Genomic DNA, 57,671 nt, shown 5'->3' with positions numbered 1-57,671 from the left:
AAGCTGATCCTAAAAATGGACGGCGGCTGCGCGGGTTTCTTTACCGATAAAGAACTGGCCGATGGCAAAGGAGTGATCCGCACCGAGGCCGAAATTAAGCTGCGCGAGCAAGCACAAATTGCACTGGCCAATGAATATGCCCGAAACGGCAATAGGCCACGCTTCACGCCGCTACTTAACTGCGCGCAAACGGCCTTTAGCTACGGCCAAATCCATCGCCTACTGAGCGCCGACATTGGCGGCTGTTTCGGCGGTGAACATGCGGCCCATCAGGCGAAGTTTGGTCTCCAGCCATCACTGTGCTTCGCCTCGGAAAAATTCCTGATGATCGAGCAAGTCAGTAAACTCGAAGTGCATGGCGGCGCTTGGGGCTTAGGCTTGATTGAAGGTCACAAGCAATTAGCCCCCGACCATTGGTATTTCCCCTGCCATTTCAAGGGCGACCAAGTGATGGCTGGTTCCCTCATGGCCGAAGGTTGTGGCCAGTTACTGCAATTCTTTATGCTGCATATTGGTATGCACCTAGGTGTCACTAACGGTCGTTTCCAACCCCTTGAAAACGCATCGCAAAAAGTGCGCTGCCGCGGTCAGGTATTGCCACAATTTGGCACGCTCACCTATCGTATGGAAGTCAACGAAATTGGCATGAGCCCTCGCCCCTATGCCAAGGCGAATATCGATATTCTGCTCAATGGCAAAGTGGTGGTGGATTTCCAAAACCTCGGGGTGATGATTAAAGAAGAGGCGGATTGCACCCGCTATTCGCACAGCGGTTCTTCGCAAAGCCATTCTTCGCAAAGTAATGATGCCCAAGCAGCAAATATCGACAACCAAGCGGAACAAGCGCCACTGATGGCGCAAATCCCAGATGTTTCAGCTCCCGTGAATAAAGGCGTTGTGCCGCTTAAGCATGTAAGTGCGCCGATTGCGCCAGCAGGCTCTAAGTACGCCAACCGCGTGCCCGACACCCTGCCGTTTACGCCCTACCATTTGTTTGAGTTTGCCACCGGCGATATTGAAAACTGCTTCGGCCCCGATTTTAGTATTTACCGTGGCTTAATCCCACCGCGCACGCCCTGCGGCGATCTGCAACTCACCACCCGAGTGGTGGCCATTGAGGGCAAACGTGGCGAGCTGAAAAAGCCATCCTCCTGTATTGCCGAGTATGAAGTGCCCAGCAACGCGTGGTATTACGCTAAAAACAGTCACCCGAGCGTGATGCCTTACTCAGTGCTGATGGAAATCTCCCTACAGCCCAATGGCTTTATCTCGGGTTATATGGGCACGACCTTAGGTTTCCCGGGGCAGGAGTTATTCTTCCGCAACCTCGACGGCAGTGGCAAATTACTGCGCGAAGTGGATTTACGCGGTAAGACCATAGTCAATGATTCGCGCCTGCTGTCCACCGTGATTGCTGGCAGCAATATCATTCAAAACTTTAGCTTTGAGCTGAGCTGCGATGGCGAGCCTTTCTACCGTGGCAATGCGGTTTTCGGTTACTTTAAGGCCGATGCGCTTAAAAACCAGTTGGGTATCGACAATGGTAAAATTACCCAAGCGTGGCACATTGAGCGCGGTATCAAAGCCGACAACCAAATCAATCTGTTAGATAAAAACGGCCGCAGTTTTGTAGCGCCGCAGGGCAAGCCACACTACCGCCTCGCGGGTGGGCAGCTGAACTTTATCGACAAGGCCGAAATTGTAAAAACTGGCGGTAAGAAGGGGCTCGGATACTTATACGCCGAGCGCACCATTGACCCGAGCGATTGGTTCTTCCAGTTCCATTTCCATCAGGACCCTGTAATGCCAGGCTCCCTCGGCGTCGAGGCGATTATCGAATTACTGCAAACCTATGCCATAGACCAAGACCTAGGCGCAGGCTTCAATAATCCGAAATTTGGCCAAATTCTGTCAGAAATTAAATGGAAGTATCGCGGTCAAATTAATCCATTAAACAAACAGATGTCGCTGGATGTGCATATCACCAGCATTGAAGATAAAAACGGAAAACGCATCATCAAGGGCGATGCCAACCTGAGTAAGGATGGCCTGCGTATTTATGAGGTAACCGATATCGTAATCTGCATCGAAGAGGCATAGCGCGAGCGCCTAACTTGCGGCATTAGCCAAAGTTAGCTTAAACAGTACACAACAGCCGCAGTGCAAGGGAATAACCCCTCTGCGGCAAACAAATTCAGGCCCCAAACACCTAAAAGTGAATAGCCCAAATGACGAATACCACACTCGATAATAACACTCTCGATAATAATAAGCTCAGTCCTTGGCCGTGGCAGGTTGATGAAGCCGCCATCAGTTTCGATATCGATTCTCTTGGCAAAAAACTTAAAGATCTCAATCAAGCCTGTTACTTAGTCAATCATGCCGAAAAAGGCCTAGGCATTGCCCAAAGCGCCGAGGTGGTCGGTCTTGCAGAAGCTCAACCCTGCAATGGTTTACACAAAAGCAATGGTTTGCATCCGGTGAGTGCCTTCGCCCCTGCCCTTGGCACCCAAAGCTTGGGCGACAGTAATTTTCGCCGCGTGCATGGGGTAAAATACGCCTACTACGCGGGCGCCATGGCTAACGGTATCGCCTCGGAAGAGTTAGTTATCGCCTTAGGTCAAGCGGGCATTCTGTGCTCCTTTGGCGCGGCGGGGTTAATTCCATCGCGCGTGGAAGCCGCGATTAAACGCATTCAAACGGCATTGCCCAATGGCCCCTACGCCTTTAACCTCATTCACAGCCCGAGCGAGCCAGCGCTTGAGCGTGGCAGTGTCGAACTCTTCCTTAAGCATCAAGTGCGCACGGTTGAGGCCTCGGCCTTCTTGGGCTTAACACCGCAAATCGTCTATTACCGCGCAGCAGGCCTGAGTCGCGACGCCAACGGCGAGATTGTGATTGGCAACAAAGTGATAGCTAAAATCAGCCGCACCGAGGTGGCGACCAAGTTTATGGAGCCCGCCCCCGTTAAGATGCTGCAACAATTAGTGAACGAAGGGCTTATCAGCGAAGACCAAATGCTAATGGCGCAATCTGTGCCCATGGCCGATGACATTACCGCCGAAGCCGACTCTGGCGGCCACACCGACAACCGCCCTCTGGTCACGCTATTGCCGACCATTTTGGCACTCAAAGATACTATTCAAGCCAAGTACCAATACAAAACGCCGATCCGAGTGGGCGCAGGTGGTGGTATCGGCACGCCCGATGCGGCGCTGGCGACCTTCAATATGGGTGCGGCCTATATTGTCACCGGCTCAATTAACCAAGCCTGTGTTGAGGCGGGAGCCAGCGAACATACCCGTAAATTACTCACCACCACCGAAATGGCCGATGTAACTATGGCGCCCGCCGCCGATATGTTTGAAATGGGCGTTAAGTTACAAGTGGTTAAGCGCGGCACCCTATTCCCTATGCGCGCTAACAAACTCTACGAGATTTACACCCGCTACGACTCGATTGAGGCGATTCCAACAGAGGAAAGGCAAAAGCTGGAAGAGCAAGTATTTCGCGCCTCATTAGATGAGATTTGGGCAGGCACTGTGGCGCACTTTAATGAGCGCGATCCTAAACAAATTGAGCGTGCACTGGATAACCCAAAACGTAAAATGGCATTGATTTTCCGCTGGTATTTGGGTCTTTCGAGCCGCTGGTCAAACACGGGCGAAGTCGGCCGCGAAATGGATTATCAGATTTGGGCAGGCCCCGCCCTCGGCGCCTTTAATGCTTGGGCTAAAGGCAGTTATTTAGATGATTACCGCGAGCGCAATGCGGTGGATTTGGCGAAACATTTAATGCAGGGCGCCGCCTACCAAGCACGGATTAACCTGTTGTTATCCCAAGGGGTAAGTATTCCGGTCAGCCTGCAACGCTGGAAACCACTGCAACGCTGCTAATTCGCTTTGCTAAATCGTATTGAGCGGGTTAAGTGAAAACTAAACCTGCTTTTTTACATTCATTTTTGGGCTTAAAACCGATTGGAGTTCCGTTTCCGCTCTGCATTGTCACTTCAGTGGCACGCCGTAAACCCATCCTAGGGGCTCATCGGAAAAATCCATTTTTCCGATGAGCCCACTCTGTCACAGAACGTAGCGCGACAATCCTCGCCTGCAAGCTATGGCGTTTAATGGAGCTAAATCGATATGAAATAAATCTATCTGTCATATCATTATGAATAACATCAAGCCTAGCTTTTTGTTAAGTGCCTAAGCTTTTTATGAATTAGAATCCTAAAAAACTTAATTACATAACCCCATATACTCATAAGTCAGATCTTGCACCTCGTTTTTATCTGTGAAGCATCCATATCCTGAATAGCCACGTATAGGCGTCCGCAAGCGACAAATTTCCCCACCGCCCTCATCTAGAACACCTGCCCAATGGCCATATATTTCATCATTAGACAGAGGAGTTTGTGTAGTGGCTTGAGTTTTGTTTAGTTCAAAAAATTGCACTAGGCATGGATCAACCTTATCCCCATAAAATCGCACTGAATTATCACTACCTGATGGTGTGAAAAGGTCACTAATTGAAACACCTCCAGCATAAGAAAGATCTGGCTCTAATTCAAAATTAAAACTTATATTTTTATTCCCTTCCCTATAATATTCACCTACATATGATACACTAAAAGTTAGTCTATTATCTGGAGCAACACGGTAATCATTTTTGTCATAAATCACATGCACAAATATTTTTCTCGCATTACTATGATTAAAAATAATATCAACATCAGTAAGCTCTAGATTCAGCCCTGTCAGATCTGTATCCTTAAAGCCACCAACAAACTGCGTCCAAGTTAGATCCTTTAAACTTGCCTTCATTAAAGCACCAAGCTCATTCAACACTCGTTGTTTATAATCTTTTGATGTAAAAAAATCAGTTGGGAAAGATGACATACTACACTGGGCATTTTTATTATAATCAAGCTTTTGATCAAACTTTGCAGATGGCACTTTCTTATTTAAATTGCTGTTATCATATTCTCCAGCATAAGCCACAATTGATTTCGAACTAAGTTGACCAAATGAATTATCAATTTGATAAAATATGTCTAAATCATTCTTCTCACCTTGTGTTAATGGTAATGACTTTATCTCACTGCCACCCAATTTCCCCGTGGATTGGACAATAAACTTGCTTGCAATTTTTGAAGTGGGATTTACTACAATCATTTTTTCATTTTGATTATAACAACCCTTTTCGTCTTGAGAAGTCTCTCCTTTTGATGTTGTAAACTTACAGTTATTCGAAAGAGCCTCTTTTTTCACTAAGCTAATAAAATCCGCATTGCTACAATTATGACATACGTATACTGCAGTCTTTGAGGTTGTGGAACCATATGAAAAAAAGCTGATAAGCGGAAAAATTAAAAAAACACCATGAAAAAACTTTAACATCCTCATTTACAATTTCGTCCAAACTCTATTAAAGATATAATATTGCCATGTAGCCTTAGTACATAAAATACATCATTAGTATAAAAATCACGACCACTGTGAAGATGAAAAATTATCTTTTAAAAAATAAATGTAGAATCTTTAATTCACCTACAAATTGCTCTTGCTTTAAATGACTTGAATGAGAGCTATCAGAACGCGAGACAGTATCCAAGGCAATAAATTGAGTTAATTTAATTCAAGAATGGCATGTTTCGGACGAGATAAGTCATCCCGTAGTGCTTGGGTGGTACTCAGCAGTGATAGTTTTCGAACCAACACCAATAAGTAGCTATCAGCTAAGGTGAAAATTCTGGACAGAAAATATTACTACCCATTCTAAACCAACAACATCATACCCTCTCGGACTCCTCCAAAGCCATTATGCTGTTTCTCACAATTTTCTAATGGCAACTCTTACCGAATCGCAGGTAAAAATTGCCTATCTCGCTTATATCAGCCAATACTCCCGCCAATACGACATTTAAAAATTACATTAATAATCAGTAAATTAGTCAATAATTTCAAAGTTGGCATTAAGCTCGCAATATCCCCTTTGTGAGTTTATTGCGGGATTGAGTGATAACGGTATGTAAGACGCAACTTAGCACATTCAACTTACTTCACTAGCTCTCAACAACGAACTCCACTAGCTCACTCGACGTAAACATGCAAAGTGAAAGAAGACAGAAAAACCGAAATAAGACAAAGGAGGTGGCTATGTTAGGTTGGACCTTAATGTTTCTGGTTGTGGCCATTATCGCCGGACTGTTTGGATTTACGGGGATCGCTGGCGCCGCAGCGGGGATCGCAAAGATTATTTTCTTCCTATTTATTGTATTACTTGTGATTTCCCTGCTGGTCAATGCCCTTAAGGGCAAGGCACCACGCGCTTAAATTGGATAAAAGGAGAATCAATATGAAACCTATGACCATAATTACCACTGCATTTTTAGCCTTATTATTAACCTTTGGATTGTCAGCCTGTAGCGACAACCACGCCGAGGATGCAGGCGAAAAAATCGATGAAGCCATCACTGATACCGGCAATGCAATTGAAGATGCCTGTGAAGAACTGAAAGAAGGCGTTAAAGCGAAAGATACGCGCTGCTAAAACGGATGACAGCGAGTAGTGAGTCCCACAAACGAGCCTATCAGGATAACCACAGTTCAATTGAGTACCACCGAGCCACTTTATCGCGACAGTCATTGGTTACGATAAAGTGGGTTTCCCTGAGGCTCGCCGTTTATCGATGGAGGAGATGCCAATGCTGAGTAGGATCCACATTAAGTATTTCTACCTGTTCGGAGCGCTGTTATTTGGCTATTTCGCCGTAACGGGGCACTCCCCTATCCTCACCTTTATTTGGGCATGGAGCAGCCTATCCCTCGCCCTTGTCGGCTCGGCCTATTGGTTTAATCTCGCCAGTATTTTTAGAAAACGTCAGGATGGTTCCATCCCTTGGTATATTCGTTGGGGCTTTATTCCATTTTTACTAGGATGCCGACTCTATAATCTCTGGGCGCGGCGCCGTGATAGCGTGCCTTCAATGCAAGCCATTGATAAATATCTGTACTTGGGTAGCCGCTTAAGCGCTGCCGATTTACCTAAACTAAATCGTTATGGCATTACCGCCATTTTAGATGTCACCGCCGAATTTGACGGCCTCGATGTGTCCCTGTATGAGGATCATATCGACTATCTGAATATCCCTATTCTTGACCACAGTGTGCCGACTAGCGCCCAATTAAATCAGGCGATTAACTGGTTACACCGTCAAGTACGCGCCCAAAAGCGGGTATTAATCCACTGTGCGCTCGGCCGCGGGCGATCCGTAATGGTGCTGGCCGCTTATCTTGTGTGCCGCCGCCCCGAGCTCAGCTTTGCCGAGGTGCTGCAACAGATTAAAAGCATTCGTAAAACCGCAGGGTTAAATCGCTGGCAACTTAAAGCGCTGGAGCAGATGTACACTCAAGGGGAAATCAAACTGCATAAGCGAGCCTGGATTATCGCCAATCCCGTCTCTGGCGCGGGTAAATGGCAGACCCATGGCGAACAAATTTGTACTGAACTGAAACGCTATTTTGAGGTGCAGTTAGCGCTCACCACGCCAGAGATTAGCGCCCAAACCCAAGCGAAAAAAGCCCGGCTTCAGGGCGCCGATATCATCATCGCTTGCGGGGGCGATGGCACAGTCACTGAGGTCGCTGCGGAGATTATCGACACCGATATCACCTTAGGCATTATCCCGTTAGGCACCACCAATGCCCTGTCACACGCCCTCTTTGGTTTAAGCAGTAAGCTGAATGCTGTCTCCCAAGCCCTTGATAATATTATCCAAGGCCAGACACAGACCATAGACACGGCGCGTTGCAATGAGCGACTGGTGTTGCTGCTGGTCGGCATTGGGTTTGAGCAGCAAATGATTGAGTCGGCGAGCCGCGAGCGTAAAAATGCTCTCGGCCAACTCGCCTACCTCGATGGTTTGTGGCGCGCGGTGAACACCAACACCAACCTCGAGTTGCAGCTAACTTTAGATGACCAAGCCCCAATGACAGTGCAAACCCACAGCCTAGTGGTTGCCAATGCCGCGCCTTTTACCAGCTTACTCGCCCAAGGTAAGGGCAAACCCAATATGACCGACGGCTTGTTGGATATCACTTGGTTAGATTCAAATAATGAGCCGAATGAACAGCTTATCAGTTTGGCTGAACTGGCTTTTACCGGCTGGATTAAAGAGGCCGCCAATAGCGACTCTGGAACCTCGGCCAACACAGGCAAAGTGAAACATGCCCACGCGAAAAAGGTGAAGATCAGCAGTCAGCCCCAATGCAAGTATGTGATTGATGGCGAGATTTGTGAGCCGGAGGAACTCAATATTGATATCCTGCCCGCCTCTTTGAAGGTGTTTGTGCCTTATCAAGAATCGACTGAAAATGCTATCGACCCAAAAATCACGTAAATGACACTATCGCGATGTTTATTAAGATAAAAACAGCAAGCGCAATAAGCACTCGCATAAAATTAAATTCACTCACTTTGGGGTGGGATTTTTGAGGACTATTGCTAAAATCCTGAAACTTACAGCCTATCGCTTGCGCGCATTGCTGCAAAACTTGCTGTAATTCCTGCTTGTCAGTGCTGTTAGCCAATTTCAATTGACTCCCTTTAGGCTGCTGCACTTGTAAATAGGCGAGATAGTGATCGACCGTATCTTCCGCTTGGCGGTTACGGTCGAGCTGGTGCCAATGGGTTGTTTGTAGCAGATAGAGTTGCACAGCATTAATATCTGAAAAGGCATAGGCGCGCCAACGCCACAATCCAGGCGACTTCCCATTGAATACACCTTTACCGAGCCACAATTGCTGTCGCTCGGTATCTAACCAAGATTGTTGCCGAACTAACGCTAGCGGCAGTACAGGGAACAACAGAAAAAATGCCACCCAACCAAGCACAAGCCGTAACACGGGCTCGGGTTGTAACCAGGCCGCCCTCGCACAAAGCAATCCAAGCACTAACAAGGCAACGGCAAAAAACCACAGTAGAGGTCGGTACTGGGTACTCAACGCCTTGAGATAAAGCGCACTCTTAGGAGGTTGATTAAGTGTCACTGAACTTGTTCCTTGTTCCTTGTTCCTTGTTCCTTGTTCCAAAAATTATCTCACCATCTCAAATTGACCTGTGCTAGTAACAATATGAGGCATTGATAGTTTACACAATCAACACCTAACTTATTTTTAGATCCTTTCGAGTTAAACCAACGACTCACATCAATGGAAATAACCGTTGCGATATCGCTCATACTGCAACGAAAAGCTGCAACTTTGCAGTTGCAGCTAAGGTGTTATTGACCCGCAGCGGTATCCTCACCAGTCCAGAGTCGCATGATGCGATAAGGTGGTTTGGCTGTTTCAGCTTCGCCATTAAAGGCTTTTGCTTTATGCAATTGATTCACTGAAATATATAACCAGCCCGTTTCACCAAATTGCACACTATCGGGAAAATCCAGTAGTGGAGAACTGACCGCTGTTGATAGCGTACCGTTGTTATCTAGCATAGATATGGCATTGTGGTTCAAATTGGTGAAGTAATGATTACCTTGTTTGGACGTTGCAGCGCCATCTGACACTGGCTTAGCTCCGACTAATTTTACAGTCGCGATAATTTTATCATTACTGCCTGTTTGTAAAGCCGCAGTTGATAACTGATACCAGTGAGTGCCATTCATTGCACCATAATAGAGTGTACTTCCATCGGCAGATAAACTGATGGGATTGACCGCGACACTGGCGACCTTGCCATTAAACAATGTTGTTTTGTTATCTATGTTCATTACTGCATCCGCTTCGGCCTGCAGCGAGCAATGACCTGAAAAACGTACGGTATGACCATCGTCGATACGCACTGCTAAGAGGCCTGGGTTGGCGATATCGGCTAAATAAATCCAGCCTTTTTGTGAATCGACAACCAAATCCTGCATAAAGCTGCCTTTGGGCGCGAGTGCTTGTGGTAGGACAATTTGTTTATATAGACTGCCATCCTTAATGTTGAATCCCCAAATCCTCGTCTGACCTAATTCTAACCCCATATCTGCGGTCCAGAGGTGTCCAGCTTTGTCCTGAGCAATCCCTAATAAGGTATCAAATTGAGTCATATTGGCAGTCGAAGCTTTTTGTAAATCCATTGAAGGCCAAGCTTTGTAAGCATTGGTTTCACGATTAACTTCAATCAGTTGTAAACCTGACGGCGTATCAAGTGGATGTACAGTGGCAAAAATCCGACCTTGTGCAGTGACGCTGACATTGCCAGGTCGTATTGGCAATTCAGCGACTGTTTCAAGACTTCCTACCGCTGGGGTAGCGTTTACAAAACTACTGGCAGTCAAAGAAAGCCATAATGCTGTAGTAAATAAGTGTTTCATATTCTATCTCCGCTTTTCTGTTTAAGGGCTGTAGAATAGGAGTTATTATTTACAAAAAAAATAGTGTAAAAATCGGTTATGTTTCAATATTAATTTGATAATCAGCACTATTCCGCCGTCGGCTCACCCGCTTCGACTTGTTGCTCGTACTTGCTGAGCTTGTTGTAGAGGGTTTTTACACTGATCCCCAGTTGCTCGGCAGTGTCGGTTTTGTTGCCCTGACTCGTTTCAAGCGCTTGGTAAATGGCGATTTTTTCTAGCTCCTCAAGGCGCATACCTTGGGGGATCACCACATTTTCCTCCGCAGCCGCCTCCTTATCCAAGCTGGGCGTAAGCTGTAAATGCTCAGGGGTAATCTCATGGTCCGCCAGAATATAAGCGCGCTCGATAGCATGTTTTAACTCGCGCACATTCCCCGGCCAAGCGTGGGCCGCAATCGCCTCTAAACTTGAGGGCGAGAACACTTTGCTCTGTTTTTCCGCCGCATTGCGATAGGCCAGAAAATGCTTCGCAAGTCCGACTATATCTTCCCCGCGCTCCCGCAATGGCGGCACTTGAATAGGGAAATGCGCTAAGCGAAAGTACAAATCTTCCCGCAGTTGTCCTTGCTCAATCGCCACTAAAGGATCGCGGTTTGTCGCCGCCACAATACGCACATTGGCCTTGAGCACCTTAGGGCTGCCGACGGGACGATATTCATTATTTTCGAGCACTCTTAATAGCTTAACTTGATGCTCGATGGGCATTTCGGTGACTTCATCGAGGAATAAGGTGCCGCCTTCGGCCTGCTCAAATACCCCTTGGTGATCGCGAGTCGCGCCGGTGAAGGCGCCTTTAATATGGCCGAAGAGTTCACTATCGACCAATTCTGGGCTCAAGGCGCCACAGTTAATCGCAATATAGGGCTTATTCACCCGCGGGCTGGCTAAATGAATGGTATTGGCGACCAGTTCTTTACCCGCACCACTCTCACCGATAATCAACACATTGCTCTCGGCGGCCGACACGCGGCGGATAGTGCAGTACAAACGGTGCATAGGTAACGAGGAACCCACCAGCAAACCATATTGGTCTAACTCGCTAGCATAGGGACGAATGCGCGTCGAGGTATTGGCAACCAGATGCTGGGCAAAATCGGCTAAGGTTTCGCACAGCAAGGACATATCGATGGGCTTACGGAAATGGTAGCCCGCGTATTTGGACAAGAGTGTATCGAGGTGAGGATTCGGCAGGCCATCGGAGAGAAAAATAAACTCCACATCCGCAATGGCGCTGGACTCGAGTAAGGCTAAGTAATCTTCACGGCTAAGACGGGGCAGCTCAATGATCGCCACATCGATACGATTGGCCTCCAGCTGACTAATCCAAGATAAATCATCGCTACTGCGTAGCTTGTTGTAGGTCTGTGCGCCTTCGAGCTTCACTAATGCCTGCTCGGTTTCGACGTCCTGTAGATGATAGAAAAGCGTTGGTCGGATCATCTTGTGCTACTCCCTGTGAATAAGGAATCACTGTATGCCAGCTGTGAAACTTTAACAATCTTAACGGTAAGAGTTGCCGACAATAGTCGGCCTACTGGCGACAATGGATAAATATCATCAGTTAAATCAAACCATTAACTTATCATTAAAAAGTGAACGAAATATGCATAGAAGCTGAATGAAACTGATATTTCCATGAAAATGTGGGCAATCCGTGTCGGCGGAGCTGCCCAAACTACCACAGGAGGTCGTTATGACGTCTAATGTTGCGCAACATCAGACCGATCTGAGCGCCGATATTAAGCTGGTTAATGAGTTAATCGAGCTGACGCAAACCGGCGTGGATTTTTATACTCGGGCCAATACCACTGTCGATGACTACAGCCTAAAACGCATTTTTATTGCCCAAATCAACACATACCAAGGGATGCTGGCGCGATTTAGGCAACTGCTCGCCCAATCATTACAGTACATAGGCCCGCACTCGGTGCCGCCGTCGCAGACTCGGCCCGATGCCGATGTCGATGCTTTACTTATTAAACAACAACTCGCCGATGCCCTCGTCGTACTCTGTGAGCTTGAGCGTCAGCGCCTTAACCACCTCAAACAGTTAATTAAAAAAGCCAATCACCCAAGGTTAATCAGCCAATTGGCCGAGGATATTGCTTGGCTACAAATCCATTTGGATACCTTACACCTGCGTAGCCAAGCCCTGTAAGGCAGCAATGCCAGCCAATAACGCGGCCAACTGAGCCGCGTTTTTGTTGCCTGCGATCTGGCGATTCTTAACGCCTATCTTGCTTAAGCCCAATCGCTTTATCACCCTCGGTAATATTTACATTTTGTCGGTAAAAAGCGCCGAGCTTGCTTTTGGATTAAACAGTCGAAACGAGCCGAAAATAAAAATAATCAACTTAAAATCAATCAGATAAGAATATTGGCACGATTCACGCTTTAGTCCCTTCGAGATAACAACGGAGGATATCATTATGAAAAACACGACAACTTTAGCCTTAACCACCTTACTTGTCGGTTCTATCAGCTTAAATGTGACCGCCGCACAGGATTGGAAAGACGATGCCAAAGATGCTTGGCTCGATGGCAAGGCCGAAACGACTTTGTTGCTTAATACTAACCTCAACTCCTTTGACATTATGACCGACGTGAAAAACGGCCATGTTACCTTAACCGGTAAAGTGGAAAGCAGTGTCGATAAGGCGCTCGCAGCGGAGCTGATCAAAAGCTTGGACGGGGTAAAAGGGGTTGAAAACAAATTAACCGTGATGAATGAAAACGAGAGCACCAGTGAGGTAGTGAAGACCTTAACCGACTCTAAGGTCGCAACTGTGGTGAAAACCCGCCTGTTGTTCTCGACCGACGTTTCTGGCACCCAAATTAATGTAGATGTTGCCGATGGCGTAGTGACCTTACAGGGTGAAGTGGCCAGCGATGCCGAGCGTCAATTAGCACTGACCATTGCCAAAAATACCGATGATGTGAAAAAGGTCGTCGATAAGATCAAAGTCAAAACCTCATAATGGTCCTGACATTCCGCCCTTGCTAATTCAACCCTTGATAACTCAGCTGTTGGTATTAGTCACTCGGGCAAAAACCACAAAACCAGCTTCGGCTGGTTTTGTTTTATCGGCGCGATGTTATGTTAATCATGCCTTAGGCTTCCTGTTCAAAGCAGAAGCTAAATTCATAAAAATGTTGACCGTTTTCAATGCTTATCGCCATAGTACCGTAGAGCCCTGTGAGTTCACCCGCGCCAGAATGGGGAACGACCTCAAGGTGTAAGCGGTTTTGCCCATCGGTCATAATGCCAAAATGTTGCAGCACAAAACTGCCCTGTCTGCCGCACAGTTTACCCACGACTTGTTCAATCGCCACATAACCAGCAGAGCCTTTTACCGCGGTCATGGCACTGAGCATTTCGCCTTGGCTGCGGGCCTCTAGCTCACCATAAAAGGTTTTATCTAAAGTCATTCTGCCCAAGTTCACACCGCCCACACCTGTGGCATAGGCATTCTCGGGATTGAGCTTAACATCAAATTTGCCTGTGACTTTGGTCATTTCCATAACACGCTCCTTGTTTTAATTTTATGTTTTATGCCAAAACCTTCGCTTTCCGGCCGCTAGATGAAATAAATACCTCAGCCGCAGCTGAGGTAAAATTAACTTAGCATAAGCCCCGCTCTAAACCTAATGTAGCGCTTTGATTTCTGATTCACTGACACCGATTTCAAGGGTTTTAATTACAGTTGGCGGTGTTGTCATGGGTTGATCAGCCGCCCTCTCACGGTAAGTAACAGCTACTTTAAATGGGGCTTCAAAGGGATAAACAGGTTCAATATTATCGACCTCAATACGATCGCCAATAAATACACTGCCTAAGTGCTGCACACGATTTTGGCCATAATCTAGGCTAAACAAGCCCAGATACCAGAACACACCTGAACCTTGGTTAGTCATAATAAATGGCGCCACAAAGGGCATGGTTTGCTGCTGTGGATCATCCTGTAATGGCGCATCACTTTGGGTATCAGGCTCTAAAGCGGGGTCAAAATTAAGCGGAGTAACTCGTAAATAATCTAATAACACTCGGCCTTTAGCCTCGCCATCCTGATAATCCCCAATAGCAAACTCCGTTTGTTTAACGTTAATAAAGTGGGTTAACACTACGGCTTTGTGGCTGTCCGGTAAGCTCACTTCAAATTTATTAGCGGTATTTAAACTAAACAGCTTAAGCATCACTTCCGAGGCATTAGCAACGGGCTTGACTTCACTGGGTACCACAGATTCAAGCGCATCTTCACTGCTTAATAATTTGGCTTCTTGGGCTTTTGCCTTAGCATCAGCCTGCGCCATGGCCTCATCGTATTGCAACACTTGGCCATCTTCCATGACCATGTAAATATCATCATTGGTCATGTTAAAGCGATAAACTCCCACGGCAAGAATACTCAGCACTAGGACTGTCGCCGCGATGGTGACTTTAACAAACATACTCATTTTCTCCCCCAATAGCCTAAGTGCTGTATCATTTGCGCTGATGGCAAAACCAGCCTTGCTGATAGCAGCAAAAAATCGCTCTTTCTACAAGGCCAAAATCGCATATTTTTGCTTTAGTCAGCACAAGTTCAGCAAGTGAACCCATGCTGGCATATATATGATTCAGCCTTTTCATTAATGTTCGCAATCGGGCTATAATTCCTTGGCTTAAACGACACCAGCAGTCTTAAACAACGATCGAGTATTAAGGATTTAATTGCCAATGACCAATGCCTCTACTAGCCCATTTGCCGTGTTAAACCAAACCACGGCACACTCGTTTAATGAACAAAAAAACTTAATTAAGCGCGTCTTTAAGGGCAAACCAGTGCAATGTCCAAGCTGCAATCAAACCCTCAAAGTCATCTTGCCCGAGACCGCCAAAGCCGAGCAAGCCGCAGGCATTTTCTGCCCTAAGGGGTGTACTGATATCGAACTCGATATGGAAGCCGTGACGGGGATTTAATCGACAGCTTTCGCATTACCATGGGGTTAATTTCTCGCGAAAATAATGGCGATAATATCCCACTAAATTGCTGCCAATAAACAACATTTCCATTAAGACCGCCACTGGCGAGCCTACTAAGATATTGTGGACTAACCAAAAACTGGTGCCAACTATCATCAGTAGCCGCAAGTCTTTATCACGCTGACAAAATGCCGCACGGGTTTGAAATAGTGTACCGATACAACTGATCACACTCACAAGCCCGCTGAAGGTCAAGCTACTCATCAGTACCGCTGCCCCACTAAAACCCCACATGGCCTTTTTAGACGTGGTAAAAATACTGGTGAGGTAACGCACTGTGGCAATCCCCATCAATCCCGCCGCAGTCCATTGTGCTAACAAGCAAAAGTGGATTGAAATCAAGATCCCCGACATAAATAAGCAAGCGACAATGCGTTCGCGCGCTTTAAATTGAAACGATATCACGTCAAATACGATGGCAATGGCCACCAACAATTGCGACAGAGTAAAAGCATCCACAATAAGCTCCTTAAAAGTTCGGTATAGGCTTAGACGTCGCCCAACAACAAACGGATTTGCTTGGATTAGCAATCGCTAAGGAGCATGAAGTGAATCACTTTTAGGCGCATTAACTTAAGTTAATTGGCAGGCAATTTTACGGCGAATCTTGTAAACGTTTACGGATACGCGACAAGCTAATGGCGGTAATACCAATATAATTAGCCAGTTGGGCATGGGTTAAGCGCTCAACCCAGAGGGGAAAATATTCGAGTAAATGTAAGTAACGCTGCTCTGGCGTATTGAGGAGTAAAAAGGCTTCTTTTTGTTCTTTATACAATAACTGTTGTTTAAGTAGCGCAAGTTGTACCTGTTGCATAAATGGCTCATTTAGCACAGCAAGTGGTATTTGCACTAACCTGCAAGCACCGACGGTTTCTAACTGATAGGGCGCAACATCCTGCTTTAGCCAGCTGCTATATAAGAAACAAAGCTCTCCTTCGAAGTAAAACTCCTTGCAGCGCTCACTCCCCTCTTGGGTATAGTGGCAAGCACGCACTATGCCATCCACCACAAAGTAGGCAAAGGTTTGGTGCTCGCCTTGGGCTAATAAGCACTCCCCAGGCTGACATGAAAGCGCTCTTGCTTGGGTGAGCAGCGCTAAGTGATCAGGCTCGGCCCCTAAAGCGAGCAAATATTGCCAAAGGGGTTTGATTGCCTGCTCAGTTGCCTTAAGCGTATCTGGTGATAGCGTCGTCATTGCTGATTACTGGCTTTGCCATTCATATTCGACCAAGGGCGCTTGGTGTGACGCATCCTTTAATCCTAAGGTCACCTTAAAGACGCGATTCGGTGGAATGATGCCGACGCCTTTTGGGGTGCCCGTCATCACAATGTCGCCATCTTCTAAACGAGTAAAGCGTTGCAACTCAGACAAAATGGTTTGCGGCGGATAGATCATTAAATCAATATCGCCTTCTTGGGTTAACACCCCATCAATACTTAAGCTAAATTGAAATTGCGCGCTCGGATCATCAATCGCAACAAAAGGGCTAAAAAGCGCTGCACCATCAAAGGCTTTGGCTTTTTCCCACGGTAATCCCTTGGCCTTAAGTTTGCTTTGTAGTTCCCGCTTAGTCAGATCCAGCCCCACGCCCACATGGCTAAAGCGCCCCTGCTGATACAAAAAACACAGCTCGGTTTCATAGTGCAGCGTCTCACCAAGATGCTGAGAATATAATTGAGTACTGATGGCCGAATTAGGCTTAAAAAACACCACCATATCATCGGGGATTTCATTGCCAAGCTCATGGATATGGTCAACATAATTACGCCCAATACAAAGGATTTTGCTGGGAGCAATAGCCTTATTTTCTAACATCACCGTTTTCATTAACGCTCCTTTAAACATCAGCGGGACAACATAATTATCCAAGCCTTCTTCGTTAAGACTTTACTCTGACAACTCTCTGCTACACTTATTTTTATACCCCAATAAAAACAAGCAACTAAGTACTTGTACTACGGCGTATTCTTCCCTTGTCCACGCGATGTTATCGCCTTATTTGGCTGACATCATAGACGAAAAGGTCGATGACTCAATGTTAACACTCAGTATCAAGCAAAAAATGCTCTTAAGCTTCAGTGCAATTGGTATCCTGCTCTTAGCTGGTAATAGCTTCTTCTACTATTCGCTCTATCAAGTTCAAATCAGTTATAGCAATATCGAGACACTCGCCATACCGGTTCAAAAGCAAAGCAATAACTTACAACTTGTGCTCGTTAAAATGTCGCGCCTTGCAACTTTAGCCCATAGCCAAAATGACACCGCAGAGCTAATGCAAAGCCAAAAAGGATTCAATGCGCTAGAGCATAAATATCAAAGTATTGAAAACGAGCTGAAACAGATGGTTAGCGACCAACCCCAGATGCAAGCATCACTGAATGAAGCTCAAAAACGCTACCAAGCCTACCAGCAACAAAGCCAAGATATGTTTAGCGCTAAGCTCGCGAACGAACAAGCAAAACAACATTATCAAACACTTTTTAATCAGTTTATTGAGGCAAAAACGCAAGCAAGTAATGCAATGATCGATTTAGAAACGATCTCATTGCCCGATAATCCGGCACTTTTGGAGGAGATAATCGGAACAGGAACCCGCATTGACGATATGCTTTACACATTAACCAACACAATGTCAGAGCTAACGCATGCTCAGGATTCTCATTCTATAAACTCGCATAAACAGGATATAGCCCTATTGCTAGGGAATCTAAGTACTAACTTTACCTTTTTAAAACAACAAGCTTCGGGGATAAACACCCTAGGGTTACTGGAGATTTTTGAGCAACAAGCCACCATATTCAATCGGTTACTTTCAACCCCAGGCGAGCTATATCTGGCACAACAGCAAGTGGTTGATAATCACACTCAAGCAGAACAGCATTTTAAAAATACGGAACAAGAATTTAATGCCAATACCCTTGCGTTAGATAAATTATTAGCCCTAGCTGACAGACGTTTTAGTCTGTTGCAAAACATTGCAAATGACGATATTCAACGCGGTCAAACATTGGCCATTGTACTAGCGGCCATGTTTGTGTTTATGGTCAGTTCAATATCCTTCTTTACCCTAAGGGCCATGTTAGTACCACTCACCTTGGCAAATAGTGCGCTAGCAAATATTGCGAGGGGAGACTTATCCAAGAGAATACCTAAACGTCACAATGATGAATTTGGGGTACTTATTGATAATATGAATACTCTTTGTGATGATCTGGCAAAATTATTAACCCATATCAGCAATGACGCCCACTCTTTAGATAATTCAGCCACACAAACACATCAGCAAGGTCAAGGCATCGCTAATGCAGCTACCGCACAAATTGAGCGCATCAATGGCACGAAAGCCTTAACAGAACAAATGTTTACCAGCTCTAACCTTGTTGCAGAACAAGCCAGTAGTTCGGCAACAGAAATCACCCAAGCATCGAAACATAGCCAACAAGCACAGCTTATTGCCGCCGATAATCAAGCCAAAATAGCGGAGTTAAGCACAAAGCTAAGTGATTCTGTCGCTATCATGTCGCGCCTTAGTGCACACAGCCACAATATTGGTGGGATTCTCACCACCATTAGTAGCATTGCAGAACAAACTAACCTACTCGCCCTCAATGCCGCCATCGAAGCCGCAAGGGCTGGCGAACATGGTCGAGGTTTTGCGGTCGTTGCCGATGAAGTACGCTCATTAGCCTCAAGGACACAAGCCTCAACCGCCGAAATCCAACAGATGATCTTAGCGTTACAGCAGGAAACTACCACGGCCTCAACGGCCATAAGCTCAGGGCAAACACAAGCCAACGACTGTGTGGAGCAAAGTAAAACACTACACCATGCCATAGCACAGATTGAAGTCACACTCAGTGCCATTAATGAGATGAGTTTACAAATTACCCAAGCAGCCCACCAACAACTCGATTACAGCCGACATATTGAGTCCAGTATGGGGGAGGTCGCCTTCGCGGCAGATCAAAATGCCCATGAGGCAATGGATATGGCAAAACGCAGTGACCAAGTGACTCAGTTAGCCCACTCGCTCACCCGCTCTGTCGAACGCTTTACACTGTAGCAATAAGTGCATTGATACTTATATGGCTAAATGTATCAGAGCCGAGATAACCACATAAAAACAACAGCCATCAGTAAACTGATGGCTGCTTTTTTAGCAAACACTGGCAGAATAACAGCCTAAGCATATTCCATTAAAAACTCATCGAGTTGCTCGTTAGCAATTTCGATCTCATCGCCTTCGAACTGCGCAATATGAAACATTCCCTCGCCTTCATTCGTCACAGGAATATTACTGATCCCGATGATAATGCCATCGGTTGGCGCGCGGATCGCCACACTATCACCGCCATGCGGACTGACAATATGGGCAATAATATAGCCCTTATTAACCCGTTGACCGAGTTTGAGCTTCATATTGACTAAGCCATCGGACTCACTGCGGATCCAATAGCTGCGTATCGCACTGACACTCGCAATCTTGTTACTGACTCGCCCCTTGAGCATACCAAGGCTACGCATCACATTGAGCACGCCCTTTAGACCCGACTTAATAGCCAGTTCACTAAAGCGCAGCGCCTCGCCCGCCTCATACAAAATACAGGGAATGCCCTGCTGATTCGCATAGCCGCGCATCGACACGCTACGCGCCTTAGAGTGCATAATAAGCGGTGCGCCAAAGGCATTAGCCATGGCTAACATAGTTTCATCACCGGTATCGCAACGGATTTGCGGTAAGTTATCTCTATGGATAGCCCCCGTATGTAAATCAATCACATGGGTTGCATGGACTAATAACTGAGTAGCAAACAGGTTGGCTAACCGGCTTGCCAACGCCCCTTTACTGGAGCCTGGGAAGCAACGGTTGAGATCGCGCCTATCGGGTAAATAACGGGATTGTTGAATAAAACCAAACACATTGACTATGGGCACCACAATCAGGGTGCCAGCTAAATTTTTAGGGCTAACCCGTCCAAGTAATCGCCGACAGATCTCAATACCATTGAGCTCATCGCCATGGATAGCAGCACAGACTAAGAGTGTCGGCCCAGGTTTGAGGCCGTGAAAGACTTCGACATGAATATCGAGTTGGGTATCGGTATAAAGCTTGGCAGCGGGTAATTTAATCCCCATTTGCGTACCCGCAATCACTCGTTTGCCTTCAATCTCAAACGCTTCGCGTTTTTTAACCATGGTCACTCCCTGATCTGCATTGAGCTGTATGTGATAACTCTAGTATTAAGCCTTAACACGCCCACGCTATTATTCGCCTTCAAACTGGGTTAACCAGTGTTTTAAAATTTGCTGCAATGCCACACGCTCAGCAGTCGGGACCCCCGATAATAGCGCGCTCTGACATTGGATATGTTTGGGGAGCGCAGCCTCAATCAGTGATTTACCTGCCGAAGTAAGCGAAACATGCACGGCGCGGCGATCTTCCTTACAGTGCTCACGGGCAATCAAGCCTTTATTTTCCAGCCGGTCTAAACGACTGGTCATGGCGCCTGAACTTAACATCATGCTTTGATACAGCTGCGAAGGCGATAAAGTATAAGGCTTACCTGAGCGTCTGAGTGTCGCGAGCACATCAAACTCCCCCTGACCTAAGCCAAATTCGCCGTGGCATAAGGCGATAGCGTTTTCCATATATTTGGTCAGCCTTGCGATGCGCCCTAACACCGCCATGGGGACTAAATCCTCTGTCACCCCTTCAGCCCGCCACTGGCCGAGGATTTTATCTAATCCATCTTCAACTGAAGCCGACATTTGCTTTGCGTCGAGTAGTTGCGAGTCGTTTGCCATAGGTTTATCTCTATATAAAGATTCTTCACATGCTAACCATTTTATCGCCTAATTTAATGATTTGTATATGTGGCTACTTTTAGTGGGTAGATAAGAGTAAATTCTGCATAAAAAAACCGCCCAATTGATACAAATTGGGCGGTTTTACGTTCAAGCAAGTTTAAGCGAAATGACTTAAGACTTTTTCACAAAGCAGGTCAGGATCACGATGCGAGTGCCATTCACACGGCCTTCGATATGCTCTGGATTGTTGGTTAACGAAATATTGCGTACTGCGGTGCCACGTTTTGCCACAAAGCTGGTACCTTTGACGTTAAGATCTTTAATGATGACCACGGTATCGCCGGCGTTAAGCACTGCACCGTTGCTGTCTAAAGTCGGTGGCGTATCATCACTGGCGGCAGCGGCTTCGGCATCGCCCCAAGCGCGTAAATCCTCTTCCAGATACAGCATATCCAGTAAATCCTGCGCCCAGCTTTCACCGCTTAAGCGTTTCAGCATGCGATATGACATCACTTGAACCGCAGGGACTTGGCTCCACATGCTGTCGTTCAGACAACGCCAGTGGTTCATGTCCATAGTATCCGGCGCTGCAATTTGGCTGCTGCAATTTTCACAAATCATAATCTCGTTTTCATGACCATCGGAAGCCGGTAAGTCATAAATAGAGAGTTCGACGTCACTTGCGCAGAGTTCACATTTGCCGCCACAGCGAGTTAGCAATTCATTTTCAGTCATTTTTTCTGTCTACATGCGTAATAAAACGCGGATTATGCCATAAATTGGCTTTTCACGGCAGGGGGGAAGGCAAGATAACCCTAATTTTTATATGAGTTATCTATTTCTTCACCCTTGGAATTGCCATTTAATCCTTAAAATTCATAAGCTAAACTGAGTCTGATATCTCGCCCCGGCGCGGGAATGCCATCCGACAGAAACGGCGTCACCTGCTGATTTGTGAGATTTTTTGCCATTAAGCGCACGCTGAGCCCTTTCAGTGTTTCTTGAGGCTCGTAGGCTAAATATATATTTTGTAAGAAGTAATTCTCACTTGGGGATTCTGCATTAAAAATATCACCTTCAGGCACATTATCCTGTGCATCATACCAAGTCCCCTGCCAAGCAACTGAAATGGAATCAGTAATATACATACCCACACGCAGACGAATATCCAGCGGCGCGATATTCGCAAGGTATTCATCCTCGCCTTGGCTGTCTCTGAGTGATCCCCTGTGCTCCCCCTCTAACCAAGAAACGGCTAAGTCACTGAAGAAATCCTGATAACGATATTGGGACTCGAGATCGGCGCCGTAGATCTCATAGCCGTCAAGATTGGTATAACCACTTTGAATCGCTTGATTTGGGTCGGACTTTGCACCGCGGCGCTGGGCAATATCGTCCCGTCCCAAGTTGGCAAATAGGGTCACTTGAGTTGAAAGCGTATCTTGGGCGGCAAAAAGACTCGTTTGCTGCGTCATTAAGCCCAGTTTAAAGGCGTGCAGACGCTCCACATCGATATCTCGACTCGTGCCAGTAATGCTCGCCTTGGCGTATTGCACTGCATAGATTTCATCGACCACTGGCGCCTGTAAGCTGTAGGCGTAATCGAAATTCACTCGAGTATTCGCTGTTAACTGGTAGTCGATACCCAATCGCGGTGAAAAGCCCGAATGGTGAGTCGAACTGTAGTCGTGCCCTGCCTTGATATCGTTGTAATCAGGGGCAATGTTGGGGCGACCAATGCTGTAGATAAAGTCATACCGTAGCGAAGGAGTGATGATCAGCTCATCCGTCACACTAATCGCATCGCGCAAATAGACTGCATAGGTATCCTGTCGCCCTTCGGGCTGATAGTAAGGAGTGTACCAACCGTAGTTTTTCTCGGGATTTTTCTCATAACTTTTGTTAAAGACCATTGAATCCCTATCGAGACTGCGGAACTGCAATCCAGTGGTGATTTCATGATTACCAACAATACTTAAGTTGTTGATGTCAATGTAGTCACGCTTGTAATCCAACCAAGATTCATGGCCGAAGTTGCCGACGGAGACTGTCATCTTTTCCCACGCGATTGGCGGCCTGACCCAATGGCGTGCATTGGCAGAATGGGAAACCACAATTTGGGTATCAATTAAAGGATTACTTGGGGAATAGCGATAATTCGCCGACCAGGTATTGTCTTCATAGGTGTTGTAGGCCGTGGTGGCATAGAGTGCCAGTTCATAGGAGCCATATTTACGGATGTTATAATCAGAAATCGCGGGCATAGGACCGCGGCGATTGGCCCAAGGCTTTCGGCCTTCGTCGAGATAATGGGTCAGGCTCAACATGAGTTGATGGTCACCTTGCTCATAATCTAGTTTGCCAAGGTAATTATTTTGCTCATAACCTGAGTATTCAAATGCTTCACTATTGGCGAGCGTCACATCCCCCGCATCGCGGCGGGTGACATGCAATAAACCTGAAAGTTGTTGATTCGCTCGTCCATAAACCGTTCCCGTGTAGCTTTTGGCGTCGTTATTACTGGCGTAACTGGCTTTGACTCGGGCGCCAAGGTTTTGATTGTAATTTAAAAAATCATCAGCAGATTTAGTCACAACATACATGGAGCCGCCAAAGCCGCCGTTACCTGAGCGGACATCGTGGGCCCCTTTAATCACTTCGACTCGCTTGATTAAATCGGGATCTAAGAAGAACGACCCATAGCGATACTGCTCAAATCCCACGGGGGCGTTATCGACATAAATGTTGAAATCTTCGGTTTCGCCAAATCCCCATACGTTAATGCGCTCGCCGCCACTGCGAGTACCACCATCAACATGGGCACCGGCCATATCATCGATAACTTCAGCAAATGTGGTCGCTTGCATCTCTTCAATTTGCTCCATCGAGATGATCGCCTCGCCCGGCTTAGTCATAGTGGTCGCTCGGCGGTATTGCTGGCCATGTACTTGTAATATCTCAATTGGCTCGACCTTAGGCGCTCCTAATACTTCCTTGGCATTGAGTGGCAACGCGGGCAATACGCTTAAGCCCAAACAGCCCATGATTGCTTTTGATATCGTGCTCTTAGGTTGATATCCCATCTCCCCATCCCCTGTTACATAGTGTAAAAAATAGGGCGGCATTATAGGCATCAATGTCAAAGATGAGAATAATTCTCACCTAGCTTTACATGTAAATCACAACCTGATGGTCACTACAGGGAAATACTCGAAGAATTTGCAATATCCACACACATTTGTTCAACTCGCACTAACCTGTTTTGACTAACAGTCGGAATCTCAGTCTCAAGCACCTCAAAGGTTTTATGGGTATGACTAAGCTCACCGCACAACCTCAAACCGAGTTGGCATTTACCGCTGCCAGCTTAGATTTTCTCAAACGGCTTTCGCTCAATAATTCCCGCGACTGGTTTAAAGCCCATCAGGATGAATATGAAGATAACGTCAGAACGCCCGCACTGCGTTTTATTGAACAAATTCAGCCTCATATAATTGCGATTTCGCCGAGACTGACCGCGGTTGCCAAAAAAGTCGGTGGCAGCTTAATGCGCCCACAGCGCGATAGCCGTTTTAGCAATGATAAGACACCCTACAAAACCAATGTGGGGATCCAGTTTCGACATTTTCAGGGCAAAGATGTGCATGCGCCGGGGCTGTATTTACACATTGCCGAAGACGGTTGTTTTATTGCCGCCGGTATTTGGCATCCCGAATCCAAGGTACTGAATGCGATTCGAACTTGTATCGATGAAAACCCCAACGGCTATAAAAAGGCGCTGCAGACATTAACCGGTCAAGGATTTGTGATGGATGGTGATAGTTTAACTCGCCCGCCAAAGGGATTCGATAAGCATCACTCAATGCTAACCGAGCTCAAACGTAAGGACTTTATCGCGCTAAAGCCCATTCCCTTTGAAAGGCTCTGCCAAGCCGATGCCGCCCGCTACTGCGCCGAACAATTCGCCCACTGTAGCCAATTAATGGCCTACTTGTGCTTTGCCCTCGAGTTGGACTTTTAGTTTTTGCATCAGTTTTGCAGTTCACGAGGCCAAGCATGCGCTTGGTCTCATGCTTATCGGTTTAACCTACGCCCTATTTCACATCGACGGGCTTAAGTGGCGTCAGCGCGAGACTCTTAAGATATTCGCTTAATACCGTAAATGCGTTATCCAACAGGGCGTATTCCTTCGCCTTACCTAACACTCTAATCCCTTGTAATTGAAGCACTAAAAAAGCCGCTAGCGACTCAGGCTGAACCGATTGAGATAACTCACCCTGTAGCTGACTGTAGCGTAATACACCGGTAAAGTTAGTCTGCAACTGGGCAAACAAGCGCTGGCACTCTTGCTGCACGCAGTCATCATCGAGACATTTTTCTAATACTGCATTCTGCATAAAGCAGCCATACTCTTGCTCGCGCTGCAAGGCCACAAATCGCGCTAAATAGGTCAAGATCTCATTCAATCCCGCCCGTGCATGCAGGATTTTCTCCTTCGCCCCGAAGGAATAGTGGTCGAGATAAAAACGTAAACATTCACGATATAAACTCTGTTTATCACCAAAACTGTTATACAAGCTGAAGCGATTAATCCCTAAGTGTTCGACCAGATCGGCAATCGATGTCTCGGCAAATCCCTTCTGCCAAAATAGCTCCATCGCCTGAATGAGCTTTTCTTGTCTATCAAAATTACAACTGCGTGCCATGGTTCAAACCTACATTGATGCCTGTATTAAACGGAGTGCTATATGGCAAAAACATTCTTGACTGACCGTTTAGATATGGCGTAAATTTTATCCTAACCGATCGTTCCGTTAAAGCTCTATTTAGCCAAACTTAAAGATAAACAGAAGGAAAGAGCATGAAGCTTTATGAATTAGCCCCTACGCCAAGCGCAAGACGCGTGAGCATTTTCCTCGCCGAAAAAGGCATCGATATCCCACGTGTGAATGTTGATATTCGCGGCGGTGAAAATCTCAGCCCTGAATTTAAAGCCAAAAGCTTAAACGGACGCATTCCACTGCTCGAACTCGATGATGGTAGCTACCTATGTGAATCCGTGGCTATTTGCCGCTATTTAGAAGAAATCTATCCCAGTGAAACGTCCTTATTTGGCAACAGTCCACTAGAGCGTGCCAAAGTAGAAATGTGGCAACGCATCATTGAATTACAAGGTCTGATGGTCGGCTTTCAAGCCTTTAGAAACCTAACGGGTATTTATAAAGATAGAGAAAATTGCGTCGAAGACTGGGGCGCAGAATCACGCCAACGGGTCATTGACTTCCTGCCGACCTTAGACCAACAATTAGCCAAATCAAGCTATATTGCGAGCGATAGCTTTACGATTGCCGACATTTCTGCATACGTTTTTATTAGCTTTATTAAAAACTTAGATATTCTGGTGGATGACACCCTGCCCCACATTCAGGCATGGTTTGCGACAGTGGCCCAGCGCCCCGCGATAGTGTCGCTTACCCCAAAAAACTAGCAGCGATGCCCTATTGGGCACCCAAGTTAAGCATTAACCAGTTAAGACTTAAGGGATAACTATGATTGATTTATATACCGCCGCGACCCCGAACGGTTTTAAAATTTCCATCGCGCTTGAAGAAATGGGTCTCGACTATCGAGTGCATAAATTAGATTTCAATACCAACGAACAGAAGCAGCCTGAGTTTCTCGCCATTAACCCTAATGGCCGTATTCCAGCCATTATCGACAGAGATAACGATGACTTTGTGGTGTTCGAGTCCGGCGCAATTCTTCTGTATCTGGCTGAAAAAACCGGTAAGTTTTTGCCTGCCGATCCTAAAAAACGCTCGCAGGTCATTCAATGGCTCATGTTCCAGATGAGTGGTGTTGGCCCGATGATGGGTCAAGCTAACGTGTTTTATCGTTACTTCCCCGAAAAAATCCCCGCGGCTATTGAACGTTACCAGAAAGAAGGTCGACGTTTGTTTGAGGTAATGAATACCCAGTTAGCCAAACATGCATATTTAGCGGGTGATGAGTACACCATTGCGGATATCGCGACTTGGCCTTGGGTGCGCATCCATGAATGGAGCGGTATCAATATGGAAGGACTCACTCACCTACAACGTTGGCTAGACGAGTTAGCCCTAAGACCCGCTTGCCAAAAAGGCATAGTGACACCTCCGCCCTCAGTATTGAGTGATGAAGAGCGTGCTAAGCAAATCCAGGAGATGGTGACTAAGTAGGCTATCATTTCCTCGCGCGCATTCGTTTTTCTCCATCAAGCCCCAACTCAGCATTGGGGCTTTTTTACTGCTAGCGATGCGCAAAACTGCTACACTCTGCGCCACTTATTGATTTGCTTGGCCATATTCATCCCATCGGATGGATGTCACTCGGCCGAGCCACTTTTCAGGCTAACTTTATGGGCAATCCAAACGGCTTATCATCTACCACTATTCACTCTGCATTTAATATCGAACCGCAAACGCCCGCACAAAAACGCGCGAAGAGCTATGCCAATACCATTAAGTTATTGTTCGATGAGATTTTAAATACCAAGCAACCCGCCGACCGAGTGCTCGCGAACTACTTTAGGGAACATAAAAAGCACGGCTCTAAGGATCGCAAGGTCATCCGCGAATCCTTATTTAGCCTGTTCCGTTGGTGGGGCTGGTTTAAAGCCACGGCCGATCATCAACAGGCGCCACAATTTTTTGCCATGCTCAGCGCGAGCGCCCTAATCGAAGCCCATCCATGGCAAGATATCGCCCAAGCCTGGCATGAGCTCGCCCAATCGCCAGCTGATTATCAACAGCTTCAATCCCTTAGCGTTAATAGCTTAGCGGATAAATTGGCACTGGTACGGCGCCAATTTCCCGAAGTGTCCTTCGAACTCGCGGATTTATTGCCTGAATGGTTTTGGCAGGTCTGCCCAATTGCCCCAGAGCTGCGCCCAAATCTCATCGAAGCCATGTCTAGCCGGCCACCGATTTGGGGACGTGCACAGGGAATCAACAGCCAAACAGCTGTTAAGCAACTACAAGCGCTAGAGATTGATGCGAGTCTCAGCCCCTATTTTGAAGATGCCATAAACCTTGGCACTAAGAGCATGAATCTCAATGAAATATCACTCTATAAAGAGGGCAAAATTGAGATCCAGGATTTAGCCTCACAAGTGATAGGTCAAATTTGTGCACCAGAGCCTTGGCAACACTGGTGGGATGCCTGCAGCGGCGCAGGCGGAAAAACCCTGCAATTGCGCACACTGATGCAAACTGCCGCAGCTAAGCAGCACAGTCCATTTGTCGGCTCAATTGTGTCATCAGATATTCGCGCCCACGCCTTAGAAGAACTCAGCAAACGCGCACAACGGGCAAAGTTTGACGGCATCAGCATTGCTCGCTGGCGCAGTGATGCACTGCCGGTCGATGCTAACCATTTTGACGGGGTATTAGTCGACGCCCCCTGTAGCTGCACGGGCACGTGGCGACGTAACCCAGATATGCGTTGGCTCGACAGCCTCGATGCCGTCACAGATAAAGCAGCACTGCAACTGGATATCTTAAGCCGCAGCAGTGAGGCGGTAAAACGGGGCGGAAGCTTAGTCTACGCCACTTGCTCACTGTCACCAGTTGAAAATGAGCAAGTAGTTTCCGCCTTTTTACAACAACATCCCGAGTTCAGCTTAGTGCCGATCCGCCACCCCTTTACAGGCGAACAAACAGAAATGTTGACCGTGTGGCCCTTCGAAGCCAACACAGATGGAATGTTTGTGGCGCGTATGCAGCGCAAGCAGTAGCACTAACTCCTTATTTTTTATCAGAACTTGGCACTCTTTCCCTGAGTGCCTTTTATATATTTCTTAATAAGGTTTGTCGCTCGCAAAGTTTATTCATAGAACAATCATTAAGATAAGTCATAAATACCCTAATAAAATGCCTAAAAGCCATACTTGCATCACTCGCCCCCGTTCTTGGACAAAACTTTTCACCATCAGTGATTAAATATTTCGCTTTAGCTTAATCTCACCTTTGGGTAAAAAGATCGGGTGCTGAAAATGGCACAGGTATTTTTGGAATTTTGACCATGTCACACTCCTATGAATTTGACGACGATGATGCGCCATGGGGCGAAAACGTCAAAGGTAAGCAAAAAAACAAACGCGTAAAACAACGTCGCAGGGATACTAAGCGCCGTTATTCTGATGATGCAGAGGTGGATTTCTATCAGCATAAATCGAAGTAACTGAACTACGACCCGTTTGCCTTAGCAAATTCGAGCTTTATAAGCAGTCAAATCCCAGCAAGTTGGAGTTAATCCAACTTGCTAGTTAATCTAAGTTTTTCCCTCTATTCATCTTTTAATTCAATTGTAAAATCAATAGGCTAATAAGCTGATTTGCCCTATGCTCTTTATGGTTTACTCATGCCTTAGTCGGCAAAACTACCTTACACATCTTTACGGGTTTAAAGGATGATCCCATGGAAAAACAACGCCCCGATTTTATCTATCCCCCAGGCAGTATGTTGATGCACTCACCCTTAGTGTTGAATAAAGCCGATATGTACGGTTTTTTTCTCAAGGGAAAACTTGCCAACCTACAGCGCTCTATCGATAAAACCCTCAATCAAGTGGCCGGTAGTGCCATGTACTTTAAAGTGCTATCGCCCTACGTACTGACAACTTTTACCCAAATCGAGAAAGCCTATTCAGAAGACCCAACCGACAGGGCCAAAGGTTGGATCCAAGAAACCGACATCATCACTTGGGTCATGGTCGGTCGCCAAGAAAATAGCAACAGCACATCCATCAGCCATGTGTATTTTCAGCCGCTGCATATTTGGGTGAATGATGCGATGGCCCTGATCAATGGCCGTGAGTTGTTCGGTTATCCCAAGTATTTGTGTGAATACACTATGCCCGCGGTCGGTGAGCCATTAACCCGCCTCTTCCTGGCCACAAAGAGCTTCTTACACTTTAGCCCTGACACTGAGCTTGCCGTGCACCCGCTGATTGAGGTGAATTGCAATGCCAAGCCCGAGGCGCAGCTCACCACGCTAGAAGCCATAGCCCAAACCTGGCAACTCTTTAAAGAGCAAACGGATTTTATTCCAGAGCTGGATAAGCTAGGTGAGGAGCAACTGTTTCATTTGCTGTTTAAGCCCGCTATCGACCAAGTGTTTTTAAAGCAGTTTCCGGACGCTTCAGGCCAAAAAGCGGTTTATCAGGCGATTACTGCATCGCCCGCTAAGGTCAACAAAGTGCACAGTGTTGCCCTGTTAGAAAATGACTTTGTCGCCACCATTTTTGATAACGCCAGCTTCCCACTCAAAGAAACCCTAGGCGTCGAGGTTGGCGAGCAGCATGTATTACTGCCCTACCATGTGAACTTTGACTTTGAAGTACCGCCGGGCGAAGTGCTGGTCGATAACTCTGAAATCAAAAAACAAAAAATTGCCATTCTAGGCGGAGGCGTCGCGGCTATGACCGCCGCCTGTTATCTCACCGACAGACCCGGTTGGCAGAATCAATATGAGATTGATGTCTATCAATTAGGCTGGCGAATCGGCGGCAAGGGCGCAAGTGGCCGTAATGCTGCGATGGGGCAACGGATTGAAGAGCATGGCCTGCATATCTGGTTTGGTTTTTATCAAAATGCCTGCGCCTTGATGCGTAAAGCCTATGAAGAATTAAACCGCCCGCCCGAAGCACCGCTGGCCACCTTCTTCGATGCCTTTAAACCCCATAACTTTATTGTGCTACAGGAGGAAATTAATGGTCGCTCCGTTAGCTGGCCAATCACCTTTCCGACACTGCCAGGGATCCCAGGAGATGGCACCGAAACCTTAACCTTCTGGAAGGTAGTTAAGGCCGCATTTGCTTGGATAAAAGAGTGGCTAAAGGATATGGACTCCCTACTGGAAGCCGATGAAAAAGCCATGGCGACACCGAAAAACTGGCTCGATACCAGCTGGTTTGAACGGCTTAAGGATAAGTTAGAGGATTCAGTAGAAGATGCGATGGAGTCCCTTGACGCCCTAGGTGACAAGCTAGAATGCCATTTTAATCAAATGATTGGCCGCGAATGCGATGAGCATGTCCACAGCGAGAGTGACGATGGTTTAGTCGAGTCCGCCGTCGATGCCCTGCACCAAAGGTTGGTTAAACGCTTTAGTGACCATTTAGACACTAACGACGAGTTGCGCCATCTGTATATTGCCGTCGATTTAGGCTTAACCATCTTAAAAGGGATGTTTGTCGACGATGTGTTTGAAAAAGGCTTTGATGCCATCAACGATTATGATTACCGCGAATGGTTAATCAAACACGGCGCCAGCCAAAAATACACGGTCGACAGCGCCCCAGTACGCGGTTTTTATGATCTGGTATTTGCCTACGAAAAAGGCAACTTTGACAAACCGAATGTCGAAGCGGGCACCATTATTCGCTCCATGCTGCGTATCGCCCTGTGTTATCAAGGCGGGATTATGTGGAAAATGCAAGCCGGCATGGGAGATGTGGTCTTTACCCCCTACTATGAAGTGCTGAAACGGCGCGGCGTTAATTTCCACTTTTTCAATCGAGTCGATAATTTAGAATGTCGCAATAACAGCATTCAAGCGATTGAAATTACTGAGCAAGTCGCTTTGGCACCATCGGTTAAAGACTACAATCCACTCGTGGATGTGAAAGGCTTAGCCTGCTGGCCCAGTACCCCCAATTACGCTCAGCTCGAGCCTGAGCAAGCCGCATTGCTAAAAGCCCATGATATTAATCTTGAACACTTCTGGAGCGATTGGGACAACCTGTACGAGGCGCAATTTGGCCAAGCACTACCGAAAAAACGTCTACAAAAAGGCGTGGACTTCGACAAAGTGATTTTTGGTCTGTCTCTTGGTTCGGTCCCCCATGTCGCTAGCGAAGTCATGGCGCAGAGTCCGGCGCTCAAAACCTGTGTAGATAAAGTGCAGACCGTCGCGACCCAAGCCTATCAACTTTGGATGAATCAAGATCTTAATGGTATTGGTTGGCCCAATTATTCTGAGAATGGCGAGCAGCCTGTCTTATCAGGCTTTACCGAGCCCTTCGATACATGGGCATCAATGGATCAATTGCTCGATAAAGAAGACTGGCGCGGCCTTGAGCCCAAAAATGCCAGTTATTTCTGCTCGGCGTTGCCCGTGGATGCCTATCCACCACGTACGGATATCGGTTTCCAACAGCGCAAAACCGCCGAAGCCAAGGCTGGCGCCATTAATCAGCTCAATATGGAAATTCATAAGCTGTGGCAACATGTTGGCGATAGTTTCCCCTGGGAATGGTTGCACGATGAACAAAACCGCCAAGGCGAAGCGCGATTCGATAGCCAATATTGGCGCGCCAATGTGGATCCTTCGGAACGTTATGTGTTGTCGGTTAAAGGCAGCTCACAATATCGTATCACCACCGATGGCACAGGTATCGACAATCTGTATATGACGGGTGACTGGATTAAAACCGGCCTCAATGCCGGTTGTGTCGAGGCCGCCACCATGGCGGGGATGCATACCGCTAAAGCCATCTGCGGTCATCCGGCCATTATCAAAGGCGAAAAAGACTTCGCCTAAATGCCAAAGGGCTGCATTGTGCAGCCCTTTGTATTTGTTTTATAAGTTGTTCTCAAGCTTAAAAGGAAGCGATCTCACCCACGCGGCTATCGGCATATTCCTGACGCCGTTTTTCCATCCTCGACTGATACAAACTACTATCTGCACAGCGCAGCCACTCATGGGGTTCGGCTACGTCGGTATTCATCGCGATGCCAAAACTAAAATGACAATCCTTTAAGCCTTCAGCTGCGACTTGCGCAGTTAATTCTCGCAAACTATTCACTAAATTTGTCACGCTACTCGCAGGCAGAATAACGACAAACTCATCGCCACTAATACGGTAGATTTTGAGTTGAGCAATATTGGTCGCTTGCAAAAATTGCACAAGTCTTTGTAGTAAACGATCCCCTTCTTGATGTCCCAAGGTATCATTTACCATCTTGAGATTGTCGACATTCAGCAGCACCAACGCCATAGGGTTAACCACCTTATTGGAAAAGGCCAATTGAGAATTCATAAACTCATCAAAGGCATAACGGTTACCGACTCGCGTTAAGCCATCAAGCCTTGCTTTTTCCCAAGCGATCCCTAACTCTTCGATATGCGCCTTACGTTCTTCAGAAAGGAGTTTAAGTTTATTAGCCAAGGCAAGAGATAACAGTAAGGCATCTACAGTGCCGCCGAGCAAAGTAGCAAATTCAGCATGCTCAATAAAATCAGGAGTAATCCCCATATTGCCCGGTAAAATAATCACCGCAGGCAACAGCAAACAACTAAAGGCCATGATGAAATAGCGCGCTGGGGCAAAGCCTTTCATCAAACACACATTGCCGCAGGTAATCGCCAACGCTATCCACAACATAATGAGTACAGAGGCAATAATCGCGGTATAGGACAATAACCAAATACTGGTAGGCAAGGCTAAAACACAAGCAACTAATAAGTACTGGCTCAGCCGCCACAATCGGGGCGAATAGCTAGGCAACTGCAAAAAGTGCTTGTAGAACATAATATTAAATATCGGCAAACTGATAAAAAACAGATGATGTAGTTCTAATTGATGATAGTTAAACAAGTGAGCGGGTAAATGGAATGTTAATGCCCAACCTCCAAAATAGGCCAATACATAAAGGCCATAATATAAGAAGGCTTTATCAAAAATAGATATATAAATCAGTATATTATATAAAGCGATAAACAGTAATCCCCCTAAACAAATCAGTATCGCCATGGCCACACGGTCGTTGGTTAACTGATGCACCTCTTCTGACGTTAAAGCCAGCTCTGGGGCGGAGGAATAATAGCGGCTACTCAGTCGAGTCACCAACCAATAATCAGTCCCAATATTCAGTTGAACCTTGCGACCGTAATCGAATAAAAATTCATAGGGTGCATAGTAACCACTGTGGGCCGTTTGCACTGAGCCATCACTACCAAGTAACCAATAATCGACCGATTCAACAATAGAATTACTGGCATCGACTACCCAACGAGTTTGACGGCTATTAACCATCACTGGAGACACCATCCAATAGTCGCCACCAGCCAGACTCACAGAGCTAGCTTCTTTGAGTAGGCTCATCCATTGAGTTACCTCATTAAAATCGGCAGGCGGGAGCTGCTTATCTTCTGCATGGAATAAATAAGGGGAGTCCAACGCAATTTCAGCGCTAAGGGCAAATGGACTAAATGTCCAAAACAGCAACAAAAAGCACCAGAAATTATGCACGTTAGTTTTGCTCATTGGTATCTTGGTTTATATACCCGCGTTTAGTTCGACGCAGAAAATCAATTTAGAATGTTAACTTTATGACTACATTTTATTTTTTACAATTGATTAGACTAAATTAGTCGGCAATTGGATGCCTTATGATGATATTTTAGTCGTTAACTTATAGAACCACACTTTAGCCTCAATATCAGTCGTTAACATGGATACCTATGGCACCTTTATTGATGATTTTAGTGGCACAATTGTTGATAGCCAGCGGTAACCTATTGGTTAAGTTGCTTGAAACTAATGCGCCAGTGTTTCAACTTGTACTTTACCGGCAATTATTTGCCACACTTTTGGTACTGCCCTTTGTCTGGCGTTTACAGGGCAATCTCAAGTTAAGTCCCTTTTACAAAGTGCACTTAAGCCGAGCGCTATTAATTGGTTTAGGCAATGCTATCTTTATGCTAGCTGTATTGCATCTGCCACTCGCAACAGTCACCGCAGTCATTTATACCTCGCCATTATTACTGCTGTTATTGTCCGCGTTCTTTTTACATGAGCGCATAGGCTATCGCCGAACAGTAGCAGGCATCATTGGTTTTACAGGCATATTACTGATAAGCCAACCAACCGAATTTAATCTCTACATTGGCTTAGCCTTTTTTGGGGCCATGACTTCGGCAACAAATAGCTTGATTTTGAAGGCATACTCAACCCACGAGCATCCCTTTTCAACACTCTTTTGGTCTAATGCCTTTGCGATGGTTTTTCTGATACCGGCAACTTGGTACGAGGGCGCAGATTTTAATCTCCCCGTCGCTCAAGTCGGCTTAACCTTAGGCGTGTTTTATATCGGCATGACCTACCTGATTATCCATGCCTATCGACGAGCAGATGCGAGCCAAATGGCACCAGTGGAATACACAGGCCTTATTTTTGCCGCATTGTTTGGTTGGTGGTTTTTAGATGAAACCCTTAGCATTGTGGTGTGTATTGGCATTGGACTGGTGCTCTTCTCCTCCATCCTGCCAAGCTACAGCGAGCTCAAAGCTAAATGGAAAAGCCGGCAAAGGTAACCTTGGCCGGCTTTAAATTCGAGGCGACACATTTAGGTCGCCAATTTACTGGTTCGATTAGAAGCGGAATTTACCGCCGATGTACGCACCATCGTCAAAGGTAAAATCACGAGCATTATCGTATTCAAAGGCAATTTTACGATAACCAACGTACAGCGCCATATTCGGGTTGATGTTGTATTGCACTTTAGAATCCAATTCATACTGACCATCGACATTACCGAAAGACAATACCGATGGCGCGTAGTAAGCGGCAGCATGTATAGAAATATTTGGCCCTAAGGCTAACGCATAGCGACCACCGACAGACACAGTACTGCCATTTGGCGCATCGTCTGCCCATAATTGGCTTAACTTAGCGCCCACTTCAAAATGATGCACTCCCGCATCGTGGGTCATGTGCATTGCACCTTGAGCAATATGACCACTATCGTCTGAATAAATATATCCTAATACTGCATTAGTATCTTTATTCACTTGCAGCTCTAACTCAGTAGAAACGACATCGTTGTTTAAGCCAAGATTAAATTCTGACGCATTCACTTGCAGCGCGGCTGCACTCAATAATAAGACACTTGCTACTCTGAATTTAGCCATAAAAACACCTCAATAATGACTGTGGGTAATAGCGCGGATCATACCGAATAAAAAAAGAAAATCTGCATATTTAGGATTTTGGTGCCGATATTTTTGAATTTAAAACCAAATAAAAACCTGCATTAAACATCATAAAAACCTAAATAAAACAATTTTCACACATTAAGGTGCTGGTATACGATTTCCCACTAAGGTTTGCATCGTTCCTTCAATATCAATCTCATCACATAAGGTTAAGTAATACCACCCAACGGTATTCCCTGTTCCTCGAATACTTAAATAGTTACGCCAAAAGTGAAATCCGGCCTTGAGTAAATTCACTCTGCTGGCGTTGTTTTCATCTCGAATAGTGGCAAATAACAGGGCGATTCCCTGTGCTTTAGCCACTTCAATCCGCATAAGGGTAAGTCCTTGGGCGATGCCTCGGCGGCGATATAAAGGCGAGACCACCAGATAACCGAGTTCCCCTACCGGGCCAGAACCGGCCTTAATCGCTGCGCAGCCGACTATCTCGCCTTCGAGAGTCTTCGCCAATATCACGGCGCGGGACAGAGCAAAAGCCTGATGGTCGAGGGGATGCGCGTTGTCATCACGCAGGTCAATTAATGCAGCCGCAGCCGCTAATTCGGTCGCGTTTTGACAAAGAACAAATTGAATATCGTTTTGATTCATACAAATGAGTTAAACAACCAAATCCACTTAAAGATAAAGTATCGTCGCCATACCGAGGAAAGTGAAAAAGCCCACCACATCGGTCACAGTGGTTAAAATCACCGAGCCAGAGAGCGCCGCATCTTGGTTAAATCGCTGCAAGACCATAGGCACAATAACCCCAGCTAAAGCCGCGACCGCCATATTGATTAAAATCGCACAACCTATCACTATGCCTATGGTGCTGTCGGCAAACCACCAGCCCGCCACCAGTCCAATAACAATCGCCCACAGAGTGCCATTGACTAAACCAATCCCTAACTCGTTCTTCATTAACGAGAATAAGTTACCCGCAGAGATCTGCCCCATCGCCATACCGCGGATCATCAAGGTGAGCGACTGACTCCCCGCAATCCCGCCCATGGACGCCACTATCGGCATAAGTACCGCAAGTGCAACCACTTGAGATAAGACGTTTTCAAACAATCCAATGGTTGCCGAGGCCAAAAATGCGGTGAGTAAGTTAATCCCTAACCACACGGCGCGGCGCTGCGCACCTTTGATGATCGGGGCGAATAAGTCGTCGGACTCATCCATACCCGCGGTCGCCATTAATTGCGCTTCGTAATGTTCACGCACTAAGGCAGTCGCAGCCCTCAGGGTGACACGGCCAATCAGCTCCCCGGCCTCATCGATCACAGGTAACTCAATTTCGCGGCTATGTTCTATCGCCTCGGCGGCATCGAGTAGCGTCGTATCCGCAGTTAATGCACGACTGTCTTCCGATAACAGTGAAATCAGCGGCTCAGAGGGATCATGCTTGAAAATATCATAACGTCTGACCGTACCTAGGTATTTATCCGCCTCATCGACAATAAATAAGTTGTCGTTACAGTCGAGTTCAATTCGCCTGAAAAACCGCTGCGCCTGAGCCACAGTCGCCTTATCGCTGAGCACTAACATTTGATGATCGGTATAACGACCAATTTCGTTTTCCGAATATTGGTCATACAACTCGAAACGCTGCCGCTGACGTTCACCCATCTGCGCCAAGGCTCGGTCGGTAAAACTTTCGGGGAGATAATCACTCCACTCAATCAAATCCTCAGGACTTAGCTGCGCGAATAGCAGATCCACCTCATTGTCGGGCATCTGCTTTAGGATACCCATACGCGGATCGGCACGCATTAAACTCAGCACTGTCACACGGTCACTAAACTCAACCTGTTGCCAACGCTCGTAACGCTCGTCTAAGGGTAAAGACTCCAGTGCTAATGCAATAGTACCAGGCTCTGCTTCATTTAAGATTTCACTGAACACTTCAGCCTGTTCTTCACCTTCAACTTCAGTGAGTTGCTGAACAACCTGCCCGACATCGGCCTGTGTGTTTGTTTCGTATTCGGCTTCATGTTCAGTCACATAAACGCCCTTCTGCTGAGATAAAAATTAGCGTAACTATATTGATATTGAAGAAGATTGGCAAACACACAAAATAAATTGCACACAAATTGATTGATAACAACTTAACTATTATTTATGCTAACCATCACACCTAAGGAGGTAATGATGACATCGACTATCTATAGCCACAGCGCAAACGACATTCAAGGCAATCCAACGGCACTGGCACAATATCAAGGCAAAGTAATTTTAATTGTAAATACCGCCAGTGAGTGCGGTTTTACACCACAGTACAAAGGCTTAGAGGCGCTTTATCAAAAATATAAAGCACAAGGATTTGTGGTTTTAGGCTTCCCATGCAATCAGTTTGGTGCCCAAGAAAAAGCCGATGAGAAAGGCATCCAAAGCTTTTGTGAACTCAACTTTGGCGTGAGTTTTCCCCTATTTTCAAAAATCGAAGTAAACGGTGAGCATACTCACCCTTTATATCAGTATCTTAAAAAAGCAGCGCCAGGCCTATTAGGCACAGAACGCATTAAGTGGAATTTCACTAAATTCTTAGTTAATCGTCAGGGAGAAGTGGTCGCTCGCTTTGCGCCAACCACAAAACCAGAAGACATTAGCGACAAAATAGAAACGCTTTTAAAGTAATCAGCGAGCTATCCCGTTGAAACTTTACTATTAAATAAAAAAGTTAAGTTATTTTTTATTTTCGATGGAACTTTAACCCTATAAGCCCCTCAAACATATTGAACAGCGAATGTCTTTTTCATGTTCATCATTCTCCCAGGGGCTTCTAGCGCGGCCCCCTTGACCTAGGAAGAGGTCACTAGGCAACCAATTGGTTGCCTTTTTTTATGTCTATGTTTTATTTGTAAAATAAATGTAGTCACCCACTGACTTCTATATTTAGCATGTCGGCATGGTCGAAAATAATTTCAAAAATTTTTAGCCGCAAACTGAACTTTATGAAAAGGCCTTAGTCTGAGTATATGTAAGGATTAACAAATCCGCTTTAATGCACAATTGATTGCTAAATGAAAAGTTTAGCAAAGGATTAAATGGATAAAACATGCCGTTTAATTCAATGGAACAGTTTCAAGTTATTGCATAGAGTCGAATTGGTTGGTCGTTCATCATCATCTCCCTTTTGGGAAGCAATCGAATACACGCTAGCGCACTGAATTCCTTTGTCTCCTAGCTTGATTTTCTTATGGCAACCTTTGGTTGCCATTTTTTTTATCTGTTTTTACGAGTTAAACATCCTATCTAACTGCACTTGAATGGATGGGTGATAACCTGCGCGTGCGCTTGCATAAATCTGTTGTAACTCAGCATGATAACCCGCAATCTTTAACTCAGCGTAAAGCGGACGGACAAACTTGCCGCGGCCAATACGCTGTAAATAAGCGCTTAAAGCGGGCAGCACGGGATCGTAATGATTGCGGATAGCGACCCTAAACCAATCGCAGGCAATTTCGGCATTGGTCGACTCGGTTAACTTAAAGGTATCGTCCAAATCCATTAATTGCACCTGAGACAAGACTTCAGGCAATTGGGTCAAAAAGTATTGCCAGTGATGGACACGCCAGCCTTGCACCTTAAGCTCACTAGCCGCTTTGCCCTTTAGAAAGTCCTCCAAGGCACTATCGACCTTATCTAAACTTCGCGATGTGGGCCCCACATAACCTTGAGGTAGCCCTTCGCCATAAATCCATTCCAGCAATTCGGCTTCGCTTATCTTATCGGAATAGGCTTCAACTAAAGCGACTTTGGCGTATTTGACAAACTCTTCAGTGGTGATTGCCTTAAAAGCAAAGTGCTGCACATAGGCAAACAGAAACTTATCGAATTCGGTGCGGCCAAGTCGATGCTCTAATTCATGGACGAACATCGACGCCTTATCATAGGTAAAGCGGTTAAAGGCCAGGTTAGGATCGGCCTGTTGTACATTGGCGGGTAGCGTTTGCCTATGGCGCGGTAAAACGGCCATTTCTTCTTTTAGTCGACCAAATTCAATAACCCATTCTAGCTCAGCCTGCTCCTTGCCATAGACTTCCTCGACAATTCGATTGGTGAAATAGGTCGTAAAACCTTCATTTAACCAGAGATCACGCCATGTGGCATTGCTCACCAAATTGCCCGTCCACGAGTGTGCCAACTCATGGGCAACCGTTGACACAAGGCTCTTATCTCCCGCAATCAAGGTTGGAGTTAAAAAAGCTAAACGGGGATTTTCCATGCCACCAAAGGGAAAGCTCGGTGGCAAGATGATCATGTCATAACGCCCCCAGGCATAGGGGCCTAATAGCGATTGCGCCACATCTAGCATATGTTCGGTATCGGCAAACTCAGTTGCTGCGGCGGCCAACATGCAAGGTTCTGTATACACGCCACTGCGCGGGCCTATGGCTTGAAATGCCAAATCGCCTACTGCTAATGCCAGCAAATGGGTTGGGATGGCTTTTTCCATCTCAAACGTAAATATCCCTTCAAGCGGTGTATCTGGATGGTTCATCGCACTCATCACTGCACGCATTCCCTTGGGCACTTGGACTTTCGCATCGAAGGTTATCCGCGCCTTTGGCGTATCCTGCAAGGGGATCCAACTGCGGGCATTAATGGGCTGAGATTGACTAAAGAGATAAGGTAACTGTTTGCCGGCCGTTTGCTCAGGCATGAGCCACTGCAACCCTTCAGCTTCTGGCGAGGTGCGATAGTGAATACAGACTCGCTCACACTTTTCAGCGGGTAGCTGGATCACCAATTTCTGCCCGAGGATTTCATTTGGCACTTCAAGCACAAACTCAAGGGGCTCTTGAGTATCAGTAGTGACCGATAAAATATGTAAATCACGGCTATCGAGCCATAACTCGCTAGTCTGTGGTTCAAAGTAGCGAAGTGACAGAACCGCTTCCCCGAGCAAAGTGCGAATCGCAAAGTCGATTTTCAACGCGAGGGATAAGTGCGTGACCTGCACTTGGTCGCTATTGGCAAAGGAATGGTAATCCCGAGTTAAATCCCATGCTGCGGGAGCGATTGGCATTTGCTGACTTTCTGATGACATCACTTAGCTAACCTGTGAACGGTAAATTATCTAATCATATTATCGGACGCAGATTTACCGACGCGCAATCGAATAAACTGTCCTCGCATCAGCATTTTGTAACAATGCTTGAATCCAAGTTTTGCCATAATCGACTTTAGTTAACTCATAAAAATAAAATTTACATATTTTTCAATGCATAAAGAAAAATAGTAAAAATATTTTCAAAAATTTTCTATTTTGGCTGAACTAATTTCGCGCCCTTGAGTCAGATATTATGAACCGAATCTTTGCAATGAGTTTCTTCGTTCATCATCATTCTCCTTTCGATGGTTTCTAGCGCGACCGTCCCCAGATTCCGAATTGGAATTTACAGCAACCTAATTAGGTTGCTTTTTTTATGCCTATTTTCAGTCGTAAGCGCCAGCTAGTAATCACCTAGCATGATAACCCCATACTGACGCTGGTGGTTTAAGTCCCCAAAACAAAAAGGGCCTCCGAAGAGACCCTTAACGTTTAGCGATTTAGCATTATAGGCGGATGCCTAACTGTTCTAAATCTTTAGCAACTACGCTCTTAGGCAGAGTCACATAACCGTCTTTTTCTACCACTTGCTGACCTTGCTTAGACAGCACGTAACGGATGAATTCTTTTTCCATTGGTGCTAAGTCTTTGTTTGGTTGCTTGTTCACGTATACATATAAGTAACGTGATAATGGGTAAGTACCGTTAGCGGCGTTTTCTGCAGTCGCTTCGATAAACTCGTTACCTTTCTTCGCAATGGCAACGGCTTTCACGCCAGCAGTTTTGTAACCGATACCTGAGTAACCGATAGCGTTCAGTGATTGAGACACTGACTGAACTACAGAAGCAGAACCTGGTTGTTCGTTTACGTTGGCCTTGAAGTCACCTTTACACAGAGCGTGCTCTTTAAAGTAACCGTAAGTACCAGATACTGAGTTACGGCCGTATAACTGTACGTCTTTAGCTGACCAGTTACCGTCAAGGCCTAAATCGCCCCAACGTTGGATGTCGCTGCTACCACATTTGTGAGTAGAAGAGAAAATACCGTCAACTTGCTCGACAGTTAAGCCTTTAATTGGGTTATCTTTGTGTACGAACACCGCTAAAGCGTCAATCGCAACACGAACAGCAGTTGGCTTGTAACCGTAGTGTTTTTCGAAGGCTTCTTCTTCATTAGGCTTCATCTTGCGGCTCATTGGGCCGAATTGTGAAGTACCTTCAGTTAATGCTGGTGGCGCAGTAGAAGAACCAGCTGCTTGAATTTGGATATTTACGTTAGGGTACATCTGTTTAAATTCTTCAGCCCACAGTGTCATCATATTGGCTAAAGTATCTGAACCTACAGAGGAAAGGTTGCCCGATACCCCACTTGCTTTCTCGTAAGTTGGCAGAGATTGATCAACAGATGCCATTGCAGTGGCAGAGAATACACCAGCGGCAGTAAGAGTCATCGCGCCGACAAGCTTTTTCAGTTTCATTATGTGCTCCAGTAATAAGCTAACTAATTTGTAACTTAAGTTTCTTCAGACGCAGCCAGTATCAATCGCTACAATGACAATTCTATGTCTAAGATATGACACTTAGATGACAAAACACCTTTTTATAAAAAATCCGCCGATTCAAACCCGATAAAAAACAAAACAGGCCATAATGGCCTGTTTTTAATATAAAAAATAACGTTACAGTAAATAGCAATTATTTTTTACGTTCAATCAAATGCTGCGGGATCACAAAGCTGAAAGTGCTACCCTTTCCTAATTCACTGCTGATATTAAGCTCACTGTGATGATGACTTAACGCATGTTTCACAATGGCTAAACCAAGGCCGCTGCCCCCCGTTTGCCGTGAGCGCGCGCTGTCAACTCGATAAAAACGCTCGGTTAAGCGATTGATATGCTGCGGTGCAATCCCTTCCCCGGTATCTGTCACACTGAAGAGACCGCCAGTAGCAACGCTAAGCCACTGCACCGTAATCTTGCCACCAGGTTCAGTGTAACGAATCGCATTCGAAATCAGGTTAGAGCAAGCACTTCTAAGCTGTAACTCATTGCCATGGGAATCTAACCCCGACTCACAATGGAAACTTAACTCATATTTATCCTGCGCTAATGCTTTAGCTTCTTCCTTTAAGACTTCCATTAGCTGCGACATATTAACCGTATTCTCAAGATTAATATCCACCGCATCTTCGATACGCGATAACACCAGTAATTGTTCGACCATCGACTGCATTCGCCGCGTCTGCTGCTGCATTAAGGCTAAGGGCTTAGCGTTCATCGAATCGGGTTCCGCCATGCTTTGCATCATCTCTAAATAGCCCTGCAATACAGTGAGCGGGGTTTTGAGTTCGTGTGACACATTGGCGACAAATTCTTTACGCATGCCTTCGAGTTGTCTTATCCGTGTAATATCGCGGGCAATCAACAGTAACTGCCGATCGCCATAGGCCATGATACGAATTTCGAGTAAACGCCGCTCCGATACTGGCGAAGCCAGCTCTAAGGGTTCCTTATATTCAGCCGCTTTGATATAGGCAGAAAAATCGGGATGACGAATTAAATTATCGATTCGTTGACCATTATCCTGTGGCCAAACGAATCCCAACATCAGCTGAGCTAATTTATTACACCATAAGATATTATGCTCTGAGTCGAGCACGACTGCTGCATCGGGTAAGGCTTCAGCGCCTTGACGGAAACGCCCAAGTAGAGCTGCCAATTGACCGACTCGGCGACGATTTTTACCTTGCAGGCGGTAAATACCATTAAATACGCCTTCCCAACTGCCAGTACCTTGGGGAGGCGTTAATTTTCTATCTCGCCATAACCAAAAATTAAGTCGTGCTAACTGACGGTAATGCCAGAACACTAGCCCTAGCAATCCAATGATCAGTATCCAGAGGGGTTTCCCTACCAATAAACCAATGAGCAAACAAAGCAGTAAAAATACGGCTAAGCGCGTAAACAACCGGTACCCTGAATAAGAGTCGAACATAAATAAACCCAAACATCAGGCTAAATAAGAGGAGCACAAGATAGCCGAAAAGCTAACCTGTGCCTATCTCTTATTTGGCACTAACTACGTGTTGAGAAACGATAACCCGCACCACGAACCGTTTGAATGAGACGATCATGGCCCGACTCTTCAACCGCTTTACGTAAACGACGGATATGAACATCTACGGTTCGGTCTTCGACATATACGTTTGTGCCCCACACATTATCAAGCAGCTGTTCGCGGCTATAGACACGTTCTGGGTGTGTCATAAAAAAGTGTAACAATCGAAATTCTGTGGGTCCCATATCGAGTACAGTATCACCAACACTCACCCTGTGACTCACGGGGTCGAGTAACAATCCTTGTACGTCAATCGTTTCTTCAAGACGGGTAGGCGCGCTACGGCGTAGCACCGCTTTGATACGTGCCACCAACTCCTTGGGTGAGAAAGGTTTAGTGATATAGTCATCGGCGCCCACTTCGAGGCCCTTAACCTTATCTTCCTCTTCTCCACGGGCGGTGAGCATAATAATGGGGATCTGACGGGTAAACTCATCCTGCTTGAGGCGTTTAGCCAATTGAATACCGCTTCCTCCAGGAAACATCCAATCCAACAAAATCAGATCGGGGTAAGGCTCCTTTAGCAGCGCAATGGCCGAATCAAAATCTTCTGCCGCAGAGGTAGTAAACCCATGCTGTTCCATTACAAAAGTCAGCATCTCGCGGATGGCTAACTCGTCTTCTACTATCAATATCCTTGCAGTCATAGGTGATTTTCTGTCAGTGAATGTCAACACGGCTATTATTAGTCATTTTTATTACAGATTTATGAATAAGTGTGCCGTACAAGCTATATAGTAGCGATGATTGTCATATTAAGTTTATATAACTGTTTGTTTATCGCAATAAAAAAGGAAGCCGAAGCTTCCTTAATTCAATCTTAATACTGAGATTAGAACTTGTGTTCTAAACCAACAACGATGTATTTATCATCATCTGTATTCGCTTCTAAAGAGCGATTGGTATAGAAAGCAAACACTTTAGTCGGCTTGCCTAAGCTGTAATCCGCACCCACTGACCATGAATCACCTAAGTCTTCCATGTCTTGATATTGTGCTTTTAATGTCACAGCATTGATATCATAAGCAGCACTTAACAGGTAGCCAGTCGCACTGTCTGCAGACACCTCAACTGGTTCGCCCGTTGTTGCATTGTATTTGTACGTTTGTTCCTGCTGCTGATACATACCACCCAATGTGATGCCTGCTAACTTGGTTTGTAAGCTAGCGCGCACGATTTCATATCCAGACACATCAGAATCGTAGGCAAGGGCTGCATAGACAGCGGTTTTCTTTAACTTAGCGTCACCATACATGGCGGCAGCACTGAAACCATCTTGAGCAAATTGACTTTTAACATCATTACCTTCCGCAACATAAGTGACACCAAACACAAAGTCACCAAAAGAAGGGGTTAAGTAAGTTGCCGTTTGCGCAGCACGAACTTCACCTTTAAACAATTTAGCTAGGTCACCAGAATTCATAAAGTCATTGAATTGGTCAACACCACCCTGAGAAATCTTCAGCAAAGTATCGTTACGACCAACAGAGAACGAACCAAAGTCGCCTTTTAAACCAACAAACTGATTACGCGCAGTAAAGTTGTCGCTTGATGCATTGCCAGTATCTACTTGATACTCAACAGTATAGAAAGCGGTAAGTGAACTTGATAATTCGAAATCACCCTTCACACCAAAACGAGAAGCATTACTTTGAATAGTTGTTGTAGCGTCACCATTCTCATCGTTTGATTGAGCGGTAACATTCAACTTACCATAAACAGTCAGTGGCTCAGCGGCATAAGCAGAAGCCAGAGTTGCAGAAGCTAGCGCAGAAGCAAGTAGAGTTTTACAAAAAACGTTCATCATTTAATCCTTTCGACGTTATGTTCGTCTTGGTTATTGGTTTGGAACGACCGAAAGTTTGCAATGAATCTGTTTCAGTTTTATTTCAATTGTGACAACTTAGGACTACCACCATAAAACCGCACCACCTACAAAAGACAAAAACCATTAACACCAAGGGTTATAGCTGAGTTTTTCTCAATGTTACATTTTGATGAATTCTGCAACCAAGGCAAAATTTAACGATTTCAGGTAGGTTTACCCCGCCGCAACTATGCCGTAAACTGCGACTTTATTTTTCCAATGAGCGCATCTTATGTGGTTTAAAAATCTTACTCTTTATCGTTTCAATAAACCTTTTTCCATCGAGACAGAAGCACTTGAAACCGCACTTGCCGATTTCACATTTTCCCCGTGCGGCAGCCAAGACGTCAGCAAATTTGGGTTTTCCAATGCCTTAGGTAAACAGGGCAGCACCTTAGTGCACAGCGCCAACAATCGTCATCTAATCTGTGTCACTAAAGAAGAAAAAATTCTTCCTGGTCAAGTAATTAAAGAATCATTAGAAGAAAAAGTGGCACAAATTGAAGACGAAGAAAATCGTAAACTCGCCAAAAAAGAAAAAGATGTGCTAAAAGATGAAATCATCACTAGCCTATTGCCACGCGCTTTTTCGCGCCGCAGCCAAACACGCGCACTGATTTTACCTGAGCTAGAAATGATCCTCGTCGACAGCTCAAGTGCCACTAAGGCAGAAGAATTATTAGCCTTATTACGCAAGGCCTTAGGTAGCTTGCCAGTGATCCCATTAAGCTTTAAAGCACCGATTGAAACCCAATTAACTGAATGGCTTAAAAATGGCAGCGCCCCCTTACCTTTTGAAATACAAGATGAAGCTGAGCTGAAATCTGCCGCAGATGAAGGCGGCATAGTACGCTTTAAGCAGCAAGATCTAAAAGAAGACGAAGTACTTGCCCACTTAGAAACCGGCAAAGAAGTGCATAAGCTCGCCCTGCACTTTGGCCAATCGATTGCGCTATTGCTGCAATCCGATGCCAGTGTGAAACGCTTAAAATTCTCCGAAGAATTTAGAGCGGGTAATGATGAGTTGGGTAATGAAGATCCGATGGCGCGCCTCGATGCTGACTTTGCCTTAATGGGCAGTGAATTAGTCGCACTAATGCACGCCCTGGTTTCTGCATTGGGTGGCATTGAAGAGACTCAAGCTTAACGCTTAAAACGCTGATCGTATTTGGCCAAGGCTCCTTCCTAGCCAGTATTAGAAAAGTAAAAGGCGCCGCAGTTGACTCAGTTCACTGCGACGCCTTTTTAGTCTCTATGACGGAAGTAACACATTGGTAGTGATTCGAATAAGCCAACCTAAAGCCCACTCACTAAAATCGCAAACAAATTAACTTTTCGTCAGCAACTCACCCTTATTATCAAACGGCCAATCAATGCCCAGCCAGGCCTTGAAGAAGGCTTTTTGCTGTTTAGTCGCCTTCACATCGCCTTTGAGCACTAGCTTGCCGCTTTGTTTCTCACCTAAGGTTAAGACCACTTGCTTAATTTTATCGTTGTTAAATAAGGTGATTTCGACCTTATCACCTACTTTAAAGTCTTTGATACGCTTATCAAATCCTTGAGAGGTCACCTTTAAGCCATTAAGCGCGATAATCTCATCTCCCGCCGCGATACCAGCCTGCCAGGCGGGGCTATTACGCAATACTTGGGCAAGTACCAAAGAGCCATATTCGCTGCTTAAAGTCATGCCAGTGAAAGGCTCAGCTTTAGCGTCTTTACCGTAGGACATCACTAATCCCGCCTGAGACAACAGGCTTGAAAACTCAAGGCTCAGTGGACTATTCACATGACTTTGCCACCATGGGCCATAGTCCTTACCCGATAAGTCCTTCAGAATTTGCTGCACATCGGCCACAGTGTACCCCTTAGGAACGCGGTAATCCTGATAGAGTTTACGGTGCACATCGCGATACGAGTGGATGAGGTTCGAGTCCGTCAGCAGAGAGAAATCCAGCGCCAGTGAGGCTAAATAACCTTCGGAGTAAATATTCACACTGTGGTTAATCGCATAATCGCCGCCCGTACTGCTCCACTCGCCTAAACTTGCCTCGGCAACCGATTGAATTTCGCGCCCAGGTGTCAGCTCGCTTTTTTCGATACGTTTGGCTAAGTCTTCTAAAAATTCTTTTGGCGTCATCACTCCTGCACGCAGCAGTAACTGACCTTGGAAATAACTAGTTGATCCCTCGGCAATCCATAACAGTTCAGTGATATTTTCATGCTGATAATCGTAGGGAACAAGACCCGCGGGGCGATAAGCTTTAACGTTCCAAGTATGGATAAACTCATGGGACGCCGTGCTAATAAATCGCAGGTAATCCTTACGCTCACGAAAACTAAACCGTGGTAGTTGGATAACCGTCGAGTTTAAGTGCTCGGTCGCGCCGCCCGCACCGCTGGTGGCATGCACCATATAAACATAACGATCAAAAGGATAATCATCCCAGATCGCTTTGGCTTGGCCACTCAATGCGGTTAAGTCTTTCACCACCTTATCGGCATCGTAGTTGCCTTCACCCCAAAACACTAATTCATAGTCTTTGCCATTAGTACTAAATTTTTTGTGAGTACTCACCCCTGTTTCAATGGGGGAGTCAATTAGCACATCATAATTAGGTGCAATAAAGGAATGCGCCATTTTGCCTGACGACATGCCCGAATAACTCTGCCAGTTTTCGGGCACGGTTAATTGCACAGCTACCGGGTCTTCTCGAAATTGCGGGCTATACATTAATACGCCACTGGCATCGAGATAAGCATGGCTTGAATCAATATGACGCACGCGCTGGCCTAATTCATTGGCGTAAAGTTGATAACTCACGGTTACATTGGTTGGATTATCTAAGGCAATTTTCCACTCGCCACTAGCACTGCGTTTCCATGGGAGTGGATTGCCCTTACTGTCTTTTGCCGTGAATAAACGCACGCCATCAGAGAGTGGTAACACTTGGTATTTACCCGTACGCCACACAGGAAGATTAACCGTTAACTCACCTGCTTTAGCTTCGGGAAACGTTACACTCACCTGTGCAAGATGATGTTGGGGTTGGCTTAAATCAATTTTGTAATCCACATCGGCAAATACGTTAGCCGACCCTAATACACTTAATGCCAAAATAGATAATCTATTGGGTTTCACTCTGACTTCCTTCCGTCTTCTGTTATTATGCTTCTTATATTTTTTCCAAGTATAACAAGTCGATGTAGCATCCTCATTAGGCGCTAACAAAAGCTAACAAAATAAGTTCCTTGACTTAGGGAATATAGGGCCACCTACACATGCATAAACTCATTGTTATTTTCGTGACCTTGTTAATATCTATTTCTTTTCAAACATTGGCGGTCGATCTTGAGGCTGAAGAAATAGAATTGCGTGAAACGCCACAAAAAATGTATGACAGGCTTAATCAGTCGATTTCTTTTCCAATCACCTTTAAGAACCGTGAACAATTCGAACGAGCAGCCCAAGAACAGGGCTACAGCAGTGATGAGTTTGAGCACATACTGCAACTCCTCGCACGGTTAAATCTGGAACCCAATGTCAAAACCAAGGTGGGTTTTCAAGACGCAAACAACTTAATCGAACTTCTGGCAAGCATAGCGCAAACGCCCTTCGAGCTAGCCACTGTCGCCATGCTAAAGGGGCGCTATATCGGCCGCACCGAACAAAAATACCAAGAAGCGATCGCTTTTTATAACGAAGCACTGACACAGATCAGCGAAAGCGTTGATATTGAGTCTATGCTGCTAAAACATACCATCCATGAACATTTAGGTGGCCTGCACTTGGTTATTCGCCAAGATGTACCTGCACTAATGCATTTTCACACTTATCGCGATATTGCTTATAAGCTCAGAAACGACTACCTCATCGCGGCGGCCGAATCGAAACTAGGGCACTACTATAATAAAAATCAACAACTAACCAAATCCTTGCAACATTATAGTGAAGCGATTCGACTATCAAATCGCTCCAATTATCCGTCAATGAAAACGCATCTTCAGTTACAACTCGCTAAGGTGTATCGTGATTTAAAACAATGGGATGAAGCGTTAAAAAATGCCCACGAAGCCGCAGCAGGATTTAAAAAGCTAGGAAACGATACTTATCTTTCCAGCTGTATGACAGTTATTGCCATGGTGTATGGTGAGCAAGGGGATTGGAACCGCGCCATTGACTACTACCTTAATGCTCAGCAACTCGATGCTAAACGCGGTAATTACATCGCTCAAGGGCTTAATTTCCACAATTTAGGTCAAGCTTACTCGCATCTTAATGATGATGTGAATGCACTTAAGTATTTGTTGATGGCTAATAAAATATTCACTGAAAAACAAAGCCATCATTACTTGGTCTATAACGAATTACTGATTGGTGAAATTGCTCAAGGCAAGCAAGATTGGCCGTTGATGATGGGGCATGCTGAAAACGCTTTAGCGTTGGCGACAGACTTAAATCTACCAGAGGAGCAAAAATCAGCACTGACACAAATCGCCCTTTCGGCAGAAAAACAGCAAGATCAAGCCAAAGTGATCAACACACAAAAAAAGATTATTGAGTTAAACAACTCATTAAAAGACACCGCTAAAGATCCTGGCGTCACTGCTTCAGTCCTTGCTGAACAGCAGCTCAAGTTAGAACTCAATATGATTCAAAGCAAGTTAAATGATGCCATTCAAACCGCTAAGGATACTAATCAATTCCTGGCATTTAGTGGTCTTATCATAACCTTGTTGGTGATAGCAGTTATCTTCTTACTAAATCAACGACGCAAGAGCAAACAGCAAAACGCATCGCTGCTTCAATTAAGCTTAGAAGAACCTTTTACCCATCATAAGGGATATGCTGCACTATTAAACGATCTGACGCTAAACCCGCCTAGCTCTCAAACCACTGCGCTAGCTTTAATTGAATTTCGCGACCATATATCGACTGACCTCAATCACGGCCAATATTTTGCCAATACTATGACCCGTCAGCTCACAAACCATATTAGCCATAGTCTGTTTATGCCCGTCTATGTGATCCGCCAAGGCTTATTTGCGGTCAGGTTTACTGAGGCCGTAGAACCACAGCAAGTGTTAACACAACTTCAACAGCAATTCGATAAACAAGCATTTACGCCTAGTTTCAATCTCGGCTTTATCAATTTGCCCCTGCTTGCCAAAGCGGAGATTAACATTGCCCCCAAATTGCTGTTTGAAACCGTGCAAATGGCACTCGCTGGCGCACGAAGTTTGCCAAATGACACTTGCTATTATGTGAGTCTCAGAGCATTAGATTTTGTGCCACCGACACTGTTTGCCGACCCGCTGTTTTTGCACTTAGAGAAAGGTATTGAACGCGGCCTGATCCGAGTCGAGACGAATGCGATAAAGGAAGATATTGTATGGCCTTGCTGGGAAAATAACCAAAATCGGCATTTGTTAGAAAATATTTGATCAATATCGACAATTAATCACTATCGTACAAGCAAAGCAATTTGCACTCTACGACCATTGTTATAACATTAGAAGCATATGAGTTAAACGCTAATCTGGACAGAGGACGTCTTGCTTGTTAGCCCTGCAGAGTTAGGAAAATACTCCGGATGAAGGATTCCAACGCGACTGTTACACAACTTGCATTACTTCAACAGAAACTTCATTCGGCAAAACTTGCCCTCGATGAAGTCAATGAAGATAGAAATGCTAAGTTACAAACTTTACTCCAATTTATTGGTCATTTAAGTCTTGCCTGTAAAGGTCAAAACTTAGAATTGGATAATAAGCTTGCCAAACTTCGCCATAACTTAAATACCTTTGAGCGAGTCGATGAAGCCCTACCTGAATTGGTCGATGTTGAACGCCTATTAAAAGGCCAATACCACCACGTAATGGTACAACTTGAAGAAAGTCGCGCAGGGCTTGCACAGGTCGTCCGCCAAATTCAACGGGTTAACTCTGTACCAGAAAAGCTCAAAAAAGAAATTAACTACTTTAAGCAAGATCTCGCTAAACCGTTCCATACGGTGTGGGAGTACATTCCTAAAGTAAAACAAATTATCGGCTTCTACGACACCATCCTACAGCAACAGTTTAATGAAACTGAAAAGTTAGATGTGTTACCAAAGCACAGACAACTCGCCCATGAGTTGGCACAAATGATCTCGGAAATTGAATTCCGTAAAGATCAACGCGATCAAGTGCTTGTCATTAAAGAAATGTTAGCATCCGATATTGAAATCGATAATTTACTGGAGGCTTATCAAACGATTTTATCCCTGCTGCTCGATAATATTGCACGGGAAAAATCCGCCTCTCAGGAATTTCTCTACGCCTTAAACGATGCCTTAGCAGCAGTGCGGGAAGTCGTTAGTGAATCCTATAATCACAACCAGCGTAGTTTCCAACTCAAAACCCAGCTTAATCGTGAAATCAATTCTCGAGTCGATAATGTGGGTGAAGCCATTATCGATACCGACGATATTGTCGACCTCAAAGCACGTTTAACCGAACAGCTCAATTCGATTCGCTCCGCCCTCGCCCGCAAAGAAGCCTTAGAACAACGGGAGCAAGCCTTATTGCGTAAATCGATGGAAACCATGCGCAAAGAGCTTAACGAGCTTAGCAATGAGGCCAATACCTACAAAGAACGACTTTTCGAACAACAAAAGCTCAATCTGCTGGACAGCCTAACTCAATTACCTAACCGTGCCGCCCTAGAAGAGCGCATGGAGCTTGAGTATCGCAATTACCAACGTCATAAATCTCCACTATGGATTGCGATTGCAGATATCGATCACTTTAAGAGTATCAATGACAGTTTTGGCCACAGTACCGGGGACAAAACCCTACAGGTCATCGCCATGGCATTAAAAAATTCTTTACGGGATACCGAGTTTGTCGCCCGCTACGGCGGTGAAGAATTTGTGCTCATTTTGCCAGATATTGACGATAACGATATCGCTCAACTTTTAAACAGAGTTAGAGAAAAAGTAAAAAATATTCCATTTAAATTTAAAAATCAGCGAATTACAGTTACAGTATCTATAGGGGCTGCACGAGTCATGGGCAATGAGCTCATACACGAAACCTTTGAGCGCGCCGATGCAGCACTCTACAAAGCAAAACATGAAAGCAGAGACAGGGTCGTGATTGACGTATAACTAAGTCAGACTATACGTCGCTTCTTATCACTCCTGTCGATACGAAGGAGTGGTAAATGATAGTAAAAGTCAGCCCTAAGGGCAGCATGGATCAGCTTTCACAACTTGAAGTTGATCGCCTCAAAAAAAGCGCCAAAAGCGCCCTATATCAACTGTATCGTAACTGCTCACTCGCGGTACTCGCCGCGGGTTTAAAAACCGACAATTCTAAAGCACTATTCGAGCAATATCACGACTTCGACATCAATGTACTGCAACGTGAACGCGGGGTTAAGCTCGAGCTTATCAATCCACCGGAACAAGCCTTTGTTGATGGCCAAATTATCACAGGGATCCAAGAGCATTTGTTTTCGGTGCTCAGAGATATTCTCTACATCAGCGACAAATACGACACCCTCAAACATATCAATTTAACAAATGCTAGCCACATTACTAACGTCGTGTTTGATATTTTGCGTAATGCCCGCGCCATTGCGCCCATGAAAGATCCTAATGTAGTGGTCTGCTGGGGCGGACACAGCATTAATGCCATCGAATACCAATATACCCGTGAAGTCGGTTATCAACTCGGTCTAAGGGAATTAGATATTTGCACTGGTTGCGGCCCTGGCGCAATGGAAGGCCCGATGAAGGGCGCAGCGATTGGTCACTCTAAACAACGGATTAAAAATGCTCGTTATATTGGCCTCACAGAGCCGAGTATTATCGCCGCAGAGCCGCCTAACCAAATCGTTAACGAGTTGGTGATCTTGCCCGATATCGAAAAACGCCTAGAAGCGTTTGTACGCTTAGGTCACGGCATTATTATCTTCCCCGGCGGTGCGGGTACAGCCGAAGAACTGCTGTATATACTGGGAATTTTGCTCAATAAAGAAAACCAACAAACGCCCTTCCCACTGGTATTAACTGGCCCCAGCGAAAGCGCAGATTATTTTATTAAAATTGATGAGTTTATCGCTGCAACCTTAGGGCCTGAAGCGCAGCAAAAATACCAAATCATTATTGATAATCCTGCCGAAGTCGCTCGGGTGATGAAGCAAGGCATGGAGCAAGTGAAAAACCATCGCCGTGCCACAGGAGATGCTTACCAATATCAATGGGGGCTAAAAATTGAGCCAGAATTTCAACTGCCCTTCACTCCCACCCATGAGGTAATGGCAAACTTAAATTTACATTTTCAAACCAACAAAGCGGAGCTTGCCGCCAACCTGCGCAAAGCCTTTTCGGGTATCGTAGCGGGTAATGTAAAATCCGACACCATCAAACAAATTGAGCAATTAGGTCCCTTCCACATTAAAGGGGATCCGCATTTAATGGAGTTGATGGACAATTTGCTGGGGGCCTTTGTCGCCCAGCATAGGATGAAACTGCCGGGAAGCGCTTATGTTCCCTGCTATCAAATCGTGAAGTAAAACAAAAACCGCCAATGAATAAGTTTTTAATTATCGATGGTCTCAACTTAGTCCGCCGGATTTATGCGGCGATCCCAGATGAGAACGATATGGACAGTTTAACGGAGCGTGTGAGTGTCGCCTGCACTAAACTGCTGCGCATTCACCACCCAACCCATGTCGCTATCGTCTGGGATGGGGATGAGATCTCTTGGCGTAAACAGCTCTACCCTGATTATAAAAAGGGCCGTAAACCTATGCCTGAGCCACTGGCGGCGGGCTTAACGGCATTGCAAGAACACCTTAACAGTTTACAAATCCAATCAATTTATGCCGCTGCTGAGGCCGATGATGTTATCGCCACCCTTGCAATGAAAACCGCCAAAGCCCAAGGTGAAGCCATTATTGTGTCGACGGATAAAGGTTTTAGCCAACTCAATCATCCGCGGATCAGCCAGTGGGATCACTTTAATCAGCAATATCTCAACATCGCTGAGCTTGAACAAAAACTGGGAGTCGATCGCAGCCAATTTCTCGATTTAATGGCTCTTGCGGGTGATAGCGGCAATAAAATCCCCGGTATCGCAGGTATTGGCCCTAAATCGGCCGCCGAGTTACTCCGAACCTTTAGAACCTTAGCGACACTGTTTTCCTCGTTGTCCAATCTCGGCGCCAAACAAGCGAAAAAGTTAGCAGAAGGCCGAGATATTGCGCGCCTCAGTTATAAGTTAGCCCAACTACAAACCGATTTACCCTTAAACATCAACTTAAAAGATTTTCGGGTCAATAGCCCTATTCATACGCCACCCGTCGACTAGCGCCTCTTGTTAACACTAAGTTGCAATAAAGCCGTTTACCTCAGGTCATCAAAGGCGTATTTTATTCATTTGCCAAATAACACATTGGATATGCAAAGGAATTAGATTCAATGAAATCAAAAACCTCGGTTATTATTGGTAGCATATTTGCCGCCTATGTCGCCTTCGTCGCCGTAGTGGTGCTCGTATATGAGCCCACTCCAGATGAAATGGATTGGGAAGATAGGCAAGTCTATAACAGCCAGAAATTAAACGATTTAACACTCGGGCAAGATATTTCCACCGTCAAAACCCTATTTGGTAAGGCCGATTTTACAGAGGCCAAATCCCTTAAGGATAGCCAGCTACAAGTGCTCTTTTATCGTACTCACCATGAAAAATCCGATGGCGTGACCAGCAAAGAAGAATGCACCCCGCTGATTTTTAAAGACAATAAACTCGTGGCCTGGGGCGATGATACCTATAAACAGTATCTCGAAGCTGGCACAGATATTGTTAGCCGCACCGCCAAAGAGGTCGAAAGCTCAAGCAAAAATTGATTTTGCTCTGATATCACCATCATCCCTAAGCTAAATATCCAAAGCTTATTAAGCTATCCCCAAAATGGCAGTGTAAATCAATACATTGCCATTGATGTTCCAGAACTGCTTGAAAGCGAGATAACTTTATCGTCAGGTGTGCAGGATGAATTGTCATTTACCCTGTGACACGCCACCCTTTAATTTAATAAAAACCGTCTCTGAGGCTCGACTAAAACCTAGATGTTTTAAAAGGTCACAGGTACAACAATGCCAATCCTAACTATCCCTCTAGCGGTTGTTCAGCTAAAAAGTAATTGCCCTAAAGCAAGATAGCTTGATCATTAGGTGTACTGAGTGAATTGTCATTGTTTCCCCTGTGACACGCCATAAACTCATCCCTGAGGGCTCGACGGCGGCATCCATGCCGCCAACGGTCACAGTTGCAACAATGGCAATTTTGACGACCATTAAACTGTTCATCTGGCTAACAGCTTTTGTCCCAAAACAACTCTGATCTTTAGCTCTACAAAGTCTTAGTTGTTCGTTTACCGATACTTTTGCTAATGATTGCAGATATTCTGGGGAATTAATGAGCATTACCGGTTACTCTTCCCCCATAAGATCATCGAACATTAGATGTTAAAGCCATTGATTAAAAACACAAATGTATAACTTTAACCTGTTAAGTTGGCGAAAAAACATATAGGATTTAATTATTTATTGATAGGAAAGTATATGCATGAGTTTTTAGCTTGGTTTACAAGCCCTCCAGGGGCGACAATTGCTTGGTTTTGCACAGTTGTTGGTTTCATTTTTTCGCTGTCACAACGAAACGAAAAGAAGAAAATTAAAGTTCAGTGTGAAAGCTATCAAGCCATTAACAATGAATTCAAGGTTAAGTGCGACAAGCTAGAAGCGAATAACTACGAACTACAACAGCAGATTATTAGCATCAAAAACAACAGCACTCATGACAACCAACAAGATGTCAAGCAAGAAGGTACTACCAACATCAATACAGGTGTATTAAATGGTAACTTCAATCTCAATCAATGAGATAGGTAAAGTAAAGGTATGACAGGAACGTTAGTTCAAATCCATGAGCTGAACGGTGACTTCAATAACGCGGAGCCACCAGAGTCTAGGGTTGACTCGATCATCAATGACGTCATTAGCGAGCTCGCACAAGTTCAAGTTACTATAGACATCAAGGATCGTACATTCCCCTCTAAAGTATCTAAGAAAATCCAACATAATCAGTTGAGGAACAATAGAAGCATTGTTCTAAAGTACAAGAGCTATTCATCACATATTGAGTCTGCGTATGGTACGGTTGAAAAGAACGTTGTTAATGGTAAACAAACGGCTTTGCTGATTCTTCATGATATGTATGAAAAAAAGGGCTATCCACTTAGCACGACCAAGCACTATATATTGTGGTTATCGATTTTTAATTGATTGGTACGTTATCGGCTTAGAACGCACTGCTTGCTCAAG

General features: G+C 45.5%; 50 protein-coding genes (1 of these 50 running past the window's edge). 25 read left to right on the top strand and 25 right to left on the bottom strand.

Annotated features, from left to right (window positions below; translation table 11 throughout):
• Positions 1 to 2,100: the end of a beta-ketoacyl synthase N-terminal-like domain-containing protein gene (locus HG547_RS00250; RefSeq protein ID WP_169546787.1), read on the top strand. The gene continues 3,822 nt to the left of window position 1, outside the view; only the last 2,100 of its 5,922 coding nucleotides appear in the window; its start codon lies off the left edge, out of view; the stop codon is at positions 2,098 to 2,100.
• A gap of 128 nt (positions 2,101 to 2,228) precedes the next feature.
• Positions 2,229 to 3,896, top strand: a complete 1,668-nt coding sequence (gene pfaD, locus HG547_RS00245) for an eicosapentaenoate synthase subunit PfaD (protein ID WP_169546544.1) — start codon at positions 2,229 to 2,231, stop codon at positions 3,894 to 3,896.
• 342 nt (positions 3,897 to 4,238) lie between these two features.
• Here pfaD and HG547_RS00240 read toward each other — a convergent pair whose 3' ends face one another.
• Positions 4,239 to 5,399 (bottom strand): hypothetical protein, encoded by a 1,161-nt coding sequence (locus tag HG547_RS00240; protein WP_169546543.1) that lies wholly within the window; start codon positions 5,397 to 5,399, stop codon positions 4,239 to 4,241.
• A 759-nt stretch (positions 5,400 to 6,158) separates the two neighbouring features.
• Between HG547_RS00240 and HG547_RS00235 the strand changes: the two genes are divergently transcribed.
• From HG547_RS00235 to HG547_RS00225, 3 genes are all read left to right on the top strand, one after another.
• A complete protein-coding gene (locus tag HG547_RS00235; protein ID WP_011626732.1) occupies positions 6,159 to 6,335 on the top strand; it encodes a DUF1328 domain-containing protein in 177 nt (58 codons plus the stop codon).
• A gap of 22 nt (positions 6,336 to 6,357) precedes the next feature.
• Positions 6,358 to 6,552: a hypothetical protein gene (locus HG547_RS00230; protein ID WP_023267356.1), complete on the top strand. Its 195-nt coding sequence runs from the start codon at positions 6,358 to 6,360 to the stop codon at positions 6,550 to 6,552.
• Between the two features lie 154 nt (positions 6,553 to 6,706).
• On the top strand, positions 6,707 to 8,401 hold the full coding sequence (locus HG547_RS00225) for a diacylglycerol kinase family protein (RefSeq protein WP_047536307.1): 1,695 nt from the start codon (positions 6,707 to 6,709) through the stop codon (positions 8,399 to 8,401).
• Here the strand turns inward: HG547_RS00225 and HG547_RS00220 are convergent.
• From HG547_RS00220 to HG547_RS00210, 3 genes are all read right to left on the bottom strand, one after another.
• Positions 8,394 to 9,050 carry a hypothetical protein gene (locus HG547_RS00220; protein ID WP_047536305.1) on the bottom strand — a complete coding sequence of 219 codons (657 nt, stop codon included), beginning with the start codon at positions 9,048 to 9,050 and terminating at the stop codon, positions 8,394 to 8,396. The genes HG547_RS00225 and HG547_RS00220 overlap by 8 nt on opposite strands.
• A 233-nt stretch (positions 9,051 to 9,283) precedes the next feature.
• Positions 9,284 to 10,360, bottom strand: coding sequence for an L-dopachrome tautomerase-related protein (locus tag HG547_RS00215; protein ID WP_169546542.1), 1,077 nt, complete (start codon positions 10,358 to 10,360; stop codon positions 9,284 to 9,286).
• A gap of 107 nt (positions 10,361 to 10,467) precedes the next feature.
• Positions 10,468 to 11,841 carry a sigma-54 dependent transcriptional regulator gene (locus HG547_RS00210; protein ID WP_169546541.1) on the bottom strand — a complete coding sequence of 458 codons (1,374 nt, stop codon included), beginning with the start codon at positions 11,839 to 11,841 and terminating at the stop codon, positions 10,468 to 10,470.
• A gap of 253 nt (positions 11,842 to 12,094) precedes the next feature.
• Between HG547_RS00210 and HG547_RS00205 the strand changes: the two genes are divergently transcribed.
• Together HG547_RS00205 and HG547_RS00200 are read left to right on the top strand one after the other, a co-directional pair.
• Positions 12,095 to 12,559: a hypothetical protein gene (locus HG547_RS00205; RefSeq protein WP_169546540.1), complete on the top strand. Its 465-nt coding sequence runs from the start codon at positions 12,095 to 12,097 to the stop codon at positions 12,557 to 12,559.
• Positions 12,560 to 12,830: 271 nt separating this feature from the next.
• Entirely contained in the window at positions 12,831 to 13,379 is a 549-nt protein-coding gene (locus tag HG547_RS00200) for a BON domain-containing protein (protein WP_037425750.1), read from the top strand.
• A gap of 133 nt (positions 13,380 to 13,512) precedes the next feature.
• Here the strand turns inward: HG547_RS00200 and HG547_RS00195 are convergent, their stop codons facing one another.
• Complete coding sequence (locus HG547_RS00195; RefSeq protein WP_047536299.1) at positions 13,513 to 13,923, bottom strand: DUF3224 domain-containing protein; 411 nt, start codon at positions 13,921 to 13,923, stop codon at positions 13,513 to 13,515.
• 123 nt (positions 13,924 to 14,046) lie between these two features.
• Positions 14,047 to 14,856, bottom strand: coding sequence for a hypothetical protein (locus HG547_RS00190; protein WP_169546539.1), 810 nt, complete (start codon positions 14,854 to 14,856; stop codon positions 14,047 to 14,049).
• Between the two features lie 262 nt (positions 14,857 to 15,118).
• Between HG547_RS00190 and HG547_RS00185 the strand changes: the two genes are divergently transcribed.
• Positions 15,119 to 15,361 (top strand): hypothetical protein, encoded by a 243-nt coding sequence (locus HG547_RS00185; protein WP_037416640.1) that lies wholly within the window; start codon positions 15,119 to 15,121, stop codon positions 15,359 to 15,361.
• A gap of 15 nt (positions 15,362 to 15,376) precedes the next feature.
• Here the strand turns inward: HG547_RS00185 and HG547_RS00180 are convergent, their stop codons facing one another.
• The 3 genes from HG547_RS00180 to HG547_RS00170 form a co-directional block, all read right to left on the bottom strand.
• Positions 15,377 to 15,883, bottom strand: a complete 507-nt coding sequence (locus tag HG547_RS00180) for a YgjV family protein (protein WP_047536295.1) — start codon at positions 15,881 to 15,883, stop codon at positions 15,377 to 15,379.
• Positions 15,884 to 16,019: 136 nt separating this feature from the next.
• On the bottom strand, positions 16,020 to 16,622 hold the full coding sequence (locus HG547_RS00175; protein WP_169546538.1) for a Crp/Fnr family transcriptional regulator: 603 nt from the start codon (positions 16,620 to 16,622) through the stop codon (positions 16,020 to 16,022).
• Positions 16,623 to 16,628: 6 nt separating this feature from the next.
• The gene (locus tag HG547_RS00170) at positions 16,629 to 17,255 is read right to left on the bottom strand and encodes a fumarylacetoacetate hydrolase family protein (protein ID WP_169546537.1); all 627 of its coding nucleotides are present in this window, start codon (positions 17,253 to 17,255) and stop codon (positions 16,629 to 16,631) included.
• Between the two features lie 208 nt (positions 17,256 to 17,463).
• Here HG547_RS00170 and HG547_RS00165 point away from each other — a divergent pair, with 208 nt between their 5' ends.
• Entirely contained in the window at positions 17,464 to 19,491 is a 2,028-nt protein-coding gene (locus HG547_RS00165; RefSeq protein ID WP_169546536.1) for a methyl-accepting chemotaxis protein, read from the top strand.
• Positions 19,492 to 19,610: 119 nt separating this feature from the next.
• Here HG547_RS00165 and HG547_RS00160 read toward each other — a convergent pair whose 3' ends face one another.
• The 4 genes from HG547_RS00160 to HG547_RS00145 form a co-directional block, all read right to left on the bottom strand.
• Entirely contained in the window at positions 19,611 to 20,624 is a 1,014-nt protein-coding gene (locus HG547_RS00160) for a succinylglutamate desuccinylase/aspartoacylase family protein (protein ID WP_169546535.1), read from the bottom strand.
• A gap of 69 nt (positions 20,625 to 20,693) precedes the next feature.
• Positions 20,694 to 21,233: a MarR family transcriptional regulator gene (locus tag HG547_RS00155; RefSeq protein ID WP_069454586.1), complete on the bottom strand. Its 540-nt coding sequence runs from the start codon at positions 21,231 to 21,233 to the stop codon at positions 20,694 to 20,696.
• A gap of 174 nt (positions 21,234 to 21,407) precedes the next feature.
• Positions 21,408 to 21,971: an alkylphosphonate utilization protein gene (locus tag HG547_RS00150; RefSeq protein WP_169546534.1), complete on the bottom strand. Its 564-nt coding sequence runs from the start codon at positions 21,969 to 21,971 to the stop codon at positions 21,408 to 21,410.
• A gap of 134 nt (positions 21,972 to 22,105) precedes the next feature.
• Positions 22,106 to 24,319, bottom strand: coding sequence for a TonB-dependent receptor (locus HG547_RS00145; RefSeq protein ID WP_169546533.1), 2,214 nt, complete (start codon positions 24,317 to 24,319; stop codon positions 22,106 to 22,108).
• 230 nt (positions 24,320 to 24,549) lie between these two features.
• Between HG547_RS00145 and HG547_RS00140 the strand changes: the two genes are divergently transcribed.
• Entirely contained in the window at positions 24,550 to 25,257 is a 708-nt protein-coding gene (locus HG547_RS00140) for a DUF2461 domain-containing protein (RefSeq protein WP_169546532.1), read from the top strand.
• Between the two features lie 73 nt (positions 25,258 to 25,330).
• Here the strand turns inward: HG547_RS00140 and HG547_RS00135 are convergent, their stop codons facing one another.
• Positions 25,331 to 25,942: a TetR/AcrR family transcriptional regulator gene (locus HG547_RS00135; RefSeq protein ID WP_169546531.1), complete on the bottom strand. Its 612-nt coding sequence runs from the start codon at positions 25,940 to 25,942 to the stop codon at positions 25,331 to 25,333.
• Positions 25,943 to 26,097: 155 nt separating this feature from the next.
• On the opposite strand from HG547_RS00135, the gene HG547_RS00130 reads away from it, so the two are divergent.
• From HG547_RS00130 to HG547_RS00110, 5 genes are all read left to right on the top strand, one after another.
• Positions 26,098 to 26,724 (top strand): glutathione S-transferase, encoded by a 627-nt coding sequence (locus HG547_RS00130; RefSeq protein ID WP_169546530.1) that lies wholly within the window; start codon positions 26,098 to 26,100, stop codon positions 26,722 to 26,724.
• Between the two features lie 61 nt (positions 26,725 to 26,785).
• Positions 26,786 to 27,454: a glutathione binding-like protein gene (locus tag HG547_RS00125; protein WP_169546529.1), complete on the top strand. Its 669-nt coding sequence runs from the start codon at positions 26,786 to 26,788 to the stop codon at positions 27,452 to 27,454.
• Positions 27,455 to 27,633: 179 nt separating this feature from the next.
• Positions 27,634 to 29,010 (top strand): RsmB/NOP family class I SAM-dependent RNA methyltransferase, encoded by a 1,377-nt coding sequence (locus tag HG547_RS00120; protein WP_169546528.1) that lies wholly within the window; start codon positions 27,634 to 27,636, stop codon positions 29,008 to 29,010.
• 287 nt (positions 29,011 to 29,297) lie between these two features.
• Positions 29,298 to 29,456 (top strand): small highly charged protein, encoded by a 159-nt coding sequence (locus HG547_RS00115; RefSeq protein WP_037416614.1) that lies wholly within the window; start codon positions 29,298 to 29,300, stop codon positions 29,454 to 29,456.
• 236 nt (positions 29,457 to 29,692) lie between these two features.
• Positions 29,693 to 32,818 carry an NAD(P)-binding protein gene (locus HG547_RS00110; protein ID WP_169546527.1) on the top strand — a complete coding sequence of 1,042 codons (3,126 nt, stop codon included), beginning with the start codon at positions 29,693 to 29,695 and terminating at the stop codon, positions 32,816 to 32,818.
• Positions 32,819 to 32,876: 58 nt separating this feature from the next.
• On the opposite strand, the gene HG547_RS00105 is transcribed toward HG547_RS00110, so the two are convergent.
• The gene (locus HG547_RS00105; protein WP_169546526.1) at positions 32,877 to 34,544 is read right to left on the bottom strand and encodes a GGDEF domain-containing protein; all 1,668 of its coding nucleotides are present in this window, start codon (positions 34,542 to 34,544) and stop codon (positions 32,877 to 32,879) included.
• A gap of 197 nt (positions 34,545 to 34,741) precedes the next feature.
• Between HG547_RS00105 and HG547_RS00100 the strand changes: the two genes are divergently transcribed.
• On the top strand, positions 34,742 to 35,593 hold the full coding sequence (locus HG547_RS00100) for a DMT family transporter (RefSeq protein ID WP_169546525.1): 852 nt from the start codon (positions 34,742 to 34,744) through the stop codon (positions 35,591 to 35,593).
• A gap of 57 nt (positions 35,594 to 35,650) precedes the next feature.
• On the opposite strand, the gene HG547_RS00095 is transcribed toward HG547_RS00100, so the two are convergent.
• The 3 genes from HG547_RS00095 to HG547_RS00085 all read right to left on the bottom strand — a co-directional run bounded on the left by HG547_RS00095 (position 35,651) and on the right by HG547_RS00085 (position 38,260).
• Positions 35,651 to 36,190 carry a YfaZ family protein gene (locus HG547_RS00095; RefSeq protein WP_169546524.1) on the bottom strand — a complete coding sequence of 180 codons (540 nt, stop codon included), beginning with the start codon at positions 36,188 to 36,190 and terminating at the stop codon, positions 35,651 to 35,653.
• A gap of 162 nt (positions 36,191 to 36,352) precedes the next feature.
• Positions 36,353 to 36,862 carry a GNAT family N-acetyltransferase gene (locus tag HG547_RS00090; RefSeq protein WP_169546523.1) on the bottom strand — a complete coding sequence of 170 codons (510 nt, stop codon included), beginning with the start codon at positions 36,860 to 36,862 and terminating at the stop codon, positions 36,353 to 36,355.
• Positions 36,863 to 36,889: 27 nt separating this feature from the next.
• Positions 36,890 to 38,260, bottom strand: coding sequence for a magnesium transporter (locus HG547_RS00085; RefSeq protein WP_088585845.1), 1,371 nt, complete (start codon positions 38,258 to 38,260; stop codon positions 36,890 to 36,892).
• 147 nt (positions 38,261 to 38,407) lie between these two features.
• Between HG547_RS00085 and HG547_RS00080 the strand changes: the two genes are divergently transcribed.
• Positions 38,408 to 38,893, top strand: a complete 486-nt coding sequence (locus HG547_RS00080) for a glutathione peroxidase (protein WP_037425797.1) — start codon at positions 38,408 to 38,410, stop codon at positions 38,891 to 38,893.
• A 598-nt stretch (positions 38,894 to 39,491) separates the two neighbouring features.
• Here HG547_RS00080 and HG547_RS00075 read toward each other — a convergent pair.
• The 5 genes from HG547_RS00075 to HG547_RS00055 all read right to left on the bottom strand — a co-directional run bounded on the left by HG547_RS00075 (position 39,492) and on the right by HG547_RS00055 (position 46,236).
• The gene (locus tag HG547_RS00075) at positions 39,492 to 41,309 is read right to left on the bottom strand and encodes a M1 family metallopeptidase (protein WP_169546522.1); all 1,818 of its coding nucleotides are present in this window, start codon (positions 41,307 to 41,309) and stop codon (positions 39,492 to 39,494) included.
• Positions 41,310 to 41,818: 509 nt separating this feature from the next.
• Complete coding sequence (locus HG547_RS00070) at positions 41,819 to 42,790, bottom strand: phosphate ABC transporter substrate-binding protein PstS family protein (RefSeq protein WP_011623458.1); 972 nt, start codon at positions 42,788 to 42,790, stop codon at positions 41,819 to 41,821.
• A 217-nt stretch (positions 42,791 to 43,007) separates the two neighbouring features.
• Positions 43,008 to 44,306 (bottom strand): phosphate regulon sensor histidine kinase PhoR, encoded by a 1,299-nt coding sequence (gene phoR, locus HG547_RS00065; protein ID WP_169546521.1) that lies wholly within the window; start codon positions 44,304 to 44,306, stop codon positions 43,008 to 43,010.
• Between the two features lie 80 nt (positions 44,307 to 44,386).
• Complete coding sequence (gene phoB, locus HG547_RS00060; RefSeq protein ID WP_011071727.1) at positions 44,387 to 45,076, bottom strand: phosphate regulon transcriptional regulator PhoB; 690 nt, start codon at positions 45,074 to 45,076, stop codon at positions 44,387 to 44,389.
• 185 nt (positions 45,077 to 45,261) lie between these two features.
• Entirely contained in the window at positions 45,262 to 46,236 is a 975-nt protein-coding gene (locus tag HG547_RS00055) for a porin (RefSeq protein WP_169546520.1), read from the bottom strand.
• Positions 46,237 to 46,528: 292 nt separating this feature from the next.
• Between HG547_RS00055 and rdgC the strand changes: the two genes are divergently transcribed.
• Positions 46,529 to 47,443 carry a recombination-associated protein RdgC gene (gene rdgC, locus HG547_RS00050; protein ID WP_169546519.1) on the top strand — a complete coding sequence of 305 codons (915 nt, stop codon included), beginning with the start codon at positions 46,529 to 46,531 and terminating at the stop codon, positions 47,441 to 47,443.
• Positions 47,444 to 47,623: 180 nt separating this feature from the next.
• On the opposite strand, the gene HG547_RS00045 is transcribed toward rdgC, so the two are convergent.
• Complete coding sequence (locus HG547_RS00045; RefSeq protein ID WP_169546518.1) at positions 47,624 to 49,435, bottom strand: PDZ domain-containing protein; 1,812 nt, start codon at positions 49,433 to 49,435, stop codon at positions 47,624 to 47,626.
• A 140-nt stretch (positions 49,436 to 49,575) separates the two neighbouring features.
• On the opposite strand from HG547_RS00045, the gene HG547_RS00040 reads away from it, so the two are divergent.
• From HG547_RS00040 to HG547_RS00020, 5 genes are all read left to right on the top strand, one after another.
• A complete protein-coding gene (locus HG547_RS00040) occupies positions 49,576 to 51,738 on the top strand; it encodes a tetratricopeptide repeat protein (RefSeq protein WP_169546517.1) in 2,163 nt (720 codons plus the stop codon).
• A 149-nt stretch (positions 51,739 to 51,887) separates the two neighbouring features.
• On the top strand, positions 51,888 to 53,444 hold the full coding sequence (locus HG547_RS00035; protein WP_037416573.1) for a GGDEF domain-containing protein: 1,557 nt from the start codon (positions 51,888 to 51,890) through the stop codon (positions 53,442 to 53,444).
• Between the two features lie 56 nt (positions 53,445 to 53,500).
• Positions 53,501 to 54,856 carry a nucleotide 5'-monophosphate nucleosidase PpnN gene (gene ppnN, locus HG547_RS00030; RefSeq protein ID WP_037425808.1) on the top strand — a complete coding sequence of 452 codons (1,356 nt, stop codon included), beginning with the start codon at positions 53,501 to 53,503 and terminating at the stop codon, positions 54,854 to 54,856.
• A 14-nt stretch (positions 54,857 to 54,870) separates the two neighbouring features.
• On the top strand, positions 54,871 to 55,653 hold the full coding sequence (xni, locus tag HG547_RS00025) for a flap endonuclease Xni (RefSeq protein ID WP_144375540.1): 783 nt from the start codon (positions 54,871 to 54,873) through the stop codon (positions 55,651 to 55,653).
• A 110-nt stretch (positions 55,654 to 55,763) separates the two neighbouring features.
• Positions 55,764 to 56,192: a DUF3192 domain-containing protein gene (locus tag HG547_RS00020; protein WP_169546516.1), complete on the top strand. Its 429-nt coding sequence runs from the start codon at positions 55,764 to 55,766 to the stop codon at positions 56,190 to 56,192.
• A gap of 285 nt (positions 56,193 to 56,477) precedes the next feature.
• Here HG547_RS00020 and HG547_RS00015 read toward each other — a convergent pair whose 3' ends face one another.
• The gene (locus HG547_RS00015) at positions 56,478 to 56,654 is read right to left on the bottom strand and encodes a hypothetical protein (RefSeq protein WP_169546514.1); all 177 of its coding nucleotides are present in this window, start codon (positions 56,652 to 56,654) and stop codon (positions 56,478 to 56,480) included.
• 255 nt (positions 56,655 to 56,909) lie between these two features.
• Between HG547_RS00015 and HG547_RS00010 the strand changes: the two genes are divergently transcribed.
• Both HG547_RS00010 and HG547_RS00005 read left to right on the top strand, forming a co-directional pair.
• Entirely contained in the window at positions 56,910 to 57,230 is a 321-nt protein-coding gene (locus tag HG547_RS00010) for a hypothetical protein (RefSeq protein ID WP_169546515.1), read from the top strand.
• A gap of 18 nt (positions 57,231 to 57,248) precedes the next feature.
• On the top strand, positions 57,249 to 57,632 hold the full coding sequence (locus tag HG547_RS00005) for a hypothetical protein (protein WP_248278666.1): 384 nt from the start codon (positions 57,249 to 57,251) through the stop codon (positions 57,630 to 57,632).
• Positions 57,633 to 57,671: the final 39 nt, after the last annotated feature.

It is taken from the genome of Shewanella sp. DNRA4 (assembly GCF_012843185.1).
Taxonomy (GTDB): domain Bacteria; phylum Pseudomonadota; class Gammaproteobacteria; order Enterobacterales; family Shewanellaceae; genus Shewanella; species Shewanella xiamenensis.
Note: the sequence above shows the minus strand (reverse complement) of the source record. Positions and strands in the feature narration are given on the sequence as shown.

What these genes read in the sequence shown, in the direction of transcription:
- pfaD (WP_169546544.1), top strand. Translation starts at nt 2,229, where the DNA reads ATGACGAATACCACACTCGATAATAACACTCTCGATAATAATAAGCTC.
- HG547_RS00240 (WP_169546543.1), bottom strand. Translation starts at nt 5,399, where the DNA reads ATGTTAAAGTTTTTTCATGGTGTTTTTTTAATTTTTCCGCTTATCAGC.
- HG547_RS00235 (WP_011626732.1), top strand. Translation starts at nt 6,159, where the DNA reads ATGTTAGGTTGGACCTTAATGTTTCTGGTTGTGGCCATTATCGCCGGA.
- HG547_RS00230 (WP_023267356.1), top strand. Translation starts at nt 6,358, where the DNA reads ATGAAACCTATGACCATAATTACCACTGCATTTTTAGCCTTATTATTA.
- HG547_RS00225 (WP_047536307.1), top strand. Translation starts at nt 6,707, where the DNA reads ATGCTGAGTAGGATCCACATTAAGTATTTCTACCTGTTCGGAGCGCTG.
- HG547_RS00215 (WP_169546542.1), bottom strand. Translation starts at nt 10,360, where the DNA reads ATGAAACACTTATTTACTACAGCATTATGGCTTTCTTTGACTGCCAGT.
- HG547_RS00210 (WP_169546541.1), bottom strand. Translation starts at nt 11,841, where the DNA reads ATGATCCGACCAACGCTTTTCTATCATCTACAGGACGTCGAAACCGAG.
- HG547_RS00205 (WP_169546540.1), top strand. Translation starts at nt 12,095, where the DNA reads ATGACGTCTAATGTTGCGCAACATCAGACCGATCTGAGCGCCGATATT.
- HG547_RS00200 (WP_037425750.1), top strand. Translation starts at nt 12,831, where the DNA reads ATGAAAAACACGACAACTTTAGCCTTAACCACCTTACTTGTCGGTTCT.
- HG547_RS00195 (WP_047536299.1), bottom strand. Translation starts at nt 13,923, where the DNA reads ATGGAAATGACCAAAGTCACAGGCAAATTTGATGTTAAGCTCAATCCC.
- HG547_RS00190 (WP_169546539.1), bottom strand. Translation starts at nt 14,856, where the DNA reads ATGAGTATGTTTGTTAAAGTCACCATCGCGGCGACAGTCCTAGTGCTG.
- HG547_RS00185 (WP_037416640.1), top strand. Translation starts at nt 15,119, where the DNA reads ATGACCAATGCCTCTACTAGCCCATTTGCCGTGTTAAACCAAACCACG.
- HG547_RS00175 (WP_169546538.1), bottom strand. Translation starts at nt 16,622, where the DNA reads ATGACGACGCTATCACCAGATACGCTTAAGGCAACTGAGCAGGCAATC.
- HG547_RS00170 (WP_169546537.1), bottom strand. Translation starts at nt 17,255, where the DNA reads ATGAAAACGGTGATGTTAGAAAATAAGGCTATTGCTCCCAGCAAAATC.
- HG547_RS00165 (WP_169546536.1), top strand. Translation starts at nt 17,464, where the DNA reads ATGTTAACACTCAGTATCAAGCAAAAAATGCTCTTAAGCTTCAGTGCA.
- HG547_RS00160 (WP_169546535.1), bottom strand. Translation starts at nt 20,624, where the DNA reads ATGGTTAAAAAACGCGAAGCGTTTGAGATTGAAGGCAAACGAGTGATT.
- HG547_RS00155 (WP_069454586.1), bottom strand. Translation starts at nt 21,233, where the DNA reads ATGGCAAACGACTCGCAACTACTCGACGCAAAGCAAATGTCGGCTTCA.
- HG547_RS00150 (WP_169546534.1), bottom strand. Translation starts at nt 21,971, where the DNA reads ATGACTGAAAATGAATTGCTAACTCGCTGTGGCGGCAAATGTGAACTC.
- HG547_RS00145 (WP_169546533.1), bottom strand. Translation starts at nt 24,319, where the DNA reads ATGGGATATCAACCTAAGAGCACGATATCAAAAGCAATCATGGGCTGT.
- HG547_RS00140 (WP_169546532.1), top strand. Translation starts at nt 24,550, where the DNA reads ATGACTAAGCTCACCGCACAACCTCAAACCGAGTTGGCATTTACCGCT.
- HG547_RS00135 (WP_169546531.1), bottom strand. Translation starts at nt 25,942, where the DNA reads ATGGCACGCAGTTGTAATTTTGATAGACAAGAAAAGCTCATTCAGGCG.
- HG547_RS00130 (WP_169546530.1), top strand. Translation starts at nt 26,098, where the DNA reads ATGAAGCTTTATGAATTAGCCCCTACGCCAAGCGCAAGACGCGTGAGC.
- HG547_RS00125 (WP_169546529.1), top strand. Translation starts at nt 26,786, where the DNA reads ATGATTGATTTATATACCGCCGCGACCCCGAACGGTTTTAAAATTTCC.
- HG547_RS00120 (WP_169546528.1), top strand. Translation starts at nt 27,634, where the DNA reads ATGGGCAATCCAAACGGCTTATCATCTACCACTATTCACTCTGCATTT.
- HG547_RS00115 (WP_037416614.1), top strand. Translation starts at nt 29,298, where the DNA reads ATGTCACACTCCTATGAATTTGACGACGATGATGCGCCATGGGGCGAA.
- HG547_RS00110 (WP_169546527.1), top strand. Translation starts at nt 29,693, where the DNA reads ATGGAAAAACAACGCCCCGATTTTATCTATCCCCCAGGCAGTATGTTG.
- HG547_RS00105 (WP_169546526.1), bottom strand. Translation starts at nt 34,544, where the DNA reads ATGAGCAAAACTAACGTGCATAATTTCTGGTGCTTTTTGTTGCTGTTT.
- HG547_RS00100 (WP_169546525.1), top strand. Translation starts at nt 34,742, where the DNA reads ATGGCACCTTTATTGATGATTTTAGTGGCACAATTGTTGATAGCCAGC.
- HG547_RS00095 (WP_169546524.1), bottom strand. Translation starts at nt 36,190, where the DNA reads ATGGCTAAATTCAGAGTAGCAAGTGTCTTATTATTGAGTGCAGCCGCG.
- HG547_RS00090 (WP_169546523.1), bottom strand. Translation starts at nt 36,862, where the DNA reads ATGAATCAAAACGATATTCAATTTGTTCTTTGTCAAAACGCGACCGAA.
- HG547_RS00080 (WP_037425797.1), top strand. Translation starts at nt 38,408, where the DNA reads ATGACATCGACTATCTATAGCCACAGCGCAAACGACATTCAAGGCAAT.
- HG547_RS00075 (WP_169546522.1), bottom strand. Translation starts at nt 41,309, where the DNA reads ATGTCATCAGAAAGTCAGCAAATGCCAATCGCTCCCGCAGCATGGGAT.
- HG547_RS00070 (WP_011623458.1), bottom strand. Translation starts at nt 42,790, where the DNA reads ATGAAACTGAAAAAGCTTGTCGGCGCGATGACTCTTACTGCCGCTGGT.
- phoR (WP_169546521.1), bottom strand. Translation starts at nt 44,306, where the DNA reads ATGTTCGACTCTTATTCAGGGTACCGGTTGTTTACGCGCTTAGCCGTA.
- phoB (WP_011071727.1), bottom strand. Translation starts at nt 45,076, where the DNA reads ATGACTGCAAGGATATTGATAGTAGAAGACGAGTTAGCCATCCGCGAG.
- HG547_RS00055 (WP_169546520.1), bottom strand. Translation starts at nt 46,236, where the DNA reads ATGATGAACGTTTTTTGTAAAACTCTACTTGCTTCTGCGCTAGCTTCT.
- rdgC (WP_169546519.1), top strand. Translation starts at nt 46,529, where the DNA reads ATGTGGTTTAAAAATCTTACTCTTTATCGTTTCAATAAACCTTTTTCC.
- HG547_RS00040 (WP_169546517.1), top strand. Translation starts at nt 49,576, where the DNA reads ATGCATAAACTCATTGTTATTTTCGTGACCTTGTTAATATCTATTTCT.
- HG547_RS00035 (WP_037416573.1), top strand. Translation starts at nt 51,888, where the DNA reads ATGAAGGATTCCAACGCGACTGTTACACAACTTGCATTACTTCAACAG.
- ppnN (WP_037425808.1), top strand. Translation starts at nt 53,501, where the DNA reads ATGATAGTAAAAGTCAGCCCTAAGGGCAGCATGGATCAGCTTTCACAA.
- xni (WP_144375540.1), top strand. Translation starts at nt 54,871, where the DNA reads ATGAATAAGTTTTTAATTATCGATGGTCTCAACTTAGTCCGCCGGATT.
- HG547_RS00020 (WP_169546516.1), top strand. Translation starts at nt 55,764, where the DNA reads ATGAAATCAAAAACCTCGGTTATTATTGGTAGCATATTTGCCGCCTAT.
- HG547_RS00015 (WP_169546514.1), bottom strand. Translation starts at nt 56,654, where the DNA reads ATGAACAGTTTAATGGTCGTCAAAATTGCCATTGTTGCAACTGTGACC.
- HG547_RS00010 (WP_169546515.1), top strand. Translation starts at nt 56,910, where the DNA reads ATGCATGAGTTTTTAGCTTGGTTTACAAGCCCTCCAGGGGCGACAATT.
- HG547_RS00005 (WP_248278666.1), top strand. Translation starts at nt 57,249, where the DNA reads ATGACAGGAACGTTAGTTCAAATCCATGAGCTGAACGGTGACTTCAAT.